Origin of the sequence: Pseudomonas sp. ADAK7, from assembly GCF_012935675.1 — a bacterium.
Classification (GTDB): Bacteria; Pseudomonadota; Gammaproteobacteria; order Pseudomonadales; family Pseudomonadaceae; genus Aquipseudomonas.
Genome location: NZ_CP052861.1, coordinates 2,502,796 through 2,559,562, shown reverse-complemented (window position 1 = coordinate 2,559,562; position 56,767 = coordinate 2,502,796). Strand labels below are relative to the sequence as shown.

53 protein-coding genes and 1 riboswitch (2 of these 54 running past the window's edge) are annotated in these 56,767 nt (G+C 59.7%); of the genes, 39 read left to right on the top strand and 14 right to left on the bottom strand.

Features of this window, described 5'->3' with window-relative positions; genetic code table 11:
* Positions 1-1,157, bottom strand: partial view of a glyoxylate carboligase gene (gene gcl / locus HKK53_RS11945; protein ID WP_010456878.1) — the 5' portion only. It extends 619 nt beyond the left edge of the window; 1,157 of the gene's 1,776 nt are visible here — the first part of the coding sequence; the start codon lies at positions 1,155-1,157; its stop codon lies off the left edge, out of view.
* A gap of 268 nt (positions 1,158-1,425) precedes the next feature.
* Here gcl and HKK53_RS11940 point away from each other — a divergent pair, with 268 nt between their 5' ends.
* Both HKK53_RS11940 and HKK53_RS11935 read left to right on the top strand, forming a co-directional pair.
* Entirely contained in the window at positions 1,426-1,866 is a 441-nt protein-coding gene (locus HKK53_RS11940) for a GlcG/HbpS family heme-binding protein (protein ID WP_149656983.1), read from the top strand.
* A gap of 99 nt (positions 1,867-1,965) precedes the next feature.
* On the top strand, positions 1,966-3,033 hold the full coding sequence (locus HKK53_RS11935; protein ID WP_169370983.1) for a hypothetical protein: 1,068 nt from the start codon (positions 1,966-1,968) through the stop codon (positions 3,031-3,033).
* Positions 3,034-3,090: 57 nt separating this feature from the next.
* Here the strand turns inward: HKK53_RS11935 and HKK53_RS11930 are convergent, their stop codons facing one another.
* Complete coding sequence (locus HKK53_RS11930; protein ID WP_133839085.1) at positions 3,091-3,699, bottom strand: TetR/AcrR family transcriptional regulator; 609 nt, start codon at positions 3,697-3,699, stop codon at positions 3,091-3,093.
* A 135-nt stretch (positions 3,700-3,834) separates the two neighbouring features.
* On the opposite strand from HKK53_RS11930, the gene HKK53_RS11925 reads away from it, so the two are divergent.
* Positions 3,835-4,749 (top strand): DUF808 domain-containing protein, encoded by a 915-nt coding sequence (locus HKK53_RS11925; protein WP_169370982.1) that lies wholly within the window; start codon positions 3,835-3,837, stop codon positions 4,747-4,749.
* 169 nt (positions 4,750-4,918) lie between these two features.
* On the opposite strand, the gene HKK53_RS11920 is transcribed toward HKK53_RS11925, so the two are convergent.
* Together HKK53_RS11920 and HKK53_RS11915 are read right to left on the bottom strand one after the other, a co-directional pair.
* Positions 4,919-5,707 (bottom strand): MlaA family lipoprotein, encoded by a 789-nt coding sequence (locus HKK53_RS11920; protein WP_169370981.1) that lies wholly within the window; start codon positions 5,705-5,707, stop codon positions 4,919-4,921.
* Positions 5,700-6,998: a serine/threonine protein kinase gene (locus HKK53_RS11915; RefSeq protein ID WP_169370980.1), complete on the bottom strand. Its 1,299-nt coding sequence runs from the start codon at positions 6,996-6,998 to the stop codon at positions 5,700-5,702. Before HKK53_RS11915 ends, HKK53_RS11920 begins: the two co-directional genes overlap by 8 nt.
* Before the next feature lie 225 nt (positions 6,999-7,223).
* Here HKK53_RS11915 and HKK53_RS11910 point away from each other — a divergent pair, with 225 nt between their 5' ends.
* Positions 7,224-7,592: a hypothetical protein gene (locus tag HKK53_RS11910; RefSeq protein WP_169370979.1), complete on the top strand. Its 369-nt coding sequence runs from the start codon at positions 7,224-7,226 to the stop codon at positions 7,590-7,592.
* 121 nt (positions 7,593-7,713) lie between these two features.
* Here the strand turns inward: HKK53_RS11910 and HKK53_RS11905 are convergent, their stop codons facing one another.
* Entirely contained in the window at positions 7,714-9,309 is a 1,596-nt protein-coding gene (locus HKK53_RS11905; protein WP_169370978.1) for a glycoside hydrolase family 17 protein, read from the bottom strand.
* A gap of 287 nt (positions 9,310-9,596) precedes the next feature.
* On the opposite strand from HKK53_RS11905, the gene HKK53_RS11900 reads away from it, so the two are divergent.
* The 3 genes from HKK53_RS11900 to HKK53_RS11890 all read left to right on the top strand — a co-directional run bounded on the left by HKK53_RS11900 (position 9,597) and on the right by HKK53_RS11890 (position 12,698).
* Positions 9,597-10,448: a glycine betaine ABC transporter substrate-binding protein gene (locus tag HKK53_RS11900; protein ID WP_169370977.1), complete on the top strand. Its 852-nt coding sequence runs from the start codon at positions 9,597-9,599 to the stop codon at positions 10,446-10,448.
* A gap of 283 nt (positions 10,449-10,731) precedes the next feature.
* Positions 10,732-11,043 carry a DUF485 domain-containing protein gene (locus tag HKK53_RS11895; RefSeq protein WP_008148580.1) on the top strand — a complete coding sequence of 104 codons (312 nt, stop codon included), beginning with the start codon at positions 10,732-10,734 and terminating at the stop codon, positions 11,041-11,043.
* The gene (locus HKK53_RS11890; RefSeq protein WP_169370976.1) at positions 11,040-12,698 is read left to right on the top strand and encodes a cation acetate symporter; all 1,659 of its coding nucleotides are present in this window, start codon (positions 11,040-11,042) and stop codon (positions 12,696-12,698) included. Before HKK53_RS11895 ends, HKK53_RS11890 begins: the two co-directional genes overlap by 4 nt.
* A gap of 1,049 nt (positions 12,699-13,747) precedes the next feature.
* On the opposite strand, the gene gltA is transcribed toward HKK53_RS11890, so the two are convergent.
* Positions 13,748-15,037, bottom strand: a complete 1,290-nt coding sequence (gltA, locus tag HKK53_RS11885) for a citrate synthase (protein WP_169370975.1) — start codon at positions 15,035-15,037, stop codon at positions 13,748-13,750.
* Positions 15,038-15,386: 349 nt separating this feature from the next.
* Here gltA and sdhC point away from each other — a divergent pair, with 349 nt between their 5' ends.
* From sdhC to HKK53_RS11815, 14 genes are all read left to right on the top strand, one after another.
* Positions 15,387-15,773 carry a succinate dehydrogenase, cytochrome b556 subunit gene (sdhC, locus tag HKK53_RS11880; protein WP_178076575.1) on the top strand — a complete coding sequence of 129 codons (387 nt, stop codon included), beginning with the start codon at positions 15,387-15,389 and terminating at the stop codon, positions 15,771-15,773.
* Positions 15,767-16,135 (top strand): succinate dehydrogenase, hydrophobic membrane anchor protein, encoded by a 369-nt coding sequence (gene sdhD / locus HKK53_RS11875; protein WP_133836530.1) that lies wholly within the window; start codon positions 15,767-15,769, stop codon positions 16,133-16,135. Before sdhC ends, sdhD begins: the two co-directional genes overlap by 7 nt.
* A gap of 3 nt (positions 16,136-16,138) precedes the next feature.
* Positions 16,139-17,914, top strand: coding sequence for a succinate dehydrogenase flavoprotein subunit (gene sdhA / locus HKK53_RS11870; RefSeq protein WP_169370974.1), 1,776 nt, complete (start codon positions 16,139-16,141; stop codon positions 17,912-17,914).
* 11 nt (positions 17,915-17,925) lie between these two features.
* Positions 17,926-18,630 carry a succinate dehydrogenase iron-sulfur subunit gene (locus tag HKK53_RS11865; RefSeq protein WP_133836531.1) on the top strand — a complete coding sequence of 235 codons (705 nt, stop codon included), beginning with the start codon at positions 17,926-17,928 and terminating at the stop codon, positions 18,628-18,630.
* 260 nt (positions 18,631-18,890) lie between these two features.
* Complete coding sequence (locus tag HKK53_RS11860; RefSeq protein ID WP_169370973.1) at positions 18,891-21,722, top strand: 2-oxoglutarate dehydrogenase E1 component; 2,832 nt, start codon at positions 18,891-18,893, stop codon at positions 21,720-21,722.
* Between the two features lie 42 nt (positions 21,723-21,764).
* Positions 21,765-22,988, top strand: coding sequence for a 2-oxoglutarate dehydrogenase complex dihydrolipoyllysine-residue succinyltransferase (odhB, locus tag HKK53_RS11855; RefSeq protein WP_054049461.1), 1,224 nt, complete (start codon positions 21,765-21,767; stop codon positions 22,986-22,988).
* Positions 22,989-23,086: 98 nt separating this feature from the next.
* Positions 23,087-24,523, top strand: a complete 1,437-nt coding sequence (gene lpdA / locus HKK53_RS11850; RefSeq protein ID WP_123409099.1) for a dihydrolipoyl dehydrogenase — start codon at positions 23,087-23,089, stop codon at positions 24,521-24,523.
* Positions 24,524-24,722: 199 nt separating this feature from the next.
* Positions 24,723-25,889: an ADP-forming succinate--CoA ligase subunit beta gene (gene sucC, locus HKK53_RS11845; RefSeq protein ID WP_092271323.1), complete on the top strand. Its 1,167-nt coding sequence runs from the start codon at positions 24,723-24,725 to the stop codon at positions 25,887-25,889.
* Positions 25,889-26,770 (top strand): succinate--CoA ligase subunit alpha, encoded by an 882-nt coding sequence (gene sucD, locus HKK53_RS11840; protein ID WP_008148605.1) that lies wholly within the window; start codon positions 25,889-25,891, stop codon positions 26,768-26,770. The genes sucC and sucD overlap by 1 nt, the downstream gene beginning before the upstream one ends.
* Positions 26,771-27,190: 420 nt before the next feature.
* Complete coding sequence (brnQ, locus tag HKK53_RS11835; protein ID WP_169370972.1) at positions 27,191-28,504, top strand: branched-chain amino acid transport system II carrier protein; 1,314 nt, start codon at positions 27,191-27,193, stop codon at positions 28,502-28,504.
* Between the two features lie 245 nt (positions 28,505-28,749).
* Positions 28,750-29,487, top strand: coding sequence for a DUF599 domain-containing protein (locus HKK53_RS11830; RefSeq protein ID WP_133836535.1), 738 nt, complete (start codon positions 28,750-28,752; stop codon positions 29,485-29,487).
* Positions 29,487-29,888, top strand: a complete 402-nt coding sequence (locus tag HKK53_RS11825; RefSeq protein WP_169370971.1) for an MAPEG family protein — start codon at positions 29,487-29,489, stop codon at positions 29,886-29,888. The genes HKK53_RS11830 and HKK53_RS11825 overlap by 1 nt, the downstream gene beginning before the upstream one ends.
* A gap of 79 nt (positions 29,889-29,967) precedes the next feature.
* A complete protein-coding gene (locus HKK53_RS11820) occupies positions 29,968-30,840 on the top strand; it encodes a hypothetical protein (protein ID WP_237150775.1) in 873 nt (290 codons plus the stop codon).
* 5 nt (positions 30,841-30,845) lie between these two features.
* A complete protein-coding gene (locus HKK53_RS11815) occupies positions 30,846-31,505 on the top strand; it encodes a hypothetical protein (RefSeq protein ID WP_169370970.1) in 660 nt (219 codons plus the stop codon).
* Positions 31,506-31,582: 77 nt separating this feature from the next.
* On the opposite strand, the gene HKK53_RS11810 is transcribed toward HKK53_RS11815, so the two are convergent.
* On the bottom strand, positions 31,583-31,840 hold the full coding sequence (locus tag HKK53_RS11810) for a hypothetical protein (RefSeq protein WP_123510564.1): 258 nt from the start codon (positions 31,838-31,840) through the stop codon (positions 31,583-31,585).
* Between the two features lie 157 nt (positions 31,841-31,997).
* Here HKK53_RS11810 and HKK53_RS11805 point away from each other — a divergent pair, with 157 nt between their 5' ends.
* The 4 genes from HKK53_RS11805 to HKK53_RS11790 all read left to right on the top strand — a co-directional run bounded on the left by HKK53_RS11805 (position 31,998) and on the right by HKK53_RS11790 (position 35,699).
* Positions 31,998-32,474, top strand: a complete 477-nt coding sequence (locus HKK53_RS11805) for a PaaI family thioesterase (RefSeq protein ID WP_169370969.1) — start codon at positions 31,998-32,000, stop codon at positions 32,472-32,474.
* Entirely contained in the window at positions 32,471-32,923 is a 453-nt protein-coding gene (locus HKK53_RS11800; RefSeq protein WP_169370968.1) for a PaaI family thioesterase, read from the top strand. The genes HKK53_RS11805 and HKK53_RS11800 overlap by 4 nt, the downstream gene beginning before the upstream one ends.
* An 81-nt stretch (positions 32,924-33,004) precedes the next feature.
* Entirely contained in the window at positions 33,005-34,909 is a 1,905-nt protein-coding gene (gene htpG, locus HKK53_RS11795; protein WP_149656962.1) for a molecular chaperone HtpG, read from the top strand.
* Between the two features lie 61 nt (positions 34,910-34,970).
* A complete protein-coding gene (locus tag HKK53_RS11790; protein ID WP_169370967.1) occupies positions 34,971-35,699 on the top strand; it encodes a dienelactone hydrolase family protein in 729 nt (242 codons plus the stop codon).
* A gap of 109 nt (positions 35,700-35,808) precedes the next feature.
* On the opposite strand, the gene HKK53_RS11785 is transcribed toward HKK53_RS11790, so the two are convergent.
* Both HKK53_RS11785 and HKK53_RS11780 read right to left on the bottom strand, forming a co-directional pair.
* Complete coding sequence (locus tag HKK53_RS11785) at positions 35,809-36,672, bottom strand: pirin family protein (RefSeq protein ID WP_169370966.1); 864 nt, start codon at positions 36,670-36,672, stop codon at positions 35,809-35,811.
* 61 nt (positions 36,673-36,733) lie between these two features.
* Complete coding sequence (locus tag HKK53_RS11780) at positions 36,734-37,150, bottom strand: OsmC family protein (protein WP_169370965.1); 417 nt, start codon at positions 37,148-37,150, stop codon at positions 36,734-36,736.
* A 153-nt stretch (positions 37,151-37,303) separates the two neighbouring features.
* On the opposite strand from HKK53_RS11780, the gene HKK53_RS11775 reads away from it, so the two are divergent.
* Both HKK53_RS11775 and HKK53_RS11770 read left to right on the top strand, forming a co-directional pair.
* Positions 37,304-38,323 (top strand): amidohydrolase family protein, encoded by a 1,020-nt coding sequence (locus HKK53_RS11775; RefSeq protein ID WP_442962283.1) that lies wholly within the window; start codon positions 37,304-37,306, stop codon positions 38,321-38,323.
* 206 nt (positions 38,324-38,529) lie between these two features.
* Positions 38,530-40,155 carry a methyl-accepting chemotaxis protein gene (locus HKK53_RS11770; RefSeq protein ID WP_169370963.1) on the top strand — a complete coding sequence of 542 codons (1,626 nt, stop codon included), beginning with the start codon at positions 38,530-38,532 and terminating at the stop codon, positions 40,153-40,155.
* A gap of 187 nt (positions 40,156-40,342) precedes the next feature.
* On the opposite strand, the gene HKK53_RS11765 is transcribed toward HKK53_RS11770, so the two are convergent.
* The 3 genes from HKK53_RS11765 to purM are packed head-to-tail and all read right to left on the bottom strand — an operon-like array spanning position 40,343 to position 42,773.
* The gene (locus tag HKK53_RS11765; RefSeq protein ID WP_169370962.1) at positions 40,343-41,056 is read right to left on the bottom strand and encodes a DUF3108 domain-containing protein; all 714 of its coding nucleotides are present in this window, start codon (positions 41,054-41,056) and stop codon (positions 40,343-40,345) included.
* 8 nt (positions 41,057-41,064) lie between these two features.
* A complete protein-coding gene (purN, locus tag HKK53_RS11760) occupies positions 41,065-41,715 on the bottom strand; it encodes a phosphoribosylglycinamide formyltransferase (protein WP_169370961.1) in 651 nt (216 codons plus the stop codon).
* The gene (purM, locus tag HKK53_RS11755) at positions 41,715-42,773 is read right to left on the bottom strand and encodes a phosphoribosylformylglycinamidine cyclo-ligase (protein WP_133836547.1); all 1,059 of its coding nucleotides are present in this window, start codon (positions 42,771-42,773) and stop codon (positions 41,715-41,717) included. The genes purN and purM overlap by 1 nt, the downstream gene beginning before the upstream one ends.
* A 380-nt stretch (positions 42,774-43,153) precedes the next feature.
* Between purM and HKK53_RS11750 the strand changes: the two genes are divergently transcribed.
* The 6 genes from HKK53_RS11750 (at position 43,154) to HKK53_RS11725 (ending at position 48,488) form a co-directional block, all read left to right on the top strand.
* On the top strand, positions 43,154-44,215 hold the full coding sequence (locus HKK53_RS11750; protein ID WP_169370960.1) for a DUF2066 domain-containing protein: 1,062 nt from the start codon (positions 43,154-43,156) through the stop codon (positions 44,213-44,215).
* A 38-nt stretch (positions 44,216-44,253) separates the two neighbouring features.
* Entirely contained in the window at positions 44,254-45,327 is a 1,074-nt protein-coding gene (locus HKK53_RS11745) for an AI-2E family transporter (protein ID WP_169370959.1), read from the top strand.
* Between the two features lie 230 nt (positions 45,328-45,557).
* Entirely contained in the window at positions 45,558-46,262 is a 705-nt protein-coding gene (gene hda / locus HKK53_RS11740) for a DnaA regulatory inactivator Hda (RefSeq protein WP_054049492.1), read from the top strand.
* 214 nt (positions 46,263-46,476) lie between these two features.
* The gene (locus tag HKK53_RS11735; protein ID WP_169370958.1) at positions 46,477-47,115 is read left to right on the top strand and encodes a C40 family peptidase; all 639 of its coding nucleotides are present in this window, start codon (positions 46,477-46,479) and stop codon (positions 47,113-47,115) included.
* Between the two features lie 164 nt (positions 47,116-47,279).
* Entirely contained in the window at positions 47,280-47,819 is a 540-nt protein-coding gene (locus HKK53_RS11730) for a C40 family peptidase (RefSeq protein ID WP_169370957.1), read from the top strand.
* A 21-nt stretch (positions 47,820-47,840) separates the two neighbouring features.
* Positions 47,841-48,488 (top strand): O-methyltransferase, encoded by a 648-nt coding sequence (locus HKK53_RS11725; RefSeq protein ID WP_169370956.1) that lies wholly within the window; start codon positions 47,841-47,843, stop codon positions 48,486-48,488.
* A 72-nt stretch (positions 48,489-48,560) separates the two neighbouring features.
* On the opposite strand, the gene HKK53_RS11720 is transcribed toward HKK53_RS11725, so the two are convergent.
* Positions 48,561-49,874, bottom strand: a complete 1,314-nt coding sequence (locus HKK53_RS11720) for a PQQ-dependent sugar dehydrogenase (protein ID WP_169370955.1) — start codon at positions 49,872-49,874, stop codon at positions 48,561-48,563.
* A 66-nt stretch (positions 49,875-49,940) separates the two neighbouring features.
* The gene (locus HKK53_RS11715; RefSeq protein ID WP_169370954.1) at positions 49,941-50,525 is read right to left on the bottom strand and encodes a hypothetical protein; all 585 of its coding nucleotides are present in this window, start codon (positions 50,523-50,525) and stop codon (positions 49,941-49,943) included.
* 153 nt (positions 50,526-50,678) lie between these two features.
* Positions 50,679-50,910, top strand: a riboswitch (cobalamin riboswitch).
* 81 nt (positions 50,911-50,991) lie between these two features.
* Between HKK53_RS11715 and cobO the strand changes: the two genes are divergently transcribed.
* The 6 genes in view from cobO to HKK53_RS11685 are tightly spaced (each overlapping or abutting the next) and all read left to right on the top strand, a layout consistent with a single transcriptional unit that may run on beyond the window.
* Positions 50,992-51,603, top strand: a complete 612-nt coding sequence (cobO, locus tag HKK53_RS11710) for a cob(I)yrinic acid a,c-diamide adenosyltransferase (protein ID WP_169370953.1) — start codon at positions 50,992-50,994, stop codon at positions 51,601-51,603.
* Complete coding sequence (locus tag HKK53_RS11705) at positions 51,600-52,895, top strand: cobyrinate a,c-diamide synthase (RefSeq protein ID WP_169370952.1); 1,296 nt, start codon at positions 51,600-51,602, stop codon at positions 52,893-52,895. The genes cobO and HKK53_RS11705 overlap by 4 nt, the downstream gene beginning before the upstream one ends.
* On the top strand, positions 52,892-53,548 hold the full coding sequence (bluB, locus tag HKK53_RS11700) for a 5,6-dimethylbenzimidazole synthase (protein ID WP_169370951.1): 657 nt from the start codon (positions 52,892-52,894) through the stop codon (positions 53,546-53,548). The genes HKK53_RS11705 and bluB overlap by 4 nt, the downstream gene beginning before the upstream one ends.
* On the top strand, positions 53,545-54,453 hold the full coding sequence (cbiB, locus tag HKK53_RS11695) for an adenosylcobinamide-phosphate synthase CbiB (protein ID WP_169370950.1): 909 nt from the start codon (positions 53,545-53,547) through the stop codon (positions 54,451-54,453). The genes bluB and cbiB overlap by 4 nt, the downstream gene beginning before the upstream one ends.
* A complete protein-coding gene (gene cobD / locus HKK53_RS11690; RefSeq protein WP_169370949.1) occupies positions 54,446-55,438 on the top strand; it encodes a threonine-phosphate decarboxylase CobD in 993 nt (330 codons plus the stop codon). Before cbiB ends, cobD begins: the two co-directional genes overlap by 8 nt.
* Positions 55,435-56,767: the 5' portion of a cobyric acid synthase gene (locus tag HKK53_RS11685; RefSeq protein ID WP_169370948.1), read on the top strand. Its footprint extends 119 nt past the window's final position; the window shows 1,333 of its 1,452 coding nt (coding positions 1-1,333); the start codon lies at positions 55,435-55,437; the stop codon falls past the right edge of the window. Before cobD ends, HKK53_RS11685 begins: the two co-directional genes overlap by 4 nt.

Sequence of the window (56,767 nt, the reverse complement as noted above, 5' to 3'; positions counted from 1 at the left end):
TCTTTGCCGAACACTTGGTTCATCTCTTCGTATACGCGCTGCGGCTTGACCGGCACGTTGTCGAAGTGGGTCTTGCGTTGCAGGCTGGCTTTGCGCTGCTGGCAGTCTTGCAACCAGGCGCTACGGTTTTTCAGCTTGCCGGCGGCTTGCCATTCGCGAGCGACTTCGATGAACACGGTCAGCGCGGCCGCGGCGTCGGAAACGATGCCCAGGTCCGGGTTGAACACACGACCGATCTGGGTCGGCTCGATGTCGACGTGAATGAATTTGCGGCCTTCGGTGTAGACATCGATCGAACCGGTGTGACGGTTGGCCCAACGGTTACCGACGCCCAGCACCACGTCAGATTTGAGCAGCGTCGCGTTGCCGTAGCGGTGCGAGGTTTGCAGGCCGACCATGCCGACCATCAACGGGTGATCGTCCGGGATCGTGCCCCAGCCCATCAGGGTCGGGATCACCGGAATACCGGTCAGTTCGGCGAATTCCACCAGCAACTCGCTGGCGTCGGCGTTGATGATGCCGCCACCGGCCACCAGCAATGGACGCTCGGCCTGGTCGAGCATGGCCAGGGCCTTCTCGATTTGCACCCGGTTAGCGGTGGGCTTGGCCAGCGGCAGTGGCTGGTAGGCGTCGATGTCGAATTCGATTTCGGCCATCTGCACGTCGAACGGCAGGTCGATCAGCACAGGACCTGGACGGCCGGAGCGCATTTCGTAGAAGGCTTTCTGGAAGGCGTACGGCACCTGGCCCGGCTCCATGACGGTGGTGGCCCACTTGGTCACTGGCTTGACGATGGCGGTGATGTCGACCGCCTGGAAGTCTTCCTTATGCATGCGCGCCCGCGGTGCCTGACCGGTGATGCACAGGATCGGGATCGAGTCGGCCGAGGCGCTGTAGAGCCCGGTGACCATGTCGGTCCCGGCAGGGCCGGAAGTGCCGATGCACACGCCGATGTTGCCGGCCTTGGTACGGGTGTAACCCTCGGCCATGTGCGAAGCGCCTTCCACGTGGCGAGCGAGGACGTGATCGATGCCACCGACCTTCTGCAAGGCGGAGTACAGCGGGTTGATCGCGGCGCCCGGGATGCCAAAAGCGGTATCAACCCCTTCGCGGCGCATCACCAGAACGGCGGCTTCGATTGCTCTCATTTTGCTCATGGTTTTGGTGCCTCTTACGTTTTGTAATTGTATACAAGTGGCTTTGCGCAGAGTGTATTCACGGCGGACGGCGCAGGTCAATCCATTTTCTCAAGCGTCTGTTTCATTCGTCGGAAGCCGGTTCTGCTGTGGCTTTTCGTCGCATGTGGCGCTTTTCGAGAATTATTGTATACAAATAAATAATCTATTGTGTTCTATTTGTTGAATCGGACTGCGGCACAAAACCGCAGCCCAACAGCTTTCCCTATAACAAAATGAGGACGGCACCATGAGCGCTTTAACCTTGAAAGACGCAGTCAACCTGACTAACCAGGCCATCGCCGCAGGGCGTGCAGTATCCGCAGCACCACTGACCATCGCGGTGTTGGATGCCGGCGGCCATTTGATCTCCTTGCAACGGGAAGACGGCGCCAGCCTGCTCCGCCCGCAAATCGCCATCGGCAAAGCCTGGGGCGCGATAGCCCTGGGCAAGGGCTCACGCCTGCTGGCGCTGGACGCCCAACAACGCCCGGCTTTTATTGCCGCGCTCAATAGCATGGGGCAGGGCAGCGTGGTGCCGGCACCGGGCGGTGTGTTGATTCGGGATCAGGACGGCAACGTGCTGGGTGCGGTAGGCATCAGCGGCGATCTGTCGGATGTGGACGAGCAGTGTGCGATCAGCGCGATCGAGGCGCAGGGCTTGCGGGCGGATGCCGGGGTGACCGCTTGATCTGAAGTAATTCGACAGCGCCAACAGCGCAGTGGTGACGAAGCGGGGCGGGGTCGATAGACTGCCGCCCCTCTCGTTTTTGTATCAAGGAAGATCTGCGTGAAGACGCTACTTGGCATCACCCTGGCCACGGCCATGACCCTCTGCACACCCTTTCTGCACGCCGCCGAACCGCTGGACGCCGATGACATCGCATTCCAGGCCCTCAGCCCGGTGGTCACCGCGCTGCTCAACGCCGACGACGTCGATGAGCTGATGGCGAGGGCCGAAACGCTCGAAGAAACCGACACCTTGCAAGCCATCGCGGTTTACCTGGCGGCCAGCCGTGAAGATCCCAAGCAAATGCTCGCGCCTTATCAGGTGGCGGCGCTGTTTGCCCGGCGCGGCGATGACAAACTGGCGCAGCGCTTCCTGAGGGAAGCCGATGATCGCGGCATGTGGTTCGGCCCGATGCTGGCCAGCGACGAAGACTTTTCCGACCTGCGCCAGACCGCCACTTACAAAACCGTGTTGGCCAATGCCCAGCAGCGCTATCAGAAAATCGCCCCCGGCAAGGTCGGCGCGATTTCGGTGCTCAATCCTCCTGCCAGTGTTCCCGTGCCCGCCGCGTGCCGACCGGTGCTGGTCTGGATGCATGGTTACGGGGTCAACGGTGAGGTCGATGATTATCAGTCGCTCGCGGACACCGGCGTGATCGTTCTCGGCATCAACGGCACCGAGATGATCAATGCGGTAGACAGCTTCCGCTGGATCGGTCCGGGCTTTGAAGGCACCCATAAAGCGGTGCAGAACGGCTTGAAAGAACTGGAGGCGCAGCAATGCATCGACCGCAAGCATGTTTACCTGATGGGCTTCTCCCAAGGCTCGCAACATGCCGGCGCGCTGTTGGCGCAGCATCCGGATGACTACGCCGGCGCACTGCTGCTGTCGCCTGGCGGCATGCAGCCAACCCCGACCGTGAGCAAGGCCCATGGCAAACGGGTGTTTGTAATCAACGGCAAGATGGAAGGGCCGCGCAATCAGCAGATGGCCAGCGATTTCCGCAAGCTGTTCAGTGACGGCAACGAGGTCAAATCCCGTACCCACGAAGAAGGGCACACGTTCCCGGATGACTGGCGAACTTCGTTCCCGCAAGCGCTGCGTTGGTTGATGGGCAGCGAAGCTTAAAAGCAAAAGATCGCAGGCTTGCGAAGGCTGCGATCTTTTCCTGATTGACGACCGGATCTAACGATCCGGCTCACACCCCTTGAGCACCAGGCGAATAATCGTCTGCGCCGCCGCTTCATAATCCGCCTCATCCAGCTTCGTCTTGCCGGTGACTGCAGAAATCTGCCAGTCGAAGTCGGCGTACGTCTGGGTCGCGGCCCAGATGCTGAACATCAGGTGGTTGGGATCGATCGGGGCGATCTGGCCGCGGTCGATCCAGGTCTGGATGCAGTCGATGTTGTGCTTGGCCTGGCCGTTGAGGCGTTCAACCAGATCGGCGCTCAGGTGCGGCGCGCCGTGCATGATTTCGCTGGCGAACACCTTGGAGGCGAAGGGCAGGTCGCGGGAGATGCGGATCTTCGAGCGGATGTAGCCGCTCAGCACTTCACCGGGCACGCCGTCGGCGTTGAACGGCGTCGAGGCCTGCAGGATCGGCTCGATGATGCTTTCCAGGACCTCGCGGTAGAGGTTTTCCTTGGATTTGAAATAGTAGTAGACGTTGGGCTTGGGCAATCCCGCCTTGGCCGCGATGTCGCTGGTTTTGGTCGCAGCGAAGCCCTTGTCGGCAAATTCTTCACTGGCGGCACGCAGGATCAGTTCTTTGTTGCGCTCGCGGATAGTGCTCATAAACCAGGGGGTTCCTTGCCTGTTCTGGCGGTTGCGCATGGTAGCACCGGGCTCGCGCGGCGCTCAAGAATGCACCGTGCGGCGCTCGGCCGCGCTATGCTGCGCAGCATTCATTACTCGAAGGAAACCTGATTCATGGCAGGAAGCAGTTTGCTGGTGCTGATCGACGACATCGCCGCGGTGCTCGACGACGTGGCGTTGATGACCAAAATGGCCGCAAAGAAGACCGCTGGCGTGCTCGGCGACGACCTGGCGCTCAATGCCCAGCAAGTCAGCGGCGTGCGCGCCGAACGGGAAATCCCGGTGGTCTGGGCCGTGGCCAAGGGCTCGTTTCTCAACAAACTGATCCTGGTGCCCTCGGCATTGGCCATCAGCGTGTTCATTCCGTGGCTGGTCACGCCGCTGTTGATGGTCGGCGGTGCCTACCTGTGCTTCGAGGGTTTCGAGAAGCTGGCCCACAAGTTCCTGCACAGCAAGGCTGAAGATGACGCCGAGCATGCGCAACTGGTCGAGGCCGTGGCCGATCCGGCCACCGATCTGGTGGCGTTCGAGCAGGACAAGATCAAAGGTGCGATTCGCACTGACTTCATCCTTTCGGCAGAAATCATCGCCATCACCCTCGGCACCGTCGCCGATGCTTCGCTGACCCAGCAAGTGATCGTGTTGTCCGGCATCGCCATCGTCATGACCATCGGCGTCTATGGTCTGGTGGCGGGCATCGTCAAACTCGATGACCTGGGCCTGTGGCTCACGCAAAAGCCAGGGCAGATGGCCAAAAGCATTGGCGGGGCGATCCTGCGTGCGGCACCGTACATGATGAAAAGCCTGTCGGTGATTGGTACGGCGGCGATGTTCCTGGTCGGCGGCGGGATCCTGACCCATGGCGTGCCGGTGGTGCATCACTGGATTGAAAGCGTCAGCGCCAGTGCCGGTGGCGCCGGGTTTGTCGTGCCGACGTTGCTGAATGCGGTGGCGGGGATTGTGGCGGGTGCGGTGGTGTTGGCCGGCGTTATGATCGCGAGCAAAATCTGGAAGTCAGTGAAAGGCTGAAACCCGTTATTGATCGTTCCCACGCTCCGCGTGGGAATGCAGCTCGCCATCAGATGCCGAACGCGGAGCGTCCGTTGAGGCATTCCCACGCAGAACATGGGAACGATCTTCAGAAAGCAAAAAGGCCATTCGACTTCCATCGAATGGCCTTTTTTTGTTGCCGCTGAAGTTACTCGGCGATCTGCAACTTGCGCGACTCGGTGTAGACGTAACGCACTTTCTCGTACTCGAACGGTGAGTTCAGCTGGCCATAGCGGAAGCTGTTTTGGTAGCGCTTGTCGACGCCGCGCAGGACCCAGATTTCCGGGTGGTTGGAGCTGACTTCGGAGACGTTCAGGAAGTTGACCGCCGACTCGCCGGTGTAGTCGACCACCAGGCCTGCGGTGTCGCGCAGGTTGGACGGCCCGAGGATCGGCAGGACGAAGTAGGCACCGCCCGGGACGCCGTAGAAGCCCAGGGTCTGGCCGAAGTCTTCGCTCTGGCGCGGCAGGCCCATGGCGGTGGCCGGGTCCCACAGGCCGGCAACGCCGATGGTGGTGTTGAGCAGCAGGCGCGCGGTGGTTTCCAACGAGCGATGGCCCTTGAGCTGGAGCATGCTGTTCAACAGGTTCGGCACATCGCCGAGGTTGTTGAAGAAGTTGCTCACACCCGTGCGCAGGAAGCTTGGGGTGACGTAGCGATAGCCATCGACCACGGGCAGGAACACCCATTGGTCGAAGCGGTAGTTGAAGTGGTAGACCCGACGGTTCCACTCTTCCAGCGGGTCGTAGACGTTCAGCGCGTTAAGCGTCGAGCGTTCGAATTCGCGCTGGTCCAGGCCCGGGTTGAACTTGAGTTTGCTCAGCGGTTCCTTGAAGCCGTCGCCGTCGATCACGACCGGTGCGTTGGCTTTGCTGTTGTCGGCATTGGCGACGCCTGCACAGAGTAACGCTGCGATAAGCAGGAGATATTTAGCCACGGAAGAACTCCAGCATGGCGTCGCTGTTGACGCGATAGTTAAGGTTGCCGCAATGGCCGCCCAATGGGTAAACGGTCAAGCGATCGCCGAAGGTCCGGCGCAGGAAGCCCAAGTCGCCAGGGCCGAGAATCACGTCGTCAGCGTTGTGCATGACCGAGATTTTCGGGCTGTCGTGCAGGTAGTCCTTCAGGGCATACAAACTCACCTGGTCGATCAGTTGCAGCAGGCTGCCGCCGTCGGTGCGGGCGCGCCACATCGGGATAACCTGCTCGGTGATGTAGCAGTCGAAATCGCATTGCAGCGCACGCTTGAGGAACGGCGTGAGGCTGGTGCCTTCGGTGATCGGGTACTTCGGAGGGGTGATCAGGCCGCGACGGTTGATCAGGTCCGAGGTAAAGGCAATGTCGGCTGCCGAGAAACGGAACGAAGTGCCGATCAGCATGGCCATCTGTTCGTTGCTCAAGTGCTGCTTGGACTGCTGGAAGTCGTAGAGCAGGGCATCGTTGAGGTCGATGTAGCCTTTTTGCTGGAAGTAGCGGGTCAGTTTGTTCAGCACCAGTTCATAGAAAGTGGTGCTGTTGTTGATGCCCTTGACCTCGGTCTGTACCAGCTTGTCGAGGTTGGTGATCGAGGTGTAGAGGTTGACCGGCGGGTTGAGCAGCAAGACTTTCTTGAAGTTGAAGCTGCGCCGGGTTTCGTCCAGGTGCGCGACGAAGGCCGCGTCCAGTGCGCCCAGGCTGTAACCGGTCAGGTAGTACTCGGTGACCGGCGTCTTCGGGTTTTGCGCCCGCACGGCCTGCATCACCCGGTACATGTCTTCGGCGTCTTCCTTGGTGATACCGGGCGTGGCAAAGCGTGATGCGGCGCTCATGAAGTCGAAGCTGGTCGGCGACGACAGCTGCACCACGTGATAACCGGCCTTGTAGTAAAGCTTCTTCAGGTATTCGTTGAGGCTGCTGTCATAACGCGCGCCGGTACCGGCGATCAGGAAAATCAGCGGGGCAGCGTGATCCTGGGTGGCAATACGGTAGGTGAGTTTCTTCACCGGCCAGAAGTTGTCCGGCAGGCTGAACTCACGCTCCGGGCGCAACCGCACGCTGCGGTCCTGCTGATTGATGTCTTCGTTGGCCGGCAACTCCGGGCGCAACTCCGGAGGCGTCGTGGCGATGGTCGCCTCGAACGGGTTCGTCAAGGGGTAGCCATAGCTGGCGGCGTCGATGTCGACCGCCAGTGCGGACGCACTCAAAATAAGGCCGCCAAACAGGGCGGCGAAGCGCAAGGAACGGAGCATGACTAAATCCCTTAGAGGAAAGGTGCCGATTGAGGTTCGCAGGCTATGACCACGGGGTTTGCGCCAAAGTGCCATGGATCGGCACCAATCAGGCCTAAATTCGGGGTAATAGTAGCTGGACGATACACTTTGCAGTGATTGCCTGCCCAGTTAAGTGTTGTTAAGGCTTGCACAAAGCCGCCGGACGCTTAAGCTGGCCGCCGTTTTCGTTGATTGGAGTGCTTCATGTCCCGCCGTCTGCCCGTGATTCTGCTGCTTGTTTTGCTGCCTTTATGGCTGGCCGCCAGTTATGGCGCGCGTTATGGCTTCATGGAGGATGCGCAATGGGTCGGCCTCTGCGTGGACGAGGCGAGCCGCTGGGAATGTCAGGTTCGCTCGAACCTTGGGCTGATGATTCACTTCAAGGTCTTGGGCTGGGGCGCAGTGGCCGCGGCGCTGATCGGTTTTGTCGTACCGGGCCGGGCAGGGTGGTGGCTGGCGGTGTTGGCGCTGGTGCTGGGGTTCCCGGCGTTGGCGTTGTACAACACGACGCTGGCGGTGTTTGCGGTGGTGATCGCGGCTTTGCGTCTGGTCCGGGCTTCTCGTAGCGCCTGATAGATAGTCTTCGCGGGCAAGCCTCGCTCCTACGGATTGTTGTCGTTCACATCATTTGTGAACGACACACCCCTGTAGGAGCAAGGCTTGCCCGCGAAGAGGCCGGCAGCAACGCTGAAGATCAGCCCTTGCGAACCCGCAAACAACGCCACAACGCCGCCACCATCAATACACTCACCAGCGCCCAACCCCAGGCCTGCTGGTTCTGCAACCCTTCACGGAACAGCTGCGGCGCAATGCCGGCACCAATGATGAAGGTCAGCAGCGCAATCTCCCGACGTGGCACATTCACCGGACGGCACAGGTACACCAGCGCCGGCAGGATAAACGCGACACTCGGAAAGCTGCGATAGCGCGGGTCGAACACCAGCTCCAGCATCATCACTGCCGCCGCAAACCCGGCGGCGGCTACCAGCCAGCCTGCTCGGCGCTCCAGCAGATTAAAGGCGCATCCACGCCAGCCGTTGCGAGCACTCAGCGTCAGCGCGGCATGGGCCAGCACCAACAGATTCAAAGCGGTCAGCAAGCCGACCCACAGCCATTCACTGGCAAACCGCGTGGTGACCCGCGCCAGATCGCCCCAGGCCCCGATCGAGCAGGCCGCCAGCGCCGCCAACAGTGGCAGCACCAACGCCGCGCGAGTGCTGCGAACCCGACCGCCCAGCAGCAGCGTGCCGAGGAAGATCACACCGCCAACCACCAGCCATTGCGACCAATACGGCACGTTCGACACCGGTCCAGCGAGCACGCCCTTGTCCTGGCGATCAGCATCGAACAGCCCCCAGTAACCGCCGACGGCACCTTCACTGGCACGTTTCCACGGCTGGTCAAAGGCTTCGATCAGGTTGTAATGCCAGTTTTGTTCTTCAGCCATCGCCACAAACCCACGAATGAACTTGGCCTCGTTGACCCGGCTCGGCAGCGCGGTTTCACGTTGGCGGCCTTCGCTCGGCCAGCCGGTTTCGCCGATCATCACATCCTTGGGCGCGAATTTGTTGCCAAACACCTGGCGCACCTCGGCCACGTGTTGCAGGGCGGCGTCGATGTTCGACGGGTCATCTTCCCAGTACGGCAGCAAATGAATGGTCAGGAAGTCCACCGCCGGGGCGATTTCCGGGTGCTTGAGCCAGAATTCCCAGACGTCGGCGTAAGTGACCGGCTGCTTGATCTGGCTTTTCACCTGATTGATCAGCTTCGCCAACTGCACGCCGGTGACTTCTTTGCGCAGCAGCGCTTCGTTACCGACGATCACCGACGTCACCACGTCCGGGTTGGCGCTGGCCGAGGCGATCAGCAAGTCGACTTCCTTGGCCGTGTCCACCGGGTTGCTGTTGACCCAGGCGCCAATCATCAGCTTCAAGCCGTGCTTGCGCGCCAGGTCAGGCAAGGCGTCGAGGCCGGTCATGGAATAGGTGCGAATGCATTCGAAGCTTTTGGACAGCAGCGCGAGGTCGGCGTCCATGCGCTCGGGGCGCAACTTGAACGGCTGGTCGAACGGCGACTGGTCCTTGTCGAACGGGGTGTAGGAGGCGCATTGCAACTTGTGCGTGGCGCTGGCCACGTCCGGCAGGATCACCGGTTTGCCGAGGCCGTACCAGAAACCGCCAAGGGCAAACAGCCCGAGCAGGCAGGCGAAAACATAAGCGAAAAAAGGAAAGCGTGATGTCGCGGGCATGGTCAGGCCGTCTGGGAGCAAAGCCGCGCATGTTACCTGCATTTGTCCCGGGCTTGGTGGCCTGCATGATTTTGACATGCAAAGTTCGGGCGGATCGGGCGGGGTGGTTGCGGCGATCACGATTAATGGCGTTCTGATGTCGTTTCTCGATGCCTTGAGGTCGTTGGCAGCACAGGTCCCTATTGTCGTGAGGTTGATTATCGAAGCGTCAGTACTCCGCTGACGTTCTGGCGATTTTGCGGTGAGGCGTGATGGGGGCGCTGTGCACCATAACAATACGTTGACGCCGCTCGGCATCCGTCGGGCGCAGCACTTTCGGGGAAGTAACGATGAAGATGCGACGACTTTTAGGCGCGAGTGCCGCTCTGGTGCTTGCGATTGGCTCCACATTCGCCAATGCCGAGAGCAAAACCCTGAGCATCGGTTACGTTGACGGCTGGTCCGACAGCGTCGCGACCACCCACGTGGCCGCCGAAGTGATCAAGCAGAAACTCGGTTATGACGTGAAGCTGCAAGCCGTCGCGACCGGGATCATGTGGCAAGGCGTGGCCACTGGTAAACTCGATGCCATGCTGTCCGCCTGGCTGCCCGTGACCCACGGCGAATACTGGACCAAGAACAAGGATCAGGTCGTCGATTACGGCCCGAACTTCAAGGACGCGAAAATCGGCCTGATCGTGCCGGAATACGTGAAAGCCAAGACCATCGACGATCTGAAAACCGATGACAGCTTCAAGGGCCGCATCGTCGGGATCGACGCCGGTTCGGGCGTGATGCTCAAGACTGACCAGGCGATCAAGGACTACGGCCTGAGCAACTACACCCTCAAGGCCAGTTCCGGCGCCGGCATGATTGCCGAGCTGACCCGTGCCGAGAAGAAAAACGAATCCATTGCTGTCACCGGTTGGGTGCCGCACTGGATGTTCGCCAAGTGGAAACTGCGCTTCCTCGACGATCCGAAAGGCGTGTATGGCGCCGCTGAAACCGTAAACAGCATCGGCAGCAAGGAGCTGGCGACCAAAGCACCGGAAGTGGCGAAATTCCTGAAAAACTTCCAATGGGCCTCGAAAGACGAAATCGGCGAAGTGATGTTGGCGATTCAGGATGGTGCCAAACCTGAAGCCGCGGCCAAGGATTGGGTGGCCAAACACCCGGAACGCGTTGCCGAATGGACCAAGTGATTTAGTCCGAAGCGTCTAGTCAGTACCTTCCAGAGCCCCTTGGCATTTATGCCAAGGGGCTTTTTGCATTCCGGTAGGAGCAAGGCTTGCCCGCGATGGCGATCCCGAGCACGCCATCGCGGGCAAGCCTTGCTCCTACAGATGCAAAGCAGGCTAATTATTTTGTTCTAGAAATTGGCGAAACCGTCATGTCGTTCTAATACTAAGGTCGTCTGGAAGCCGTCCCGCAGCCGCATAAAGTGGCTACGTTCTAACAATAATCTGTGCTGCGAGGATAAAAACAATGAACGACAGCATTTACCTCTCGATTCAAAACAGCCCGCGCTTCAAGGAGCTGGTTAGTAAGCGAGAAAAGTTCGCCTGGATTCTATCGGCGATCATGCTTGGGCTTTACTCCGGATTCATCCTTTTGATTGCTTACGGGCCGCATATTCTGGGGGCGAAAATCAGCCCTGAATCTTCGATTACCTGGGGGATACCGATTGGTGTCGGGCTGATTCTCTCGGCCTTTATCCTGACTGCAATCTACGTACGACGCGCCAATGGCGAATTCGACGACCTGAACAATGCGATTCTCAAGGAGGCTCAGCAATGATCCGGCGTCTAATGGCTCTATTGAGCATCGCAGCCTTTGCACCTGGCGCCTGGGCGGCTGAAGCCCTGACCGGCGAAGTGCACAAACAACCACTCAACGTGTCCGCGATCCTGATGTTCGTGGCGTTTGTCGGTTTGACCCTGTGCATCACCTACTGGGCCTCCAAGCGCAACAACTCGGCGGCCGACTACTATGCGGCCGGCGGCAAGATCACCGGTTTCCAGAACGGTCTGGCGATTGCCGGTGACTACATGTCGGCGGCGTCCTTCCTGGGTATTTCCGCCCTGGTGTTCACCTCTGGCTACGACGGCCTGATCTACTCGATCGGCTTCCTGGTGGGCTGGCCGATCATTCTGTTCCTGATCGCCGAGCGCCTGCGTAATCTGGGTAAATACACCTTTGCCGACGTGGCGTCCTATCGCCTCGGGCAAACCCAGATCCGCACACTGTCCGCCTGCGGTTCGCTGGTGGTGGTGGCGTTCTACCTGATCGCGCAAATGGTCGGTGCCGGCAAGCTGATCCAGCTACTGTTCGGTCTCGACTACTACGTTGCGGTGATCCTGGTCGGGATCCTGATGTGCATGTACGTGCTGTTCGGCGGCATGCTGGCGACCACGTGGGTGCAGATCATCAAGGCTGTGCTGTTGCTGTCCGGTGCCTCGTTCATGGCGCTGATGGTCATGAAACACGTCAACTTCGACTTCAGCGCGCTGTTCTCCGAGGCGATCAAGGTTCACCCTAAAGGTGAAGCGATCATGAGCCCGGGCGGCCTGGTGAAAGACCCGATCTCGGCGTTCTCCTTGGGCCTGGCGCTGATGTTCGGTACCGCTGGCCTGCCGCACATCCTGATGCGCTTCTTCACCGTGAGTGACGCGAAAGAAGCTCGCAAGAGCGTGCTGTATGCAACCGGCTTCATTGGCTACTTCTACATCCTGACGTTCATCATCGGCTTCGGCGCGATCTTGCTGGTCAGCACCAACCCTGCGTTTAAAGATGCGGCTGGCGCGCTGTTGGGCGGCAACAACATGGCGGCGGTGCACCTGGCCAACGCGGTGGGTGGCAGTATCTTCCTGGGCTTCATCTCTGCAGTAGCGTTCGCGACCATTCTGGCGGTAGTTGCCGGTCTGACGTTGGCCGGTGCTACGGCGGTATCTCATGACCTGTATGCCAGCGTGATCAAGAAGGGCAAGGCCAACGACAAGGACGAGATCCGCGTTTCGAAAATCACCACCGTTTGCCTGGGTGTGTTGGCGATCGGTTTGGGCATTCTGTTCGAAAGCCAGAACATCGCGTTCATGGTCGGCTTGGCGTTCTCCATCGCGGCGAGCTGTAACTTCCCGGTGCTGCTGCTTTCGATGTACTGGAAGAAGCTGACCACGCGTGGTGCGATGATTGGTGGTTGGTTGGGCCTGATCAGCGCCGTGGGCTTGATGGTGCTTGGGCCGACCATCTGGGTGCAGATTCTGCATCACGAGAAGGCGATCTTCCCTTACGAGTATCCAGCGTTGTTCTCGATGGCGATTGCCTTTATCGGGATCTGGTTCTTCTCGATTACTGATAAGTCGACGGCGGCTGACAATGAGCGGGCGTTGTTCTTCCCTCAGTTTGTGCGTTCGCAGACTGGGTTGGGGGCGAGTGGGGCGGTTTCGCACTAAGGCTTTTATGTAAGTTGCGTTGAATGGAAATGCCCTGGTCGAGAGATTGGGGCATTTTTTTTGGCTTTGGCTTTGGCTTTGCTTTTGTAGGAGCGAGGCTTGCCCGCGAAGGCGGCCTCATTGCCGACCGGGATTTTTGATGGTGTACATATCCATTTCTGCGGTAACGGCCACTTATGGTTTCGCCCTTACGGCGAGTCACTTTGGAAGAGCGCCAAAGTAACCAAAACGCTTTCGCCCCTGACGTACGGTGCCTCGCCCAGGCTCGGCATGCCCTCACTCCGGTCCTGCTCCGTGGGCCCGCCGCCATCGGCCATCCATGGCCGGGGGCGGCTACCGCGGCATCCCTGCCGCGGTGCCCACTGCGCAGAACCTGCGTTCGGCCTTCCGACGGGGCAGATCAAGATCAAGATCAAAAGCCAAAGCGAGGCGGCCTACGGGCCGACCTTGCTTTACGACGCTGCGCGGGGCTGATTGCTGATCGTTCCCACGCTCTGCGTGGGAATGCCGCCGGGGACGCTCTGCGTCCCGCTGTCGACGCGAGGCTTGAGTTCTGCGCAATGGTGACGCGGAGCGTCACGGGATGCATTCCCACGCGGAGCGTGGGAACGATCAGTAACTGGCGTACGCGCACAACCCCCGAGCCAGGCCGGCCGGTAGGCCGCCTCGCGGTGCGATGCACGCCCCCTCGAGAGGCCGAGTGGAGGTTCTGCGCAGTGGGCAACCCGGCATGGATGCCGGGTTAGCCGCCCCCGGCCATGGATGGCCGATGGCGGCGGGCCCACGGAGCAGGACCGGAGCGAGGGCATGCCGAGCCACAGCGAGGCACCGAACGACAGGGGCAAAAGCGCTTTGGTTACTTTCGCCTGGGCCGGCATTCCGGATTTTCGAAAGTGACTCGCTGTAAGAGCGAAACCATAAGCGGCCGTTACCGCAGCAACGGATATGCCCCCGATCAAAGACCCAATAACCAAGCACAAACAAAAACGGCCTCTAATAAATAGAGGCCGTTCCCGGTGCAACTTTAAGACGTTATCGCAAGACAGGTCTTATTTGCGGTCTTCCAGCTTGGTGATATCACGCGACTCGTAGCCGGTGTACAGCTGGCGCGGACGGCCAATCTTGTACGGGCTGGAGAGCATTTCTTTCCAGTGGGAGATCCAGCCCACGGTCCGCGCCAAAGCGAAGATCACGGTAAACATGCTGGTCGGAATGCCGATCGCCTTGAGGATGATCCCCGAGTAGAAGTCGACGTTCGGGTACAGCGAGCGTTCGATGAAGTACGGGTCGGTCAGGGCGATCTCTTCCAGGCGCATGGCCAGTTCGAGTTGCGGATCGTTCTTGATCCCCAGTTCCTTCAGTACTTCGTCGCAGGTCTGCTTCATCACAGTGGCGCGCGGATCACGGTTTTTGTAAACACGGTGACCGAAGCCCATCAACTTGAACGGATCGTTCTTGTCCTTGGCCTTGGCGATGAACTTGTCGATGTTCGACACATCGCCGATTTCATCGAGCATGCTCAGCACGGCTTCGTTCGCACCGCCGTGGGCAGGGCCCCACAGTGCAGCGATACCGGCGGCGATACAGGCGAACGGGTTGGCCCCCGAAGAGCCTGCCAGGCGTACGGTGGAAGTCGATGCGTTTTGCTCGTGGTCGGCATGGAGGATGAAGATCCGGTCCATGGCCTTGGCGAGTACCGGGCTGATCGGTTTGATCTCGCACGGGGTGTTGAACATCATGTGCAGGAAGTTTTCCGCGTACGTCAGGTCGTTGCGCGGGTACATCATGGGTTGGCCCATGGAGTACTTGTAAACCATCGCTGCCAGGGTCGGCATCTTGGCAACCAGGCGGATCGCGGAGATTTCGCGATGCTGCGGGTTATTGATGTCGAGGGAGTCGTGGTAGAAGGCCGAGAGGGCGCCGACTACACCGCACATGACGGCCATTGGGTGGGCGTCGCGACGGAAGCCGTTGAAGAACGTCTTCAACTGCTCGTGGACCATGGTGTGGTTCTTCACGGTGCTGACGAACTGGGCCTTCTGTTCTGCGGTCGGCAATTCGCCGTTGAGCAGCAGATAGCAGGTTTCCAGGTAGTCCGACTGTTCAGCCAGTTGTTCGATCGGGTAGCCGCGGTGCAGCAGGATGCCGTTGTCGCCGTCGATATAGGTGATCTTCGACTCGCAGGAGGCGGTCGACATGAAGCCAGGGTCAAAGGTGAAACGGCCCGTGGCCGTCAGGCCCCGAACATCAATTACATCGGGACCAACGGTGCCGGTTAAAATGGGCAGCTCGACGGGGGCTGCGCCCTCGATGATCAACTGCGCTTTTTTGTCAGCCATGTGGCCTCCTATTTATGCTTGAAATCATCAGACAGACCCCCCACGCAGGGCCCGCACCACTATAGTGAGATAAATTCGAATGTCAATTTGCCTAAAGTCTTGCTCCAGAAGGCTTTAACCGGACTTTTTCCTCGAAATTACCTGCCATTTACGCCTTTTATCCGACTTGTGCAATGAGCTATTAGGGGAAGGTGATTGCGTTGTCATTAGTAGCCTAACTGTCTATACTCGGCCACCGACCGCCAGGGGCTTTTGGGCCCGCTTCGCTGGGGGTCGCATCCCTGGGTGGTGGTTACCTGACCAGTGCACTCCCCAACAACTTTGCCCTGATTGTTAGGGGCTCTTCAGTGTGAAAAAAGCCGTGAAAAGCCAACGACCTGTAAACCTAGACCTAAGGACCATCAAACTCCCCATCACCGGCGTTACGTCGTTTCTTCACCGTGTTTCCGGCATCATCCTCTTCCTGGGCATTGGCTTCATGCTGTACGCATTGAGCAAATCCTTGGGTTCCGAGGAAGGTTTTGCCGACGTGAAGGCAACCTTGACCAGTCCGCTGGCCAAGTTCGTAGCATGGGGCCTCCTGTCCGCTCTGCTGTATCACCTGGTAGCCGGTGTGCGCCACTTGATCATGGACATGGGCATCGGTGAGACGCTGGAAGGCGGCAAGCTGGGCTCGAAAATCATTATCGCCGTGTCTGCGGTGTTGATCGTTCTGGCGGGAGTTTGGATATGGTAACCAGCGTTACGAACCTGTCGCGTTCAGGCCTCTATGACTGGATGGCACAGCGTGTGTCTGCGGTTGTTCTCGCGGCTTATTTCATCTTCCTGATCGGATACCTCGCAACCCACCCTGGCATTGGCTACGTCCAATGGCATGAGCTGTTTGCAAGCAACGGAATGCGTATCTTCAGTCTGCTGGCCCTCGTGGCCCTGGGCGCACACGCCTGGGTTGGCATGTGGACCATCGCGACCGACTACCTGACGCCGATGGCGCTGGGCAAGTCCGCGACTGCAGTACGTTTCCTCTTCCAGGCAGTATGCGGCGTTGCGATGTTCGCCTACTTCGTCTGGGGTGTGCAGATTCTTTGGGGTATCTGATTCATGTCTAATACAGTTAATACGCTTTCGTTCGACGCCATTATCATTGGCGGCGGCGGTGCCGGCATGCGCGCTGCGCTGCAACTGGCACAAGGCGGTCACAAGACTGCCGTAGTCACCAAGGTTTTCCCGACTCGCTCGCACACCGTATCCGCCCAGGGTGGCATCACCTGCGCCATCGCCTCGGCAGATCCGAACGATGACTGGCGCTGGCACATGTACGATACCGTCAAGGGTTCCGACTATATCGGTGACCAGGACGCTATCGAATACATGTGTTCCGTAGGCCCGGAAGCGGTTTTCGAGCTCGAGCACATGGGCTTGCCGTTCTCCCGTACCGAACAGGGCCGCATTTACCAGCGTCCGTTCGGCGGTCAGTCGAAAGACTTCGGTAAAGGTGGCCAGGCTGCCCGTACCTGCGCCGCTGCCGACCGTACCGGTCACGCACTGTTGCACACCCTGTACCAGGCCAACCTCAAGGCCGGCACCGTATTCCTCAACGAATACTACGGCGTCGACCTGGTGAAGAACGAAGATGGTGCCTTTGTCGGCATGATCGTCATCTGCATCGAAACTGGCGAAACCTCCTACGTCCGCGCGAACGCCACCGTATTGGCGACCGGCGGTGCAGGTCGTATCTACTCGTCCACCACCAATGCCCTGATCAACACCGGTGACGGCGTCGGCATGGCCCTGCGTGCTGGCGTGCCGGTACAAGACATTGAAATGTGGCAGTTCCACCCGACCGGTATCGCCGGCGCTGGTGTACTGGTTACAGAAGGCTGCCGCGGTGAAGGCGGTTACCTGATCAACAAGCACGGCGAGCGTTTCATGGAGCGTTATGCTCCGAACGCGAAAGACCTGGCTGGTCGTGACGTAGTTGCTCGCTCGATGGTTAAGGAAATCATCGCCGGCAACGGTTGCGGTCCGGATGGCGACCACGTAATGCTGAAACTCGATCACCTCGGTGAAGAGGTTCTGCACAGCCGTCTGCCAGGCATCATGGAGCTGTCCAAGACCTTCGCCCACGTCGATCCAGCCGTGTCGCCGATCCCGGTCGTTCCAACCTGCCACTATATGATGGGCGGCGTGCCGACCAACATTCATGGCCAGGCGATCACCCAGGACGCTGAAGGCGTTGACCAGATCATTCCTGGTCTGTTCGCGGTAGGTGAAGTGGCTTGCGTATCGGTTCACGGTGCCAACCGTCTGGGCGGCAACTCGCTGCTCGACCTGGTGGTATTCGGTCGTGCTGCCGGCCTGTTCCTGGAACAGACCCTGAAAGAAGGCGTCGACTACGCTCGCCCACGCCAGTCCGACATCGACGCTGCCCTGGCACGTCTCGATGGCCTGAACTCGCGTACCGAAGGCGAAGACGTCGCTACCCTGCGTAAAGAGCTGCAAAGCTGCATGCAGAACTACTTCGGTGTGTTCCGTACCGGCGAATACATGCAGAAGGGTATTGCCCAACTCGCTGATCTGCGTGGCCGTATCGCCAACGTCAAGATCAACGACAAGAGCCAGGCGTTCAACACCGCTCGTATCGAAGCCCTGGAACTGCAGAACCTGCTGGAAGTGGCCGAAGCCACCGCCATCGCTGCAGAAATCCGCAAAGAGTCCCGCGGCGCTCACGCCCGTGAAGACTTTGAAGATCGCGACGACGAAAACTGGCTGTGCCACACCCTGTACTTCCCGGGTGACAAGCGCGTAACCAAGCGTGCCGTGAACTTCTCGCCGAAGACTGTTCCGACTTTTGAACCTAAGATTCGGACTTATTAAGGGTGGCTGCCATGTTGAAAGTCAGTGTTTATCGCTACAACCCTGATCAGGACGCCGCGCCGTTCATGCAGGAATTCCAGGTCGATACCGGTGGTAAAGACCTGATGGTGCTGGACGTGCTGGCCCTGATCAAAGAGCAGGACGAGGGTTTCTCCTATCGTCGCTCTTGCCGTGAAGGTGTTTGCGGTTCCGACGGCATGAACATCAACGGCAAAAACGGCCTGGCGTGCGTCACGCCGCTGTCCGCTGTCGTAAAAGGTAACAAGCTGATCGTTCGTCCGCTGCCAGGTTTGCCGGTTATTCGTGACCTGGTCGTCGATATGAGCATCTTCTACAAGCAATACGAGAAGGTGAAGCCATTCCTGCAGAACGACACGCCGGCTCCGGCCATCGAACGTCTGCAGACCCCGGAAGAGCGTGAAAAGCTCGACGGTCTGTACGAGTGCATCCTGTGCGCTTGCTGCTCGACCTCTTGCCCATCCTTCTGGTGGAACCCGGACAAGTTCCTGGGTCCAGCTGCCCTGCTGCAAGCGTACCGCTTCCTGGCAGACAGCCGTGACACCAAGACTGCCGAGCGTCTGTCTTCGCTGGATGACCCGTTCAGCGTATTCCGCTGCCGCGGGATCATGAACTGCGTCAACGTCTGTCCGAAAGGCCTGAACCCGACTAAGGCCATCGGTCACGTACGTAACATGCTGCTGCAAAGCGGCGTGTGATACAGGCTGTAACTGCAGGACCGTTGTACCCGTAGATGCTACGGCGCAGGCTTCAACCGGCGCCGTAGTTTTAACCTGGGCAGCAGCCCATAAAGCTGCGGCTCTTATTTTGAAGAAATGAGACAAGCAGGGGCATCCGGGCTGGTACCCGGACTATCAGCGTGATCCTAAGTGGCTTGTTTTAGTCGCTGCATTCGGACTTCTGCAAGTTTGCTCGGTGTCGACGCCGGTGGTGTTCCCCTAACCGAGGGTGACCAAGCATGCAAGAAAGCGTGATGCAGCGCATGTGGAACAGCGCCTACCTATCCGGTAGTAACGCTGCCTATGTGGAAGAGCTCTATGAGCTCTACCTGCACGACCCTAACGCTGTGCCAGAAGAGTGGCGCACCTACTTTCAGAAGTTGCCTGCTGACGGCAACACTGCCACCGATGTTTCGCACTCCACAATTCGCGATCATTTCGTCTTGCTGGCAAAGAACCAGCGCCGCGCCCAACCGGTTTCCGCCGGGAGCGTGAGCAGTGAGCACGAGAAGAAGCAAGTTGAAGTGCTGCGATTGATCCAGGCCTACCGTATGCGTGGCCACCAGGCAGCCCAGCTTGACCCGCTGGGGCTGTGGCAGCGTCCTGCACCTGCAGACCTGTCGATCAATCATTACGGCTTGACCAATGCCGATCTTGATACGACCTTCCGTGCCGGCGACCTGTTCATCGGCAAAGAGGAGGCGAGCCTACGCGAAATTCACGAAGCGTTGCAGCAGACATATTGCCGCACCATCGGCGCTGAATTCACGCACATCACCGATTCCGAGCAGCGCCAGTGGTTCCAGCAGCGTCTGGAAAGCGTGCGCGGCCGTCCGACGTACTCCGCCGACATCAAGAGCCACCTGCTCGAGCGCGTCACTGCCGGCGAAGGTCTGGAAAAATACCTGGGCACCAAATACCCGGGTACCAAGCGTTTCGGCCTGGAAGGCGGCGAGAGCCTGATTCCGATGCTCGATGAGCTGATCCAGCGTTCCGGCTCCTACGGCACCAAGGAAATCGTGATCGGCATGGCCCACCGTGGCCGTCTCAACGTGCTGGTCAACACCTTCGGCAAGAACCCGCGCGAGCTGTTCGACGAGTTCGAAGGCAAGAAGAAGGTCGAGCTGGGTTCCGGTGACGTTAAATATCACCAGGGCTTCTCGTCCAACGTCATGACCACCGGCGGTGAAGTTCACCTGGCCATGGCCTTCAACCCGTCCCACCTGGAAATCGTTTCTCCAGTGGTCGAGGGTTCGGTCCGTGCCCGTCAGGATCGTCGTAACGACCCTACCGGTGAAAAAGTCCTGCCGATCTCCATCCACGGTGATGCTGCATTCGCAGGTCAGGGCGTGGTGATGGAAACCTTCCAGATGTCGCAGACCCGCGGTTTCAAAACCGGCGGCACCGTGCACATCGTGATCAACAACCAGGTCGGTTTCACCATCAGCAACCCGGAAGACTCGCGCTCCACCGAGTACGCGACCGACGTTGCGAAAATGATCCAGGCGCCGATCCTCCATGTGAATGGCGATGATCCGGAAGCCGTGTTGTTCGTGACCCAGCTGGCCATCGACTACCGCATGCAGTTCAAGCGTGACGTGGTAATCGACCTGGTCTGCTACCGTCGTCGCGGCCACAACGAAGCTGACGAGCCTAGCGGCACCCAGCCTCTGATGTACCAGCAGATCACCAAGCAGCGCACCACCCGTGAGCTGTACGCCGAACGCCTGACCCAGGCCGGTGTGGTGGATGATGAGCGCGTGCAAGCCAAGATCGACGAATACCGCAATGCGCTGGACAACGGTCTGCATGTTGTGAAAAGCCTGGTCAAAGAGCCGAACAAAGAGTTGTTCGTGGACTGGCGTCCGTACCTGGGCCACGCCTGGACTGCACGTCACGACACGCGTTTCGACCTGAAAACCTTGCAGGAACTGTCCGCCAAGCTGCTGGAAATTCCAGAAGGTTTCGTGGTTCAGCGCCAAGTCTCGAAGATCTACGAAGACCGTCAGAAAATGCAAGTCGGCGGCCTGCCGATCAACTGGGGTTACGCCGAAACCATGGCGTACGCGACCCTGGCGTTCGAAGGTCACCCGATCCGCATGACTGGCCAGGACATCGGCCGCGGTACGTTCTCGCACCGTCATGCCGTGTTGCACAACCAGAAAGATGCCGGCAGCTATATTCCGCTGCAGAACCTGTACAAAGGCCAGCCACGTTTCGACTTGTACGATTCGTTCCTGTCCGAAGAAGCCGTCCTGGCGTTCGAATACGGTTACTCGACCACCACGCCTGAAGCGCTGGTGATCTGGGAAGCCCAGTTCGGCGATTTCGCCAACGGTGCCCAGGTGGTAATCGACCAGTTCATCACCAGTGGCGAGCACAAGTGGGGCCGTCTCTGCGGTCTGACCATGCTGCTGCCGCACGGTTATGAAGGTCAGGGTCCGGAGCACTCTTCGGCACGTCTGGAGCGTTACCTGCAACTGTGCGCCGAGCACAACATCCAGGTAGCGGTACCGACCACGCCGGCCCAGATCTACCACTTGCTGCGTCGTCAGGTGATTCGCCCGCTGCGCAAGCCATTGATCGTTCTGACTCCGAAGTCGCTGTTGCGTCACAAGCTCGCCATATCGACCCTGGAAGATCTGGCCGAAGGTTCGTTCCAGACCGTTATCCCGGAAATCGATGTTCTGGACCCGAAAAAGGTCGAGCGCATTGTTCTGTGTAGCGGCAAGGTCTACTACGACCTGCTGGAAAAACGCCGTGCCGAAGGTCGTGATGACATCGCCATCGTGCGTATCGAGCAGCTGTACCCATTCCCTGAGGACGACTTGAACGAAGTCCTGGCTCCGTACACCAACCTCAAACATATCGTTTGGTGTCAGGAAGAGCCGATGAACCAGGGTGCCTGGTACTGCAGCCAACACCACATGCGCCGCATCGTGGGCAATCACAACAAGGCGCTCGTTCTCGAGTACGCCGGCCGTGATGCTTCTGCTGCACCTGCTTGTGGTTATGCATCGATGCACGCTGAGCAGCAGGAAAAACTGCTGCAAGACGCCTTTACTGTTTAACGCCTTCGCGCACCTGAAACCGAATTTAAGGACCCACAGATAATGGCTATCGAAATCAAAGCCCCCACTTTCCCGGAATCGGTTGCCGATGGCACCGTTGCCACCTGGCACAAAAAACCAGGCGACGCCGTCAAGCGTGATGACCTGATCGTCGATATCGAAACCGACAAAGTGGTACTGGAAGTATTGGCCACCGCTGACGGCGTGCTGGGCGCTATCGTCAAGAACGAAGGCGACACCGTTCTGTCCGACGAAGTCCTGGGCTCGATCGAAGAGGGTGGCGCTGCTGCTGCCGCTCCGGCTGCTGCCGCTGCTCCGGCCGCTGCACAAGCCGCTGCCCCGGCTGCCGAAGGCGAAGACGATCCTGTTGCTGCACCGGCTGCTCGCAAGCTGGCTGAAGAAAACGGTATCAACATCGCTTCCGTTGCCGGCACTGGCAAAGGCGGTCGTGTGACCAAGGAAGACGTCGTCGCTGCTGTTGCTGCCAAGAAAGCCGCTCCGGCTGCCGCGCCTGCCAAGGCTGCTGCTCCGGCTGCCGCCGCTCCTGTGTTCGCCGCTGGCGACCGCATCGAGAAGCGCGTACCGATGACCCGCGTGCGGGCCACCGTTGCCAAGCGTCTGGTCGAAGCTCAGTCGAACATGGCGATGCTGACCACGTTCAACGAAGTCGACATGACCGAAGTCATGGCCCTGCGTTCGAAGTACAAGGACCTGTTCGAGAAGTCCCACAATGGCGTACGCCTGGGCTTCATGTCGTTCTTCGTCAAAGCAGCTACCGAAGCGCTGAAACGCTTCCCGGCTGTCAACGCGTCGATCGACGGTGCCGACATCGTTTACCACGGCTACGCCGACGTTGGTGTGGCTGTTTCCAGCGACCGCGGCCTGGTTGTACCGGTCCTGCGTAACGCCGAACTGATGAGCCTGGCTGAAATCGAAGGCGGCATCGCTGCTTTCGGCAAGAAGGCGCGTGACGGCAAGCTGTCGATGGACGAAATGACTGGTGGTACGTTCACCATCACCAACGGTGGTACCTTCGGTTCGATGATGTCGACGCCGATCGTCAACCCGCCGCAAGCGGCCATCCTGGGCATGCACAACATTCTGCAGCGTCCTATGGCGATCAACGGTCAGGTCGTTATCCGTCCGATGATGTACCTGGCTCTGTCCTACGATCACCGTCTGATCGATGGCAAAGAAGCTGTGACCTTCCTGGTTACCATCAAGAACCTGCTGGAAGACCCGGCTCGTTTGCTGCTGGATATCTGATAGAAGCAGCTGCAGGTTTCAAGTTTCAGGTTGCAAGCAATTGCAGCCTGGCTTGAGGCTTGCGGCTTCAAGCTTGTTGCCAAAAGAGGATTTTTTGAATGTCGCAGAAATTTGACGTAGTAGTGATCGGTGCGGGCCCTGGCGGCTACGTGGCTGCCATCAAAGCAGCGCAACTGGGTCTCAGCACTGCCTGCATCGAGAAATACACCGACAAGGAAGGCAAACTGGCCCTGGGCGGTACTTGCCTGAACGTCGGCTGCATTCCATCCAAGGCGCTGCTGGACAGCTCCTGGAAATACAAGGAAGCCAAAGAAGGCTTCGCGATCCACGGTATCAATCACGCTGGCGTGACCATGGACGTGGCGGCAATGGTTGGCCGTAAAGCCAACATCGTCAAAGGCCTGACCTCTGGCGTTGCCACCCTGTTCAAGGCCAACGGCGTTACTTCCCTGCAAGGCCACGGCAAACTGCTGGCCGGCAAGAAAGTCGAGCTGACCAAGCCAGACGGCACCGTTGAAATCATCGAAGCCGAGAACGTGATCCTGGCTTCGGGCTCGCGTCCAATCGACATTCCACCGGCTCCGGTTGACCAGAACGTGATCGTCGATTCGACCGGCGCACTGGAATTCGCAGCCGTACCTAAGCGTCTTGGCGTGATCGGCGCTGGCGTGATCGGTCTGGAACTGGGTTCGGTCTGGTCCCGTCTGGGCGCTGAAGTGACTGTTCTGGAAGCCCTGGAGAAGTTCCTGCCAGCAGCTGACGAAGCAGTTTCCAAAGAAGCCTACAAAACCCTGACCAAACAAGGTCTGGACATCAAGCTGGGCGCTCGCGTCACCGGTTCCAAAGTGAACGGCGACGAAGTCGTTGTGAACTACACCGATGCCAATGGCGAACAGAACATCACCTTCGACAAGCTGATCGTTGCCGTTGGTCGCCGTCCGGTGACCACTGAGCTGCTGGCAGCTGACAGCGGTGTGAACATCGACGAACGTGGCTTCGTTTTCGTTGACGACCAGTGCGCTACCAGCGTTCCGGGCGTTTTCGCAATCGGTGACGTGGTTCGCGGCATGATGCTGGCGCACAAGGCGTCCGAAGAAGGCATCATGGTTGTAGAACGTATCAAGGGCCACAAAGCCCAGATCAACTATGACCTGATCCCGTCTGTTATTTATACTCACCCGGAAATCGCGTGGGTCGGTAAAACCGAGCAAACCTTGAAAGCTGAAGGCGTTGAAGTTAACGTCGGCACTTTCCCGTTCGCCGCCAGTGGCCGTGCCATGGCAGCCAACGATACCGGCGGTTTCGTGAAAGTCATTGCTGATGCCAAGACTGACCGCGTACTGGGCGTCCACGTGATTGGCCCGAGCGCTGCAGAACTGGTTCAGCAGGGCGCGATCGGTATGGAGTTCGGCACCAGTGCCGAAGACCTGGGCATGATGGTTTTCTCCCATCCGACCCTGTCCGAAGCCTTGCACGAAGCGGCTCTGGCAGTGAATGGCGGCGCCATTCACATCGCCAACCGCAAGAAGCGTTAAGACAAGACAATAAGAAACCACGGCGGAAGGCCCGTCGTGAGCCTTGCGTGCAAGACTCACCGCGGAATGTCCGCCGGACGCAGCCTTGCGTAGTCTCACCGGTTATCCGGAACACCTACGCAAGCAGCAGTCACAGGTGGTGCGGCACTTCAACAGTGCAGCACCGAATGCGCAGTACCTAACGAAGACGGTAATAAGCATGAATCTTCACGAGTATCAGGGTAAGCAGCTGTTCGCTGAGTACGGCCTGCCAGTATCCCAGGGTTTCGCCGTAGACACCCCGGAAGCAGCAGCAGAAGCGTGCGACAAAATCGGCGGGACCGAATGGGTTGTCAAAGCCCAGGTTCACGCAGGTGGTCGCGGTAAAGCGGGCGGCGTTAAGCTGGTTCGCAGCAGAGAAGACGCCAAAGCATTTGCTCAACAGTGGTTGGGCAAGCGTCTGGTGACTTACCAGACTGATGCCAATGGTCAGCCAGTCACCAAGATCCTGGTTGAATCGTGCACTGATATCGCTAAAGAGCTGTACCTGGGCGCTGTCGTTGACCGTTCGAGCCGTCGCATCGTGTTCATGGCTTCCACCGAAGGTGGCGTGGACATCGAGAAAATCGCTCACGACACTCCAGAAAAAATCCTGAAAGCCACGATCGATCCACTGGTTGGCGCTCAGCCATTCCAGGGTCGCGAGCTGGCATTCCAGCTGGGTCTGGAAGGCAAGCAAGTTGCTCAGTTCGCCAAGATCTTCGTAGGTCTGGCCAAGCTGTTCAAGGATCACGACCTGGCTCTGCTGGAAGTGAACCCGCTGGTGATCAAGGCTGACGGCGATCTGCATTGCCTCGACGCCAAGATCAACATCGACGCCAACGCCATGTACCGTCAGCCTAAGCTGAAGACTTTCCACGATCCGTCGCAAGACGATCCGCGCGAAGCGCACGCTGCCAAGTTCGAACTGAACTACGTAGCACTGGAAGGCAACATCGGTTGCATGGTCAACGGTGCTGGCCTGGCCATGGGTACCATGGACATCGTCAACCTGCATGGCGGCAAACCAGCCAACTTCCTCGACGTGGGCGGCGGTGCTACCAAAGAACGCGTTACCGAAGCGTTCAAGATCATCCTGTCCGACACTAACGTCGCTGCAGTATTGGTCAACATCTTCGGCGGCATCGTTCGTTGCGACATGATTGCCGAAGGCATCATCGGTGCAGTGAAAGAAGTCGGCGTGAAAATCCCGGTTGTTGTTCGCCTTGAAGGTAACAACGCTGAGCTGGGCGCTAAAGTACTGGCAGAAAGCGGTTTGAACATCATCGCTGCTACCAGCCTGACCGACGCTGCTCAACAAGTTGTCAAAGCTGCGGAGGGCAAATAATGAGCGTCCTGATCAATAAAGACACCAAAGTTATCTGCCAGGGTATTACCGGTTCGCAAGGTAGTTTCCACACCCAGCAAGCCATCGAATACGGCACCAAGATGGTTGGTGGCGTTACTCCTGGTAAAGGCGGCACCGAGCACCTGGGTCTGCCAGTGTTCAACACCGTGAAAGATGCTGTAGCTGCCACTGGCGCCACCGCCAGCGTTATCTACGTTCCAGCTCCTTTCTGCAAAGACTCCATCCTGGAAGCAGCGTTCGGCGGCATCAAGCTGATCGTTTGCATCACTGAAGGCATTCCTACCCTGGATATGCTGGATGCCAAGGTCAAGTGCGACGAACTGGGCGTAGTCCTGATCGGTCCTAACTGCCCAGGCGTGATCACTCCAGGCGAATGCAAGATCGGCATCATGCCAGGTCACATTCACTTGCCAGGCAAAGTCGGTATCGTTTCCCGTTCCGGCACCCTGACCTACGAAGCTGTGAAGCAGACTACTGACGCCGGTTTCGGTCAGTCGACTTGCGTCGGCATCGGCGGTGACCCGATCCCGGGTTCGAACTTCATCGACATCCTGAAGCTGTTCCAGGAAGACCCGAAGACCGAAGCGATCGTAATGATCGGCGAGATCGGCGGTTCGGCTGAAGAAGAAGCGGCTGCCTACATCAAGGCACACGTGACCAAGCCGGTTGTTTCCTACATCGCTGGTGTGACTGCCCCTGCAGGCAAGCGCATGGGCCATGCTGGCGCAATCATCTCTGGCGGCAAGGGCACTGCAGACGAGAAGTTTGCTGCCCTGGAAGACGCAGGCGTTAAAACCGTGCGTTCGCTGGCAGACATCGGCAAGGCTTTGTCCGAGCTGACCGGTTGGGCGATCAAATAAGCCTCGCGCTTAGCTGACGCTTCACCAGGCAAAGGCCACCTTCGGGTGGCCTTTGTCGTTTCCGGGTGATCGTTCCCACGCTCCGCGTGGGAATGCCGCCGGGGACGCTCCGCGTTCCGCCTTCGAATGCGACGCAGAGCGTCGCGGGATGCATTCCCACGCAGAGCGTGGGAACAATCTGACCTGAGGTGGAAAATTAGATATGTAAACGCGACACGGAAATGTCGCGTATCGGATAGTTCGCCCTCTAACAGTGCGTTTGTCAGGCAAATTCGTTAGGCTAGCAGCCATTTTTGCGTCCGCCGCCCACAAGGCCGCTACGCGCTAAACGGGTTGGTCCTATACGGATCGACAGCATTTCCCTCACCCATAAGGGAAATCCCTCTCTAAATTCCGATTCAGTAGTGTGGTATTTCCTTAATGAAAGTGTTGAAAGGCCAGGACATCCTGGCACTTGGTTTTATGACGTTTGCCCTGTTTGTCGGGGCTGGCAACATCATCTTCCCGCCTATCGTCGGTTTGCAGTCCGGGCCTAATGTCTGGATGGCGGCGCTGGGTTTCCTGATCACAGCGGTCGGCCTTCCAGTGATCACCGTGGTTGCCCTGGCCAAGGTTGGCGGTGCCATGGATGCCTTGAGCAGCCCGATCGGCAAAGTCGCCGGGGGCATTCTGGCCGCCGCGTGCTACCTGGCGGTCGGCCCGCTGTTCGCCACCCCGCGCACGGCCACCGTATCCTTCGAGGTCGGTCTGGCGCCATTGACCGGCGAGAGCCCGCTAGCGCTGTTTCTCTACAGCTCGGTGTACTTCCTGCTGGTGTTCTTCATCTCGCTGTACCCGGGCCGCCTGCTGGACACCGTAGGGCGTTTCCTCGCGCCGCTGAAGATCATCGCCCTGGCCGTGCTCGGTATTGCCGCGTTCGCCCTGCCGGCCGGTGACATTGGCGTGGCTACGCCGGAATACGTGGCGGCACCGTTCTCCCAGGGTTTCATCAATGGTTACTTGACCATGGATACCCTGGGTGCGCTGGTGTTCGGCATCGTCATCGTCAACGCCATTCGTTCCCGCGGCGTCGAGTCGCCAGCCCTGATCACCCGTTACGCGATCATTGCCGGGATGATTGCCGGCGTGGGCCTGGCGCTGGTGTACGTCAGCCTGTTTCGTCTCGGTTCGGGCAGCCATGAAGTGGCCGCCGGTGCCGCGAATGGCGCGGCGGTCCTGCACGCCTACGTGCAGCACACCTTCGGTTCGCTGGGCAGCGGTTTCCTTGCGGTGTTGATCTCGTTGGCCTGCCTGGTGACCGCGGTCGGCCTGACGTGCGCTTGTGCCGAATACTTCAGCCGGGTGCTGCCACTGTCCTACAAGACATTGGTCATTATCCTGGCGGTGTTCTCGCTGTTCGTGTCCAACCTGGGCCTGACCAAGCTGATCGCGTTCTCGATCCCGGTGCTGACCGCGATCTACCCGCCGTGCATCGCCCTGGTCGCCTTGAGCTTCTGCAAGGACTTCTGGCGTGAACAGGGGCGCATCGTCGGTCCGGTGATGCTGGTGTCGTTCATCTTCGGCCTGATCGACGCGCTCAAGGGCGCGGGCCTGGCGGACTGGATGCCGACGCAGCTGTCGCACCTGCCGCTGAGCGAGCAAGGTCTGGCGTGGCTGGTGCCGTCGGTCATGACCCTCGTGGTTGCGGCCGTGTGCGACCGTATGCTCGGCAAGCGCGCCGAAGCGTTGGCGTAAACCTGATCGCCCGTCACAAGCGGGCAGCAGGTCAAAACAGAAATGCCCCGTATCAATCGATACGGGGCATTTTTTATGGGCGTGAGGCAGTGTCTTTTCCTGCGAACCAGCGTCGAACCACTACCTGTAGTAGCCAGGCTTGCCCGCGAAGGCGTCGTATCAGCCACCGTGATGTCGTCTGACACGACGCCTTCGCGGGCGAGCCTCGCTCCTACACGTTCTGCCAACGTCTTACAGGGAATTGCATGTCGTTCATCCACGCCAACCTGATCCACCTGCTCGCCGCGCTCTGGTTTGTCATCTGTTGGGGCGGCTACACCCGTTATGCGACGTGGAAGGGCCGCGATACCGCGTGCCTGGCCAGCGTATTGCACCTGTACCGCGAAGACTGGATGCGCCGCATGTTGCTGCGCGATAACCGTATCGCCGATGCCAGCGTGATCGGCAACCTGGAGCGTAACGCCTCGTTCTTCGCCTCCAGCACGCTGATTATCCTGGCGGGCATTCTCACCGTGCTCGGCGCCTCCGAAAGGGCAGTGTCGTTGCTGGCGGATATCCCCATGGTGCAGCAGGCGTCCCAGGGCATGTCGGAGATCAAGTTGCTGTGCCTGGCGCTGGTCTTCGTCTATGCGTTCTTCACCTTCAGTTGGTGCATGCGCCAGTACAACTTCGCGGCAATCCTGGTCGGCTCGGCGCCGATGATCGGTGAGCGGCATGTCTCCGAGCAGGAGCGCAAAGCCTTTGCGGCACGGGCGGCGCGGGTGATTTCGATGGCGGCCAACCAGTTCAACTTCGGCCTGCGCTCGTACTATTTCGGCATGACCATGCTGGCGTGGTTCGTCAGCCCCTGGCTGTTCATGTTGATGAGCGCCGGGGTGGTGCTGGTGTTGTATCGCCGGGAGTTTCATTCCGACGTTCTCGACGTGATGGTCTATACCCCTACAGAGGCGCCATTGCCCGAAGCCAACAAAGAGGCCGCTTGATGAGTATTCCGTTCTGGTGTGTGTTTATCAGCGCATTGCTGATCTACGTGGCCCGCATGCCGGTGGCCAAGGCGATGAAAGAGCAGGGCGGTTACAACAATCACCTGCCGCGCCAGCAACAGGCGCAACTCACCGGTTTCGGTGCTCGCGCGGTGGCGGCTCATCAGAACTGTTTTGAGGCGTTCATCTTGTTTGCAGTGGGCGTGCTGATGGCGCACACCACGCAGACGGCGGGGTGGCTGATCGACTCGCTGGCGATCATCTTCGTGATCACGCGCATCCTCTATTTACTGTGTTATTGGGGCGATCTTGCGTGGCAGCGCAGCCTGGTGTGGCTGGTCGGGCTGGTGTGCTCGCTGTTGCTGATGATCAGCCCGACGTTCAGGACCATTTTGCTCTAGCGCGAAAGGCCGGGGCATATTGCGCAGCTGTGTGATGGCGTTGTAACGTCCGGCTTCGGTTTCTCATGGAAGGCAGTTCTTGAACGGATTTCAAACGTGTCAGCCACCACGCCGCCGACGCGGCTGGTGGGTATGGGCCTTGATGGCGGGCAGTGCGTTAGCGCAGGCCTCGCCATCCGCTGTGCCCGTCGAGCCCAAGCCCGAGGCCAGGCGGTTCGGCGATTTCCTGGTTGTCCCGCCGACATCCTCAGAGAGGCTTGGTGGCTACGGACCGCAGCTGTCTATCAGTTTTCGTTCCCGCAAGTACAGGCCCTTCGGTTCCTGGGAAGTCGGGGGTGTGCGGCCGATCAAGGCGTTGAGCGAAGGTCAGCCCATGCTGTTGGCGGTCACCTCGGGCTATAGCGGCGTCGGTACGCTGCTCATTAGCGTACAAAATGGTGTGCCCTTGTCGCGCCTGTTAAGCCCAATCAACGATCTGAAACATCCCGACTGGGGCGTGCCGCAACCAGGGCGTGAGGAGGTTTTGCTGTTTAGGGAGTCCGGCCGTGCGCTGGATACCAATACCGGCGAAGTGCTGTGGTTTGACACCCGCTACAAGGCCAAGGTCTACAGCTCTGGGGGCACACTGATGTCGGTGTCCCCGGACAATCGGCTGGCGGCGTTCCTGAACTTCAAACAAATATTGGTCGGCGGGCGTGAGGATGGCCTTAACGCTGCCTATCAGTTGCCGGCCGATGCCAACGTCGGCGAACTGGCCGACATTCACCATGCCGCTTACGCCCAGGCAGTTCAGGCACACAAGGACGGCCTGCCAGGCATAGATAACAAGCGTCTGGCCCAGGACATGACGATTGCCTGGTTCGCAACGCGCTTCCACTGGCAGGCCAAAAACGGCTCGTGGGAGTTGGTCGGTCGTGGCCTCGGCCCCGCATTACCTCTTTCCGAGCGCTAAGCCTGATGAAAAACTCACTAACGGGTCGTGGCGTCTTGCTGCTGATCGGTATCGCCGTGTCGCTGGGTGGTTGCGTCAGTCAGGGGAGCGGGCACGACAGGGAATTCCTGTCCGAAAACCTGGACGCAAGCCAGGCGTTGCTGACGTTTGATGTCGCCTTTGCATTGGCTCCGGATTACAAGCCGTCCCAAAGTCAGTTTCATGCCGATGACCGAATCACCTACAGCGGCTTCCCTCATATCGAGGTGCCTTATTTCCAGAAGGGCCTGGATGTCGACATGGGGCTGACCGGGCTTCCCTACATGCTGCCGATTCCCTATCCGGTGCCCAAGGTCGATACCGGGCGCAGCGAGTACAAGGTGTTTGGCCAGCGGCTGGACGAGCAGCACTATCGTTTCGTGGTGCCGAGCAAGTCGATGTGGAACAGCGGCCACACCTTTGCGTTGTTGTTTCAGCGTCGTGAACGGCGGGAAACCATCACCTTTCGCTTCAATACGCAGACGTCCTGCGCCTCGTCATTGAAGGTGATAACGCCGGACTACGGTTATCCATTGTCCGTCAGCGCCAAGTTCAAAAACGAGGTGGGCTGTTTGACCGTGTGTGATGGTCGGCCGGGCTATCCGGGTGATTGTGCCTTTCAGCCGCAGCCAACTAGCGGCGGATAAAGTTGCTGTAACGGTAAATTCCAGGCAAAAGAAAACCCGCACTTGGCGGGTTTTCTTTTATCACGCTAAAAACTGTTTTAGTTTTTAGGTGCTTCGGTAGGAGCGGCCGGAGCGGACTCCTGAGTGGCTGCTTTGTTCGATTCAGCCTGAGCTTTGGCAGCTTCGGCGTTTTCTTTCGCAGCGTCGTTCACTTTATCCTGAGCTTTGTTCATGTCTTGCTGAGCTTGCTCAGCATGTTGGTTAGCATCTTGAGCTTTGTCCTCGGATTTTTTATCGCAAGCAGCGAGACCGAGGGAAGCGGTCAACATCAAGGCAATAGCTAAAGTCTTACGCATGGGGTGTTTCTCCTTATGGAAAATATCTACTGGCCTTTCGAGCACAGCCGTCAGCGATAAGTTCCTCATTTCATACAGATATATAAGTTTAAGTGCGATGGAACTTTTACCTGATAGCCAAATGCGTTCACCCGATACTAAGAAGAGTTCTTATCCAATGGCCGAAAACCCCGTTTTTGAGCGTGCGACGCGATTTTTATCGGCACTGCGACATTGTCAGGTGCTCGGTTTACGAGTTCACAGCGCGAGTACGGACGGACTAACGGTCGTCCTGCCCTACAGCGCGCAAATCGTCGGTAACCCGCAAACCGGCGTCATTCACGGTGGTGCTCTGACGTCGCTGATGGACACCGCTTTAGGCATGTCGACCCTGTGCGTGTTACCGGAATTCGAAGTCTGCCCGACCCTCGACCTGCGCATCGACTACATGCACGCCGCCGAGCCGCACAAGGATGTCTACGGTTTCGCCCAATGCTACCGGGTGACCACCGATGTGATCTTCGCCCGGGGCTTTGCGTATCAGGACGACCCTGAGCAGCCCATCGCTCACGTGGTCGGCACATTCATGCGCATGGGCAAGGGCATCAAGGGCACCAAAGGTTTTGGTGGCGCCATCGCCGGAGCTGCGAAATGACTGACTCGTTCAAGGAACAACTGCAACAGGCCCACGCGCAAGGCGACTACGCCTCGCTGCTGCACCTGATTCCCTATGCCAAATTGATCGGCATCGAATGTTCCCGGGTCGGCGATGAGCTGCTGTTTCGCCTGCCGGCCAACAAGGACAACATCGGTAACCCTTTATTGCCGGCGATCCACGGCGGTGTAATTGCCGGTTTCATGGAGCTTTCGGCGGCGCTGCACCTGCTGATTTTCACTGGCTCGCCGGGTGTGCCGAAGATCATCGACTTCTCCCTCGACTATCTGCGTGCCGGGCAATTTCGCGATACCTGGGCACACTGTCAGGTGTGTCGGCAGGGGCGGCGGGTGGCCAACGTGGCGGTGACAGCCTGGCAAAGCACCGAAGCCGAGCCGATTGCCACCGCCCGAGGCCATTTCAAAATCGAAGAGCCCTTGAAATCCTGAACTCAGCCCCAAACTCTGATGACAACCCGCCGTCGACCCTGAAGGTCACGGCCACTGCCATCTGATTGGAGTTTGATGACCATGAGTGTGGAAACTCAAAAGGAAACCCTGGGCTTCCAGACCGAGGTGAAGCAACTGCTGCACCTCATGATCCATTCGCTGTATTCCAACAAGGAAATTTTCCTTCGCGAGTTGATCTCGAACGCCTCTGACGCTGTCGACAAATTACGTTTCGAAGCCCTGTCCAAGCCTGAGTTGCTGGAAGGTGGCGCCGAACTGAAAATCCGTGTGAGCTTCGACAAGGACGCGAAAACCGTCACCCTCGAAGACAACGGTATCGGCATGAGCCGCGAAGACGCGATCACCCATTTGGGGACGATCGCCAAGTCCGGCACGGCCGATTTCATGAAGCACCTGTCCGGCGATCAGAAGAAAGATTCGCACCTGATCGGTCAGTTCGGTGTGGGTTTCTACTCGGCATTCATCGTTGCCGATAAAGTTGACGTGTTCAGCCGTCGCGCCGGTGCTGCCGCTTCCGAAGGCGTGCATTGGTCGTCCAAAGGCGAGGGTGACTTCGAAGTTGCCACCGTTGAGAAAGCCGAGCGCGGCACCCGTATCGTTCTGCACCTAAAGTCCGGTGAAGACGAGTTCGCTGATGGCTGGCGCCTGCGCAACATCATCAAGAAGTACTCCGACCACATCGCTCTGCCGATCGAGTTGCCGAAAGAAGTGGCCGCCGTTGAAGGCGAAGAGGCTCCGGCCGTTGAATGGGAAACCGTCAACCGCGCCAGCGCCCTGTGGACCCGTCCTCGCACCGAGATCAAGGACGAGGAATACCAGGAGTTCTACAAGCACATCGCTCACGATTTCGAAAACCCGCTGAGCTGGAGCCACAACAAGGTCGAAGGCAAGCTGGAGTACAGCTCGCTGCTCTATGTGCCGACCCGTGCTCCGTTCGACCTGTACCAGCGTGAAGCGCCGAAAGGCCTGAAGCTGTACGTGCAGCGCGTGTTCGTGATGGATCAGGCTGAGTCGTTCCTGCCGCTGTACCTGCGCTTCATCAAAGGTGTGGTCGATTCCAACGATCTGTCGCTGAACGTGTCGCGGGAAATCCTGCAGAAAGACCCGATCATCGATTCGATGAAGTCGGCGCTGACCAAGCGCGTTCTGGACATGCTGGAAAAACTGGCGAAGAACGAGCCTGAGCAATACAAGGGCTTCTGGAAAAACTTCGGCCAGGTCATGAAAGAAGGCCCGGCTGAAGATTTCGCCAACAAAGAGAAAATCGCTGGCCTGCTGCGTTTCGCTTCCACTCAGGGCGAAGAAGGCGAGCAAGTGGTCGGTCTGGCTGACTACCTGGCCCGCGCCAAGGAAGGTCAGGACAAGATCTACTACCTGACCGGCGAAACCTACGCCCAAGTCAAAAACAGCCCGCACCTGGAAGTCTTCCGCAAGAAAGGCATCGAAGTGCTGCTGCTGACCGACCGTATCGACGAGTGGCTGATGAGCTACCTCAGCGACTTCGACGGCAAGAGCTTTGTCGACGTGGCGCGCGGTGACCTGGACCTGGGCAACCTGGACTCGGAAGAGGACAAGAAAGCCGCGGAAGAGGTCGCCAAGTCCAAAGAAGGTCTGGTTGAGCGTCTGAAAACCGCACTGGGCGATTCCGTCGCCGAAGTCCGGGTTTCCCATCGCCTGACCGATTCCCCGGCGATCCTCGCGATCGGCGAGCAGGACCTGGGCATGCAGATGCGTCAGATCCTCGAAGCCAGCGGGCAGAAGGTTCCGGATTCGAAGCCGATCTTCGAATTCAACCCGGCTCACCCGCTGATCGAGAAACTCGACGCCGAACAGAGCGACGAGCGTTTCGGCGACCTGTCGCACATCCTGTTCGATCAGGCGGCCCTGGCGGCTGGCGACAGCTTGAAAGACCCGGCAGCCTACGTGCGCCGTCTCAACAAGCTGTTGGTTGAACTGTCGGTTTAACTGCGTTGTACAAAAACCCGCTTCGGCGGGTTTTTTTATTCTTGCGTCTTGGGAGTTTGAGATGAGCCAAGTCACTGTGCGTTCCGTGGTCTATCAGCTTGATGGCCAGTCTTACGAAAGCCGCCTGGCCTTTGATGCCGATCACAAAGGGCCGCGCCCGGGGCTGTTGATGGCGCCGAACTGGATGGGTATCAGCGCCGGTGCCGAAGAGATCGCCAGGTCGGTGGCCTCCAAGGGCTTTGTGGTGCTGATTGCCGACCTCTATGGCCAGTCGGCGCGTCCGCAGAACGGCGACGAAGCGGGCGCGGCTATGATGCCGCTGAAGAATGACCGTGGTTTATTGCGTCAGCGTATGCAAGCGGCTTTCGAGCAACTGCAAGGGCAGGGCGAAGCGGTGGTTGATACCTCGAAACTGGCGACCTTCGGTTTCTGCTTTGGCGGTTGCTGTGCGCTGGAACTGGCCCGCAGCGGCGCACCAGTGAAAGCGGCGGTATCGTTCCATGGTTCGCTGGATACGCCAAACGTGAACGATGCGAAAAACATCAAGGGTTCGGTTCTGGTGCTGCACGGGGCGTCCGATCCATTGGTGCCGAAAGAGCAACTGCCGGCTTTCGAAGCGGAAATGAACGCGGCGGGCGTGGATTGGCAACTGCTGAGCTATGGCGGCGCGGTGCACTCGTTCACCGACCCGCACGCCAATGTACCGGGCAAGATGATGTATGACGCGAAGACTGCCACCCGGGCGTTTGTGTCAATGCACAATCTGCTGGATGAAGTGTTCAAGGGCTGATGATCGTTCCCACGCGCAGCAAAGGAATGCCTCCAGGGACGCTCCGCGTTCCAATGGGACGCAGAGCGTCCCGGGCTGCATTCCCACGCAGAGCGTGGGAACGATCATGTCAGCGGGGCAGTTCGATCCGCTCGCTTTCCCCCGGCACCGTCGGCCAATCCCCGGCCGCCCAACGCCGGCGAGCTTCATCAATAGCCGCTGGATCGCTCGCCACAAAATTCCAGTTGATCCGCCGCGGCCCGTCCAGCGGCGCACCGCCGAACAACACGGCGTGACAATCGCTCTCGGCAAACAATGTCATCTCTTCCCCGACCGGCAACACCACCAACGCGTGCGGTTCTATCAGCTCGCCATCGAGTTGCACCTCGCCGTCGAGCACATACAGTGCGCGCTCTTCATGCTCGGTGGGGATCAGCAACGTCGTCGCGGTTTGCAGGTTCAGTTCGGCATACAACGTAGGAGAAAGCACCGGCACCGGCGATTCCAGGCAAAAGCCTGACCCGGCGATCATCCGAATCTTCACCCCGAGGTTATCGCTGACCGGCAGCGTGGCGGCCGGGTGATGGCTGTAATGCCCCGGACCCTGCTCATGCTCCTTGGGCGATGCCAGCCAGATCTGCAGGCCGTGCATCGTGAAGTCGCTGTCTTTCAGCGCTTCGGGCGTGCGTTCAACGTGGGCAATCGCGCTGCCCGCAGTCATCCAGCTGACATCTCCAGTGCCTACAACCTGATCGGAACCAAGGCTGTCCTTATGCTGGATTTGCCCCTGGAACAAATAGGTAAGGGTCGACAGACCGATGTGTGGATGTTGTCGGATGTTCATGCCTTTGCCCGGCGGATACCGGGTTTCGAGCATGTGGTCGAAAAACACGAAAGGCCCGACGCTGCGGCATTTGGCTGACGGCAACGGGCGAAGAATCGGTTGGCCTTCGACATCTTCGGCGCGAGGGCGGATCACGAGGGGCGTGTTCATGCTGCATTCCAGGCTGGGCGGGTGATGCGCAGAGCATAACCCGCCGCTGACATCGTGGTGATTACTGGCTGTCGAAGCCTTGTGGGGCGTGGGTTTCGATGGTGACGTCGGTGGTGGTCATCAGTTTATGAATCGGGCAACGATCAGCAACTCGTAGCAGTTCCTCGCGCTGAGCGTCGCTGAGCACACCTTTCAGCGTGAGGGTAACGTGCAGCGCATATTTGCCTTTCTGCTCTTCGCTGTTGTCGCGTTTGACCTCGACACCGACGCCGGTCAGTGGGATATCTTTCTTCTTGGCATACATCTTCAGCGTCAGCGCCTTGCAGGCCCCGAGGGCAGCGTCGAAGTAATCGTGGGGCTCCGGCGCCGAGCCTTCACCACCCGCGGAGACGGGCACATCGGCGAACAGTTCGTGATCATCGATCTGAACAGTGTGACGAAAGCCTTCACTGGAAACGGTATTGACGGTAACAGTCATGGGAAACCTCTTCGGCAGTAGGAAAAGTCATTCGAGCAAAAACGGACCCTGAAGGTATAGAGCATGTGTGCTGTGCTGCGTTCCACTTTGTTGCCGGCTGAACCCTGGTTGGCGCCGTGGGGTCTATGTCGCTAATGCCCCTGGAGAATGCCCGTGCCCCAGACCTGCTTGCGCCTTGCCTGGTTGTTGCTGCTTTGCAGCGCTGTCGCCAACGCCCGCGAATACGCCTACAGCGATGCGCACCTGCATTACGTGGATTTCTTCCAGGAAACGGCGGGAATGCCGACATTGCTCAAGGCGATGGCTGACAACTCCATCGATCATGTGATGATTTCCGGCATCCCGGTGGCCAAGAAATGGCATGAAGACGAACCCAAACGCCCGCGTTATTACGCCGGTGACGACGCCGACGCTTATTGGTATAGCGCGACCGACGTGATCGTTGCTGCTGCGGTGAACAAACTCACGCCCGAGCAACGTCAGCGTTTTCACCCGTTCCTGTCAGGCTTCAACCCCAACGATAAAAACTCCGAGGCGCACATCCAGCGCATGCTCGATCTCAATCCGGGGCTGTGGCAGGGCATCGGCGAAGTCTTTACCCGGCACGATGACCTGACGGCGCTGACCTCTGGTGATACGCCGCGCGCCAACAATGAAGCGATGACGCGCATCTATCACCTCGCCGCCGAGAACGACTTGCCGGTGATGCTGCATTCCAACATCACCTCCAAGCGTGAGAAAAATCCGCTGTACCTCGCGGAAGTCGAAGAGCCGCTGCGTAATCACCCGCACACGCGGTTTATCTGGGCCCACGCCGGCACCAGCGTCGAGATCCATCGGCACCAGACCCAGCTGGATTTCCTGCTGCCGACCCTGACCCGAATGCTCGAGGCCTACCCGAACCTGTTCATCGACCTGTCGTGGAGCATGCTCACGCCCTATCTGCTGGATGAACAGGGCAAGCCTCGGGAGGAATGGCTGAAACTGGTGGAGCGCTTCCCGGAGCGGTTCATGCTGGGCTCCGATGTGGTGGGACGTTTCAACAAGCTCGGTCAGGAAATGCACAGCTTTGATCCGTTTCTCGACGCCTTGCCTGAAGACGTTGCGCGAAAAGTCGCACGGGACAATTTTCTGTCAGTTCTGCCCAGAGAGAAAAAGGGCTTATTGCCCTGAAAAGATCGCATTTCTTGCGTAGGCACTGTCGAAGGCTGCGATCTTTTGACGTTGATTTTCTACGCTGAATCGTTCCCGCCCAAGGATCGAAGTAGTAAGGCGTTTTGATATCACGTTTTGGTCTTACGCAAAATTTCCCTGGGCCGATACCTTCTAAAGCAACCCGCTGCAGGGATATGCAGTGTTTATTGGAAGGAACCAAAGCAATGAGTATCCGAAGTCTCAATATCGCGCCGCGCGCGAGCCTGGGTTTTGGCCTGTTGGCGCTGATGGTGTTCGGTTTGGGGGCGTTCGCCCTGCAGCAAATGTCGAACATGCGGGCGCAATCCGATCAGGTCGATAACAACTGGCTGCCCAGCGTGATGGCTGTCGGGGAGATGAGTCAGGACATGTTGCGGCTACGGGCCTTGACCATGCGCCTGCTGATCAATCGCGATCCCCAGGCGCTGGCGCAGAATGTCGGCAAGCTCAACGAACTCAAAGGCGTTCTCGGTGATGCACAACAACGCTATAACGCGTTGATCGTGCTGCCCGAGGAGCGCTCGCTGTTTGATCGCTTTAAGGCGGCGGAGCAACAGTACCTGCAATTTCAGGGGCAGGTGATGAACCTGTCCAGCCAGGGACGGGTTGAGGAGGCGGCAGTCATCGTCAATGGGGAAATGAGCCCGCTGGCCGATGATATCGCCGTCACCCTCAAATCCCTCGTTGAGTTGAACAAGCAAAACGCCAACTTGGCAACCGAGGCCGCGCGCCTAGTGTTCAGCAGTTCCCGGGTCTGGGTCGGGGTGATGGTTGGGATCGCGGCGCTGATGACTATCGGCCTGGCCCTGCTGCTGACTCGCAGCATCGTCTTGCCCTTGTCCCAATCGTTACGCGTGGCCGAGGTGGTGGCGGGCGGCGATCTGACGGGCGACATCCACATCACCGGCAAGGACGAACCGGCGCGATTGCTCCATGCGCTCAAGAGCATGCAGCAGAGCCTGCGCGAGACCATTCGGCGCATTTCCGACTCGTCCAGCCAATTGGCCTCGGCCTCGGAAGAACTCAGTTGCGTTACCGAAGACGCTACCCGTGGCTTGCATCAGCAGAGTCTGGAAATCGAACAGGCCGCCACGGCGGTCAATCAAATGACGGCGGCGGTGGAAGAAGTGGCGAGTAATGCGGTGGCCACGTCCGAAGCGTCCCGGGAGTCTGACCGAATTGCCCAGCACGGCCGTGAGCAAGTGCATCAGACGGTGCTGTCCATCGAGTCCCTGGCGGACGATGTCACCGCCAATGCGACCCAGGTTGAGGACCTGGCGCAAAAGGTCTATGGCATCAGCAAAGTGCTGGATGTGATTCGCTCGATTGCCGAGCAGACCAATCTGCTGGCCTTGAACGCTGCGATCGAAGCGGCACGTGCCGGCGATGCCGGGCGCGGCTTTGCCGTAGTGGCGGATGAGGTGCGGGCGCTGGCCCACCGGACTCAGCAGTCGACCCAGGAAATCGAGCAGATGATCAGCGGCATCCAGCAGGGCACCGATTCTGCCGTCAGCTCGATGCAACAGAGCAACAGCCGGGCGCGCTCGACCCTGGAAGTGGCGAAGGCCGCGGGCATTGCGTTGGAAGAGATTGCCTCGGCGTTCACCTTGATCAACGAGCGCAACATCGTGATCGCCAGCGCCTCGGAGGAACAGGCGGCAGTGGCGCGGGAGGTGGATCGTAACCTGATGAACATCCGTGACCTGGCGTTACAGACTTCGGCGGGGGCCAATCAGACGAGCGCGGCGAGTCAGGAGTTGTCGCGGTTGGCGGTGGATTTGAACACGATGGTGGCGCGGTTTTCGGTCTGATTGACGATCTTTGATCGTTCCCACGCAGAGCGTTGATCGTTCCCACGCTCCGCGTGGGAATGCCTCTTGTGACGCTCTGCGTCACGCTTTGGAACGCGGAGTGTCCTGGCTGCATTACCACGCAGAGCGTGGGAACGATCAGCAAATAAAAGCCCCGCAATTGCGGGGCTTTTTGTCTCGAACCGGATCAGCTGCCTTTGACAGCCTTGCCGTTAACCGTGCCGTCGAGGAGCATGATGTTGTACTCCTTGCCGTCGGTTTCAACCTGTTGCAGACGGACCAGCAGGTAATCCCAGTCCTTGGCGAACCACATCACGGTGATCCGCTTGCTTTGTGTCGGGTCGCGCACGCGCTCAACCTTGATCGCATCGATCTGGCCAGCCTTGGTGTCGACTTTTTCCGAGCCCAGCACGCGGAAGTCGTAGGTATCGACTTCGCCGTCATCGACGACCTGGTAGCTCATGCTTTTCTTGCCAGCGGCCACGTCGTGTTGCAGGGCCAACTGATAAGTGGATTTGTCGACCATGCCGCGGTTGAGCGGGATCTTGACCGCGTCACCACGATCGGTGCCGGTGACCATTTTGGCGGTCCAGTCGAAGTCTAGGTCAGCCTTCTTGGCTTTGCCCAGGCCACCACGTTCGAAGTGGTAGGACTGAGGCAGCAAGGTGTCCTTGTCCAGGGTCAGGGTGCTTTGTTCGGACAGGCTGGCGATCATCATCGACGCCTTGAAGCTGAGCGTCCAGACACCGTTGGCGCCCTTGACCAGGCTGCGTTCGGCGGTGCCGCTCATGGGCAGCTGTTTCCAGTCGGCGGTGTAGCTGGCGGAGAAGGGTTGAAGGTCTGCGGCCTGCGCGAAGGGCAGGGCGAGCAGAGCGCAAGCGAAGAGCAAGGCGCGACGCATAATATCTCCTAGGTTCGAATCAAGTGGCCGCTGGCCGCGAGTAACTTTTCATCCAGTAAAGCACCTTGCTCGCCGAGGGCTAGACGACCTTCGGCAAACCAGCGTACGGCCATCGGGTAGATCAGGTGTTCCTGAACGTGGACCCGCTGCGCCAGACTCTGCGGCGAATCGTGCAACTCTACCGGTATTACTGCCTGTACGACCAGAGGTCCGCCATCGAGTTCCTCGGTGACGAAGTGCACGGAGCAGCCGTGCTCGGTATCTCCGGCCTCCAGCGCGCGCTGGTGAGTGTGTAACCCTTTGTATTTGGGCAGCAGCGAGGGATGGATATTAAGCAGGCGACCCTGGTAGTGCCGCACGAAACCGGCGCTGAGAATGCGCATGAATCCGGCGAGTACCACGAGTTTGGGATTGAAGGCGTCGATCAGTTCGATCAGCGCGGCGTCGAAGGCCTCGCGGCCCTCGAAAGCCTTGTGATCCAGGGAGCGGGTGTCGATACCCGCGTCCCTGGCGCGTTGCAGGCCGAAGGCGTCGGCGCGGTTGGAAATCACCGCAGCGATGCGGACCGGGCTGTCGCCGGTCCGCGTGCTGTCGATCAAGGCCTGCAAGTTACTGCCGGTGCCGGACAACAGCACCACCACATCACAGGTGACGGACATTAATGAGCCTTGAGGTTCTTCAGTTCAACCTGAGCCGCGCCTTCGGCAGCGGTGGAGATCTGACCGATGACCCAAGGCTGCTCGCCGGCTTCACGCAGGACGTTCAGCGCGGTTTCAACGTGCTCTTGAGCCACGCAGATCACCATGCCGACGCCGCAGTTCAGCACGCGGTGCATTTCGTTTTCGTCGACGTTGCCTTTTTCTTGCAACCAGTCGAACACCGCAGGGCGGGTCCAACTCGCGACGTCAACCACCGCTTGTGCGCCTTTTGGCAGTACGCGCGGGATGTTGTCCAGCAGGCCGCCACCAGTGATGTGGGCCATGGCTTTGACGGCGCCGGTGTCCTTGATCAGCTTGAGCAGCGGCTTCACGTAGATACGGGTCGGGGCCATCAGCAGGTCGGTCAGCGGCTTGCCGTCGAGCTGGATGTTTTCGATGTCGGCACCGGAGACTTCGATGATCTTGCGGATCAGCGAGTAGCCGTTGGAGTGCGGGCCGGAAGATGGCAGGGCGAGCAGGGCATCGCCGGCAGCGACTTTGGAACCGTCGATGATTTCGGATTTTTCCACGACGCCGACGCAGAAGCCGGCCAGGTCGTAGTCTTCGCCTTCGTACATGCCCGGCATTTCAGCGGTTTCGCCGCCGACCAGGGAGCAGCCGGACAATTCACAGCCAGCGCCAATGCCGGTCACGACCTGGGTCGCGGTTTCGACGTTGAGTTTGCCGGTGGCATAGTAGTCGAGGAAGAACAGCGGCTCGGCGCCACACACCACCAGGTCATTGACGCACATGGCGACCAGGTCGATGCCGATGCTGTCGTGCTTGTTCAGGTTCAGCGCCAGGCGCAGCTTGGTGCCGACGCCGTCGGTGCCGGAAACCAGCACGGGCTGCTTGTAGCCGGCCGGGATTTCGCAGAGGGCGCCGAAACCGCCCAGGCCGCCCATGACTTCCGGGCGCGCAGTGCGCTTGGCGACGCTCTTGATGCGTTCGACCAATGCTTCACCGGCGTCGATGTCTACACCGGCGTCCTTGTAGCTCAGGGAGGGTTGCTTGCTCATGATCCAGGCCTTTAGGGGGGATTCAGGGGTAACGACCGAGTCCAGTGGGACCGCCGAAACAAACGAAGGCGAGTGCCTGCGTGAATTCCAGGGTGCCCGGCTGTTGCCGGTCTGCGAAGGCGCGCGATTTTATCAGGCTTGAGAGGCAGCGGCCATCCTCAGGCCGACGGCAGGGGCATATCGGCTGAAAAAAACCATTATTGCTCGCGTGAGTGACGTCTCTCATCGCTGTATAAGGTATCGCCATTACCGTCTATCGTTATGGCAGTGCGAAAAACTTATCGAGGTCGGGTGAATGTTTTGCGCGGGGTGAGGGTCACAGCCTTGCTCCATCCGTTCACGCGGCCAGTTCCAGCCGCTCTTGTCGTCAGGAATCTTCCATGCGTTTTTTTTCTAAATTTATGTTTGCCGGATGTTTGTCACTTGTCACCTTGGTGAGTCATGCCGAACCCGTGAAAAATCTTTATCAGGTCCGCCAGCCGGTCAGTGGCCAGAGCCCGGAGATTCGCGATCAGGCGACCCAGGCGGCGCTGGATACGTTGGTGTTGCGCCTCACTGGCGATCCCAAGTCTGTGCAAAACCCCGGGTTGGCGGCGATCCGCAAGGACCCGCAACAAATCATCAGCCAGTACGGCTTTGATGCCGGGCCGCCGGAAGTGCTGAAGGTCGATTTCGACCCGGCCACCACCGATCAGGCGCTGCGCCGTGCCGGACTGTCGTTGTGGGGCGCGAATCGGCCGTCGATCCTGGGCTGGTGGTTGAACGACTCCACCGAAGGTTCGAGCCTGGTGGGCGATGGCCAGGCCAGCGCTGCGCCCTTGCGGCGTGCGGCGCAACACCGGGGCTTGCCATTGCGCTTGCCACTGGCGGATTTGAGTGAACAGCTGGTGGCCACGGCGCCGAATCTTGAAGGCTCGGATGCAGCCCCATTGCGCGGCGCATCGGACCGTTACAACGCGGACGCCTTGCTGGCGGTGCACGCCCATGAAGACGGCGGCCAGTGGCAGGCCAAGTGGCATTTGTGGCTTGGCGACCAGAAGGAAGCCGGCAGTGTGCAGGGCGCGGACCAGGCTGCCGTGACCGATGCGGTCATGCTGGCGGTGGCTGAGCGTCTGGCGCCACGGTTTGTCGTCAAGGCTGGCGTGTCGAGCGAACAATTGCTCGAAGTGCAGGGCATGAACCTGGAACACTATGCGGCGCTGGGGCGGTTGCTCGATCCTTTCGGCGCGCGTTTGGTCAGCGTCGACGGCGACCATGTTGTTTATCGGGTAAACGGCAGCGTCGAGCAGTTGCGCTCGCAGTTGTCGCTGGCGAAGTTGCAAGAGGTGCCAGCCGGTGAAGCGCCTGCGCCGGTCACACCGGTTGCGCCTGTGGCCGACGGTTCGGCGCCTGTCGCAGCGCCGGCTCCGGCACCGGTGCCGCAACTGCGATTCCGCTGGTAAGGTTTTCTTTCTTTATATAGATGCATAGGGAGTTGTACATGGCCGATACGCGGCGGTGGTTCTGGTTGGGTGGGGTGGTCCTGCTCTGCGCGTTTGTCTGGCTGTTGCATCCGATCCTGACGCCATTCCTGGTGGCGCTGCTGTTGGCCTATCTGTTCGATCCCCTGGTGGATCGCCTGGAGAAGGCCGGTCTGTCACGGACCTGGGGCGTGGTGGCGGTGTTTGCACTGTTCACGTTGATCTTCACCACCTTGCTGCTGGTGTTGGTGCCGATGCTCGCCAAGCAGTTGTTCCGCTTGTACGAACTGGCGCCGCAGATGCTCGACTGGTTGCAGCACACCGCATTGCCGTGGGCGCAATCGAAGTTTGGCCTGTCGGATAACTTCTGGAAGTTCGACAAGCTCAAGGCTGCGATCAGCGAGCACATGGGCCAGACCACCGACATTGTCGGCGTGGTGCTGAGCCAGGCGACTGCTTCCGGGCTGGCGTTGATCGGCTGGTTGGCGAATCTGGTGCTGATCCCGGTAGTAAGTTTTTACCTGCTGCGCGATTGGGACCTGATGATGGCCAAGATCCGCAGCCTGTTGCCCCGTGATCGCGAAGAGCGCGTGGTGACCCTGGCCGGTGAATGCCATGAAGTGCTCGGGGCGTTTGTGCGCGGGCAATTGCTGGTGATGCTGGCACTGGGCGTGATCTATGCCGCGGGCCTGATGTTGCTCGGGCTGGAGCTGGGGCTGTTGATCGGCCTGATTGCCGGTCTGGCGGCGATTGTGCCGTACATGGGCTTTGTGATCGGGATTGGTGCGGCGCTGATCGCCGGGCTGTTCCAGTTCCATGGCGACCTGTATCCGATGCTCGGCATCGTCGCGGTGTTCATGGTCGGGCAAGCGCTGGAAGGCATGGTGCTCACGCCATTGCTGGTCGGCGACCGGATCGGCCTGCACCCGGTGGCAGTGATTTTCGCGATTCTGGCCGGTGGCGAGCTGTTCGGCTTTACCGGCGTGCTGCTGGCGCTGCCAGTGGCGGCGGTGATCATGGTGCTGGTGCGCCATGTGCATGATTTGTATAAAGATTCGGATATGTACAGCGGTGTCGATGAGCCCGAGCTTTAAGCGGGCTTGATCGCTCGTAGCGGGCAGCCTGATTCCCGGCCAGGCTGGCCCGTATCCCCCTAGTCGCTGTCACATGCGCCGCCAAAGAAACGCTCATAAAAGCAGTGCGTTAACGCAAACCTTTGATTTTGCTTGTGGTCTGCCGCATTGTGCGGGCTGCCCCACGGGTATAAACTTCGCAAACTTTACACAGAGGCCACTAACGGTTCCTTTGGAACTGTTCAGTCAGCATGAAACCGATTCAGCTGCCCCTAGGTGTGCGTCTGCGTGATGACGCTACCTTTATCAATTACTACCCAGGCGCCAATGCCGCTGCACTCGGCTATGTCGAGCGGCTATGCGAAGCCGACGCCGGCTGGACCGAAAGCCTGATCTACCTCTGGGGCAAGGACGGGGTAGGGCGCACGCATCTGTTGCAGGCCGCCTGCCTGCGTTTCGAGCAAATGGGTGAACCGGCGGTGTACCTGCCGTTGGCCGAGCTGCTTGATCGCGGGATCGAAATCCTCGACAACCTCGAACAATACGAACTGGTCTGCCTTGATGATCTACAAGCCGTCGCTGGCCGGGCGGATTGGGAAGAGGCGTTGTTCCACTTGTTCAATCGTCTGCGGGACAGCGGTCGGCGTCTGTTGATTGCCGCTTCGACCTCGCCCCGTGAACTGCCGGTGAAGTTGGCGGATCTGAAATCACGCCTGACCCTGGCACTGATCTTCCAGATGCGTCCGCTGTCCGATGAAGACAAATTGCGGGCCTTGCAGTTGCGCGCATCCCGTCGCGGTTTGCACCTGACCGACGAAGTCGGGCATTTCATCCTGACTCGCGGCACCCGCAGCATGAGCGCGCTTTTCGAGCTGCTTGAGCGTCTCGATCAGGCCTCCCTTCAAGCGCAGCGCAAGCTGACCATTCCCTTCCTGAAAGAAACGCTAGGCTGGTAAATCCAGGGCCTGCAGCCGGTTTTGGCATATTCCAGGCGCCAGAAAATTCGCTTTCCTGCAGGGTTGCAGGCTGCGTCAACAGTCAAAATGGGTTTAAGCGCTTAGATGTAAACGAGAAACCGAGAAGTCACATAAAGATCGATTGAATTTGCAAATGAGGTTGATAGCGGGCATAGTCTCGGCTTCTTTACAACTATCAGCCACGGTCGTGCCCATGCTAAATCGCTTCGCACCCCTCGTGCCCCTCGCACTCGTCACCCTGTTGTTCGGTTGCGCTGCTCACTCTCCAGTGTCCCAGCAGGCGTCGCAACAGCAGATTAAGAATTCGGCCACTGCCCAATCTTCCGTTCTTTATCAGGAAGCTCTTAACCAAGAAGAGACAGCCACCGAAAAAGAACTGGCAGACTTCGCCGACGGCAAGTCGTACCAGCTTCCGGTTCTGGCCGACAGCATCCTCGAACGTGGCATGTCCCTGATCGGTACCCGTTACCGTTTCGGCGGTACCTCTGAAGCCGGTTTCGACTGCAGCGGTTTCATCGGCTACCTGTTTCGTGAAGAGGCCGGCATGAACCTGCCGCGTTCCACTCGCGAAATGATCAACGTGGACGCCCCGCTGGTGTCGCGCAACAACCTGAAGCCTGGTGACTTGCTGTTCTTCGCCACCAACGGTCGTCGCGGTCGCGTCAGTCACGCCGGGATCTACCTTGGTGATGACCAGTTCATCCACTCCAGCAGCCGCAAAAGCGGTGGCGTGCGGGTCGATAACCTGGGCGACAGCTACTGGAGCAAGACCTTCATCGAAGCCAAGCGCGCACTCGCGATGGCCCCGACTGTAGTCACTGCTCGCAAGTAAGCACACTTTATGTAAGGCGAACTTAAAGTCTTACTTGAAGTTTGGCGCATAGGCGCTAGAATCCTGATCTATTATTGATGGCAAACCGCCTGCGCCCTGCGCAGGCGGTTTTCTTTTCTGTCCTTCCGACAGAAAAAGCCGCAGCCAGATCAGGTGTTCCGCTTATGACGATGTCAGCCCGCCTCACCCTGATGCTCTTCGCAGCGCTGCTCAGCGCCTGCGCCAGCCGCACACCACCGCCTTCTGCGCCCGTGGTTCGTGCCCCGATTGTTTTCAGTACCTCTCCATCATTCTCGCCTGAAGCCGAAGACGTGCTGTTTCGTGCCTTGGGCCTGGTGGGCACGCCGTATCGCTGGGGCGGCAACACGCCGGATTCCGGGTTCGATTGCAGCGGCCTGATCGGATACGTCTACCGTGACGTCGCCGGCATTTCCCTGCCGCGCACCACCCGCGAGATGATCAGCATGCAAGCGGCCAACGTCGGCAAGGAAGGCTTGCAAACCGGTGACCTGATTTTCTTCGCCACCAACGGCGGCTCCCAGGTCAGCCACGCCGGGATTTATGTCGGTGAAGGCCGCTTCGTCCATGCGCCGGCCACGGGCGGCACGGTGAAGCTCGACAGTCTGTCCAAAGCCTACTGGCAGAAAGCCTATCTGAGCGCCAAACGGGTGTTGCAACCTGAGCACTTGGCGCGTAATCAGTAATTTTCCCGGCAAGAGGTTGTCATGACCGCTCGCACGCTTAATCTCGACGATTCCCTGTATCACTACCTGCTCGACGTTTCCCTCAGGGAAACGCCGCTGCTCAAGCGTTTGCGCGATGAAACCCAGGCGCTGCCCATGGCGCGCTGGCAAGTGGCGCCGGAGCAAGGGCAATTCCTCGCGTTGCTGGTCAAGCTCACCGGCGCCAGGCGTTTGCTGGAAGTCGGCACCTTCACTGGTTACAGCGCCTTGTGCATGGCGGCGGCGCTACCGGATGACGGCTCGCTGATCTGTTGCGATATCCCCGGCGACTACAACGCCACCGCGCGGCATTATTGGCAGGAGGCGGGTTTGGCCGCGCGCATCGACTTGCGCCTGGCGCCGGCGCTGGAAACCCTGGCGCAACTGTCAGGGCCGTTCGATCTGGTCTTCATTGATGCCGACAAGGCCAATTACCCGAGTTATCTGGAGCACGCCCTGCGGTTATTGCGGGTGGGTGGTTTGGCGGTATTCGATAACACGTTGTGGAGCGGGCGGGTGCTGGAGAGCAATCCCGAAAGCGCGGACACCCGGGCCATCCAGGCGCTCAATCGAGCGCTGAAGGATGACGCACGGGTGGATCTGTCGTTGTTGCCGATTGGCGATGGGTTGACGCTGTGCCGCAAAAGGTAAACGGATGCCGGAAAAGATCGCAGCCTTCTGCAACTCCTGTAACGGATTGCCGAAGACTGCGATTTTTTGCGTTTATTTAACCGCCGAAACCCGCCACACCTTATTCCCCACATCATCCGCCACCAGCAAATCCCCCTGCTGATCGATCACCACACCCACCGGCCGGCCCAAGGCATTTTCATCCTTGTCGAGGAACCCGGTCAGCACATCCACCGGCTGCCCGGTCGGTTTGCCCGCCGTGAATGGTACGAAAATCACTTTATAGCCGCTGTGCGGTTTGCGGTTCCACGAGCCATGTTGGCCCACGAAGGCGCCGTTGGTGAACGGTGCTGGCAACTTGCTGCCTTCGGCAAAGGTAAAGCCCAACGAGGCGGTGTGCGGGCCCACCGCGTAATCCGGGGCGATGGCTTTGGCCACCATATCCGGGTTCTGCGGCTCGACGCGCACGTCGACGTGCTGCCCGTAATAGCTGAACGGCCAGCCATAGAAGGCGCCGTCCTTGACCGAGGTGATGTAGTCCGGCACCAGGTCGCTGCCGATTTCATCGCGCTCGTTGACCGAGGTCCAGAGTGCGCCGCTGTTCGGTTCCCAGCCCATGCCATTGGGGTTGCGCAGGCCCGAGGCGAAGATCCGGTGGTTGCCGGTGGCGCGGTCGACTTCCCAGATCGCCGCGCGACCTTCTTCCTTATCCAGGCCGTTTTCGCCGACGTTGCTGTTGGAGCCCACGGTCACGTACAACTTGCTGCCGTCCTTGCTGGCGATGACGTTCTTGGTCCAGTGGTGATTCAACGTGCCGCCCGGCAGGTCGATGACCTTCATCGGTTCTGACTTGATCGCCGTATCGCCGGTTTCATAGTGGAAACGCAGCAAACGATCGGTGTCGGCGACATACAGGTCACTGCCGACCAGGGTCATGCCGAAGGGCGAGTTGAGGTTTTCCAGGAACACCGTGCGCGTTTCGGCCACGCCATCGTGGTCCTTGTCCCGCAGCAGCGTAATACGATTCGGGCTCGGCACGCCGGCACCGGCGCGGCCCATGACTTTCTTCATCACCCAGCCACGAATACCCGTGCCGTCATCGGGCTTGGGTGGCGCGTTGGTTTCGGCCACCAGCACATCACCGTTGGGCAGTACATAGAGCCAGCGCGGGTGATCGAGATTTTCGGCAAAGGCCGCGACCTGCGTGCCTGCTGCCGCGGTAGGTTTGGCACCGGCCGGCCAGCCGATCGCCGGGGCAATATTCACCGTCGGGATCAGGGTTTTATTCGGTTCTGGCAACTTGGGCGACGGGCCGGTGCCGTCTGTGACTTGCAGGCTGGACGTCTCACCGCAGGCAACAAGCCCTCCGGCGAGCGCGATGACGAAAACGAGCTGGGGCTTGCGCATGCTGATCTTCCCTATGAATGCACTGTTTAATCATAGAGGAGAAACAAAGCGCGATGGTTCAACCCGTCAACCACGGGCCTCTTTGAGCAGCACGGCGATGCCGGGGTGATAGTGACCAGCTTCGTTACGCAACTTGCGGTAGGCGTAGGGGAAATACCAGGCCACGGCGCAGGTGTGTTCCTTTTGCAGGTCGTCGACCATGTCCTGCAATTCTTCCGGGGTCGCGCTTTGCTGGGCCTTTTGCGGCGCGACAAACAGGCAGCCGAGTTTCAGGTCGCTGGCGTAGCTGATGCGCTTGGCGTCGCTGGCGATATCGGCCAAGGCTTGTGTCAGGTTCAGGCTGTTGACCTTTGGCCAACGCTGGGTCGTCTGGAGGTAAGCGCGTTCTTCACTGCTGGCGATAAACAGATCGGCGCGGGCATTGCGTTCGCCTTCTTCGAGCTGTTTACGGGTCGGCGTTTGTTGCAACGTGACCATTTCCGCCATCCAGGCCGCCGCCGACAGCAGGCTGAGATTGGCTTTTTCGTCAAACCAGTACGGCGTATCGTTATCGCCGCGCACGGCGTTGTAGCGGTCGATACAGTCAAACCAGCGTTCCAGCAGCGGGCGCAGGAATTCCAGCTTCGGATTGCTGATGATCATGCCTTGCATGTGGCTCACCCTTGTTATTGTGTTGTGGGATGTGGCTCTTTGATATCACTGCTGGGAGTGTGGCACAAGATTCGCGGCAGATAATTGATTGACGGCAGTTTTTCGCCCGGCGGCGTCCCGGCTTTAATTGACGCTCCACCCCCAACCCTCTAACCTTCGCGGCTTGTTTCAGGTGCTCTGTGGCTGCGGTCGACAGAGTGAAACAGGGAAGCCGGTGAGTGCGTTCATTCGACGAATGAACAACCACGATCCCGGCGCTGCCCCCGCAACGGTAAATGAGTGAAAAGCTGCGCCTTGAGCCACTGTGTTGAAAAACATGGGAAGGCGCGCAGCCAGGCGCAAGCCGCTCATGAGCCCGGAGACCGGCCTGATCCATCCAGCGGCATCACGGTGGGCGATGCCAGGCTTCTTGCCGTCTATTCTTGTGCCTGCCCGCCGTTATCCAGCCTCAACGGAGAGCTCCCCCATGACTGATACCCCCGATCGTGACGAACGCCACCTGGCGCGCATGCTGCGCAAAAAAGCCGTGATTGACGAGCGCATCGCCAACTCGCCGAACGAATGCGGCCTGCTGCTGGTGCTGACCGGCAACGGCAAAGGCAAAAGCAGCTCGGCCTTCGGTATGCTCGCCCGCTCCATGGGCCACGGCATGCAGTGCGGCGTGGTGCAGTTCATCAAGGGCCGCAACAGCACCGGCGAAGAGTTGTTCTTCCGTCGCTTCCCGGAACAAGTGCGCTTTCATGTGATGGGCGAGGGCTTCACCTGGGAAACCCAGGACCGCCAGCGCGACATCGCCGCCGCCGAAGCCGCATGGGCCGTGTCCCGCGAATTGCTGCGCGATCCGTCGATTGGCCTGGTGGTGCTGGATGAATTGAACATCGCCCTCAAGCACGGTTACCTCGATCTTGATCATGTGCTCAGCGACTTGCAGGCCCGCCCACCGATGCAACACGTGGTGGTCACCGGTCGCGGCGCCAAGCCGGAAATGATCGAGCTGGCCGACACCGTCACCGAAATGAATGTGATCAAGCACGCGTTCCAGGCCGGGATCAAAGCGCAAAAAGGCGTCGAACTGTGAATCAACCCCGTCATTGCCCTGCGGTACTCATCGCCGCGCCGGCCTCCGGTCAGGGCAAGACCACCGTCACCGCCGCGCTGGCCCGGTTGCATCGCAATCAGGGGCGCAAGGTACGTGTGTTCAAATGCGGCCCGGACTTCCTCGACCCGATGATTCTCGAGCGCGCCAGCGGTGCGCCGGTCTATCAATTGGACATGTGGATGGTCGGCGAGCAGGAAAGTCGTCGGCTGTTGTGGGAAGCCGCCGGCGAAGCCGATCTGATCCTGATCGAAGGCGTGATGGGCTTGTTCGACGGTACGCCCTCCAGCGCCGACCTGGCGCGGCACTTCGGCGTGCCGGTACTCGGTGTGATCGACGGCACCGCCATGGCCCAGACTTTTGGCGCACTGGCCTTGGGCCTGGCGAAGTATCAGCCGGACTTGCCGTTTGCCGGCGTCCTGGCCAACCGCGTCGGCACTTTGCGTCACGCGCAATTGCTCGAAGGCAGCCTCACCGAAGGCTTGCGCTGGTACGGCGCGTTGTCCCGGGAAACCGGGATCGAATTGCCCAGCCGTCACCTCGGTCTGGTCCAGGCCAGTGAGTTGAACGACCTCGACCTGCGCCTCGATGCGGCGGCGGATGCGTTGGCCAGCAGTTGCGAGGTAGCGCTGCCACCCGCTGTCGAGTTCGCCGCCCCGGACGTGATAACTGCGGAACCGTTACTCAAAGGCGTGCGCATCGCCGTCGCCCGGGACGAAGCATTCGCCTTCACCTACGGCGCCAGCCTGGATCTGCTGCGAGCGATGGGCGCCGAGTTGACGTTTTTCTCGCCGATCCGCGATACCCATTTGCCCGAAGCTGACAGCCTCTATCTGCCGGGCGGTTACCCCGAGCTGCACCATGTAGCGTTGTCGAAAAACACGTCGATGCTGAGCGCAATCCGGGCACACCATAAAGCCGGTAAACCCTTGCTCGCCGAATGCGGCGGCATGCTGTATCTGCTCGATTCCTTGACCGATGTCGAAGGCACGCGCGCTGAACTGGTCGGCTTGTTGGCCGGTGATGCCGTGATGCAAAAGCGTCTGGCCGCGCTGGCGTTGCAAGCCGTCGAACTGCCCGAAGGCTTGTTGCGCGGGCACACCTATCACCATTCATTGACCAGCACCGAGCTGGAGCCGATTGCCCGGGGCCTTAGCCCGAACGGCGGGCGCGGGGCAGAAGCGGTTTATCGTGACGGGCGGATGACTGCTTCCTACGTGCACTTTTATTTTCCGTCCAACCCGCAAGCGATGGCGGCGTTGTTCAAGCCATGAAGCCAGAAGATCTTGCGTTCAGCGAGGCTGAGCGCGCGGCGGTCTACCGAGCCATCGGCGAACGTCGCGACATGCGCCACTTCAGCGGCGGTACGGTCGAACCGCAACTGCTGCGCCGCCTGCTTGAAGCCGCGCACCAGGCACCCAGCGTCGGCCTGATGCAACCGTGGCGCTTTATCCGCATCAGCGATAAAGCCCTGCGCGGGCAGATCCAGCAACTGGTGGAAGAAGAACGGATCCGCACCGCCGAAGCCCTCGGCGAACGCACCGATGAATTCATGAAGCTCAAGGTCGAAGGCATCAACGACTGCGCCGAAGTGCTGGTTGCCGCGCTGATGGACGACCGCGAGCGCCACATCTTCGGCCGTCGCACCTTGCCAGAGATGGACATGGCCTCGCTGTCCTGCGCGATCCAGAACCTGTGGCTGGCCTCCCGCGCCGAAGGGTTGGGCATGGGCTGGGTCTCGCTGTTCGAGCCGCAAGCCCTGGCCGACCTGCTGGGTTTGCCCGCCGGGGCCAAGCCGCTGGCGGTGCTGTGCCTCGGCCCGGTCAAGGCATTCTATCCGGCGCCGATGTTGGTACTCGAAGGCTGGGCGCAGGCGCGTCCACTCAGTGAGCTGCTGTATGAAAATTATTGGGGAGTGAGTCAATGAGTGTGGCGTTGTTGAGTGTCGCCGCGGTGGCGCTGGATGCGCTGCTGGGTGAACCCAAACGCTGGCATCCGCTGGTGGCGTTCGGCGGTTTTGCCGATCGCATCGAGCAACGTTTCAACTCCGGTGGCCGTGGCTGGCGCAGTCATGGCGTCACTGCTTGGGTGATCGCGGTGTTGCCGCTGACCTTGTTGGCGACGGCATTGTCCTGGGCGCCTTACGTCGGTTGGCTGGTCGAGATTCTGGCGCTGTATTGCGCCCTCGGCATGCGCAGCCTCGGCGAACATGTCGAGCCGGTGGCCAAGGCCCTGCGCAGCGATGACCTGGACGAAGCGCGCAAACGCGTGGGGTATCTGGTCAGTCGCCAGACCAGCGAACTGGATAAAACCGAAGTCGCCCGCGCCGCCACCGAATCCGTCCTGGAGAACGGCAGCGATGCGGTATTCGCCGCGCTGTTCTGGTTTGCCGTCGCCGGCGCGCCGGGCGTGGTGCTCTATCGTTTGAGCAACACCCTCGACGCGATGTGGGGCTATCGCAACGAACGCTTTGAACGCTTCGGCTGGGCCGCGGCGAAGATCGACGACGTCCTCAACTACATTCCTGCACGCCTGGTGGCGTTGACCTACGCGCTGCTGGGCAAAACCCGACTCGCATTGAAATGCTGGCGCACCCAAGGCCCGACCTGGGACAGCCCGAACGCCGGGCCGGTGATGGCGGCCGGTGCCGGTGCGTTGGGCGTGGAGTTGGGCGGGGCGGCGATTTATCACGGCGAACTGCATCAGCGTCCACAACTCGGCGAAGGCCCGGCGGCGGATGCCGACTCCATCGACCGTGGCTGGCAATTGGTCCAGCGCGGCGTATGGTTATGGCTGCTGATTCTCTGCGTGGGAGCGGAATTCTATGCTTGAGCACGGTGGCCGGTTGCGCAAGGCAGCGCTCGAATACGGCATCGCCGAAGCCGATTGGCTTGACCTCTCCAGCGGCCTGGCGCCGTGGCCGTTTCCGGTCCCGGAGATTCCGCTGCGGGCTTGGGCGCGACTGCCGGAAACCGATGACGGTCTGGAGCAGGCTGCTTGCGATTATTACGGCGCCGCGCAAGTGCTGCCGGTGGCCGGTTCGCAGATGGCGATCCAGTTGCTGCCGCGTCTGCGTCGGGCCGGCAAGGTCGGCGTGCTGTCGCCGTGTTACGCCGAACACGCCGAAGCCTGGCGGCGCAACGGCTACATCGTGCGCGAAGTGCTGGAGCAGGAAGTCGACTTCTTCCTCGACAACCTCGACGTGCTGGTGGTGGTCAATCCGAACAACCCGACGGGCCTGAGCCTGAGCCCGAGTCGCCTGCTCGACTGGCACTCGCGACTGGCCCAGCGCGGTGGCTGGCTGGTGGTCGACGAAGCGTTCATGGACAACACACCGCAGCTGAGCATCGCGCCGTTTGCCAATCAGGTCGGCTTGATCGTATTGCGTTCCTTCGGCAAGTTTTTCGGTCTCGCCGGGGTGCGGCTGGGCTTCGTCCTGGCCGAGCGCAAGTTGCTTAAATTGCTGGCCGAGCAAGTCGGACCTTGGGCCGTCAGCGGCCCGACCCGAGTGCTGGGTCAAGCCTGTTTGCAAGACACCGAAGGCCATGCCCGGCAACGGCTGCGCAGCGAGGAAGCGAGTCAGCGTTTGGCCGCATTGCTGGAACGCTACGACCTCAAGCCCCAGGGCGGTTGCGCCTTGTTTCAATGGCTGATCACCGAGCGCGCCGAGGAGCTGCATGGCTTCATGGCCCGGCTCGGCATTCTGCTGCGGCTGTTCACGAATAACAGCAGCCTGCGTTTCGGCCTGCCCGCCGACGCCACCGAAGAAGCCCGCCTCGAACAAGCCCTGCAAGCCTTCGCCAAGGAAATCCAATGACTACGTTGATGGTGCAGGGCACCACGTCCGACGCCGGTAAAAGCACGTTGGTGACGGCGCTGTGCCGCTGGGTCACGCGCCATGGCGTCAGTGTCGTGCCGTTCAAGCCACAGAACATGGCGTTGAACAGTGCCGTGACGGCTGACGGTGGCGAGATCGGTCGCGCCCAAGCGGTGCAGGCCCAGGCCGCCAACCTCGAGCCGCACACCGACATGAACCCGGTGCTGCTCAAACCCAACAGCGACACCGGCGCCCAAGTGATCATTCATGGTCGCGCCGTCACCACCATGAACGCCGTGGCCTATCACGACTACAAGGCCATCGCCATGCAAGCGGTGCTGGCCTCCCACCAACGGCTGAGCGCGGCGTATCCGGTGGTGATGGTTGAAGGCGCGGGCTCGCCGGCGGAGATCAATCTGCGTGCCGGCGACATCGCCAACATGGGCTTTGCCGAAGCGGTGGATTGCCCGGTGGTGCTGATCGCCGATATCAATCGCGGTGGGGTGTTTGCCCATCTGGTGGGGACGCTGGAGTTGCTGTCGCCGAGTGAACAGGCGCGGGTTAAAGGTTTCATCATCAACCGTTTTCGCGGCGACATTGCCTTGCTGCAACCGGGCCTCGACTGGCTCGAAGAACGCACCGGCAAACCGGTGATCGGCGTGCTGCCTTATGTGATGGACCTGCACCTGGAAGCCGAGGACGGCATCGACCAGCGCCAGACCGACAAGGCTGATCAAGTGCTCAAAGTGGTGGTGCCGGTGCTGCCGCGCATCAGCAACCACACCGATTTCGATCCGCTGCGTTTGCACCCGCAAGTGGACCTGCAATTCATCGGCCCCGGCCAGGCGATTCCAGCCGCTGACCTGATTATTCTTCCGGGCTCGAAAAGCGTACGCAGCGATCTCGCGTACCTGCGGGCCAACGGTTGGCACACGGCGATCTCCCGACACTTGCGCTACGGCGGCAAAGTGCTGGGGATTTGCGGTGGCCTGCAAATGCTCGGCGAACACGTCCACGACCCGCTGGGCCTGGAAGGCGCGCCGGGTTCCAGTGCCGGGTTGGGTTTGCTGGCGTTCGAAACCTTGCTCGAAGAAGAGAAGCAACTGCGCAATGTGCGTGGGCGGCTGGCGCTGGAGAATGCCGAGGTCAGCGGCTATGAAATCCATGCGGGCGTGACCACTGGGCCGGCGTTGGAAAACGCTGCCGTGCAGTTGGACGATGGTCGCTGCGATGGCGCGCAAAGTGTTGATGGGCAGATTTTCGGCACCTATTTGCATGGGCTGTTCGAGTCACCGGCGGCGAGCAGCGCGCTGTTGCGTTGGGCCGGGT

Coding starts and splice junctions, on each gene's coding strand:
- HKK53_RS11905 (WP_169370978.1), bottom strand. CDS start 9,309: ATGCAGGTAACATGCGCGGCTTTGCTCCCAGACGGCCTGACCATGCCC.
- lpdA (WP_123409099.1), top strand. CDS start 23,087: ATGTCGCAGAAATTTGACGTAGTAGTGATCGGTGCGGGCCCTGGCGGC.
- sucC (WP_092271323.1), top strand. CDS start 24,723: ATGAATCTTCACGAGTATCAGGGTAAGCAGCTGTTCGCTGAGTACGGC.
- HKK53_RS11730 (WP_169370957.1), top strand. CDS start 47,280: ATGACGATGTCAGCCCGCCTCACCCTGATGCTCTTCGCAGCGCTGCTC.
- HKK53_RS11790 (WP_169370967.1), top strand. CDS start 34,971: ATGAGCCAAGTCACTGTGCGTTCCGTGGTCTATCAGCTTGATGGCCAG.
- HKK53_RS11890 (WP_169370976.1), top strand. CDS start 11,040: ATGATCCGGCGTCTAATGGCTCTATTGAGCATCGCAGCCTTTGCACCT.
- htpG (WP_149656962.1), top strand. CDS start 33,005: ATGAGTGTGGAAACTCAAAAGGAAACCCTGGGCTTCCAGACCGAGGTG.
- HKK53_RS11925 (WP_169370982.1), top strand. CDS start 3,835: ATGGCAGGAAGCAGTTTGCTGGTGCTGATCGACGACATCGCCGCGGTG.
- HKK53_RS11895 (WP_008148580.1), top strand. CDS start 10,732: ATGAACGACAGCATTTACCTCTCGATTCAAAACAGCCCGCGCTTCAAG.
- odhB (WP_054049461.1), top strand. CDS start 21,765: ATGGCTATCGAAATCAAAGCCCCCACTTTCCCGGAATCGGTTGCCGAT.
- HKK53_RS11910 (WP_169370979.1), top strand. CDS start 7,224: ATGTCCCGCCGTCTGCCCGTGATTCTGCTGCTTGTTTTGCTGCCTTTA.
- sdhA (WP_169370974.1), top strand. CDS start 16,139: ATGTCTAATACAGTTAATACGCTTTCGTTCGACGCCATTATCATTGGC.
- hda (WP_054049492.1), top strand. CDS start 45,558: ATGAAACCGATTCAGCTGCCCCTAGGTGTGCGTCTGCGTGATGACGCT.
- HKK53_RS11800 (WP_169370968.1), top strand. CDS start 32,471: ATGACTGACTCGTTCAAGGAACAACTGCAACAGGCCCACGCGCAAGGC.
- HKK53_RS11735 (WP_169370958.1), top strand. CDS start 46,477: ATGCTAAATCGCTTCGCACCCCTCGTGCCCCTCGCACTCGTCACCCTG.
- HKK53_RS11810 (WP_123510564.1), bottom strand. CDS start 31,840: ATGCGTAAGACTTTAGCTATTGCCTTGATGTTGACCGCTTCCCTCGGT.
- HKK53_RS11915 (WP_169370980.1), bottom strand. CDS start 6,998: ATGCTCCGTTCCTTGCGCTTCGCCGCCCTGTTTGGCGGCCTTATTTTG.
- HKK53_RS11805 (WP_169370969.1), top strand. CDS start 31,998: ATGGCCGAAAACCCCGTTTTTGAGCGTGCGACGCGATTTTTATCGGCA.
- sdhD (WP_133836530.1), top strand. CDS start 15,767: ATGGTAACCAGCGTTACGAACCTGTCGCGTTCAGGCCTCTATGACTGG.
- HKK53_RS11785 (WP_169370966.1), bottom strand. CDS start 36,672: ATGAACACGCCCCTCGTGATCCGCCCTCGCGCCGAAGATGTCGAAGGC.
- HKK53_RS11930 (WP_133839085.1), bottom strand. CDS start 3,699: ATGAGCACTATCCGCGAGCGCAACAAAGAACTGATCCTGCGTGCCGCC.
- HKK53_RS11830 (WP_133836535.1), top strand. CDS start 28,750: ATGTCGTTCATCCACGCCAACCTGATCCACCTGCTCGCCGCGCTCTGG.
- HKK53_RS11765 (WP_169370962.1), bottom strand. CDS start 41,056: ATGCGTCGCGCCTTGCTCTTCGCTTGCGCTCTGCTCGCCCTGCCCTTC.
- HKK53_RS11720 (WP_169370955.1), bottom strand. CDS start 49,874: ATGCGCAAGCCCCAGCTCGTTTTCGTCATCGCGCTCGCCGGAGGGCTT.
- gltA (WP_169370975.1), bottom strand. CDS start 15,037: ATGGCTGACAAAAAAGCGCAGTTGATCATCGAGGGCGCAGCCCCCGTC.
- HKK53_RS11865 (WP_133836531.1), top strand. CDS start 17,926: ATGTTGAAAGTCAGTGTTTATCGCTACAACCCTGATCAGGACGCCGCG.
- cobO (WP_169370953.1), top strand. CDS start 50,992: ATGACTGATACCCCCGATCGTGACGAACGCCACCTGGCGCGCATGCTG.
- HKK53_RS11725 (WP_169370956.1), top strand. CDS start 47,841: ATGACCGCTCGCACGCTTAATCTCGACGATTCCCTGTATCACTACCTG.
- HKK53_RS11745 (WP_169370959.1), top strand. CDS start 44,254: ATGGCCGATACGCGGCGGTGGTTCTGGTTGGGTGGGGTGGTCCTGCTC.
- HKK53_RS11815 (WP_169370970.1), top strand. CDS start 30,846: ATGAAAAACTCACTAACGGGTCGTGGCGTCTTGCTGCTGATCGGTATC.
- sucD (WP_008148605.1), top strand. CDS start 25,889: ATGAGCGTCCTGATCAATAAAGACACCAAAGTTATCTGCCAGGGTATT.
- HKK53_RS11860 (WP_169370973.1), top strand. CDS start 18,891: ATGCAAGAAAGCGTGATGCAGCGCATGTGGAACAGCGCCTACCTATCC.
- brnQ (WP_169370972.1), top strand. CDS start 27,191: ATGAAAGTGTTGAAAGGCCAGGACATCCTGGCACTTGGTTTTATGACG.
- cbiB (WP_169370950.1), top strand. CDS start 53,545: ATGAGTGTGGCGTTGTTGAGTGTCGCCGCGGTGGCGCTGGATGCGCTG.
- HKK53_RS11750 (WP_169370960.1), top strand. CDS start 43,154: ATGCGTTTTTTTTCTAAATTTATGTTTGCCGGATGTTTGTCACTTGTC.
- cobD (WP_169370949.1), top strand. CDS start 54,446: ATGCTTGAGCACGGTGGCCGGTTGCGCAAGGCAGCGCTCGAATACGGC.
- HKK53_RS11780 (WP_169370965.1), bottom strand. CDS start 37,150: ATGACTGTTACCGTCAATACCGTTTCCAGTGAAGGCTTTCGTCACACT.
- purN (WP_169370961.1), bottom strand. CDS start 41,715: ATGTCCGTCACCTGTGATGTGGTGGTGCTGTTGTCCGGCACCGGCAGT.
- purM (WP_133836547.1), bottom strand. CDS start 42,773: ATGAGCAAGCAACCCTCCCTGAGCTACAAGGACGCCGGTGTAGACATC.
- HKK53_RS11715 (WP_169370954.1), bottom strand. CDS start 50,525: ATGCAAGGCATGATCATCAGCAATCCGAAGCTGGAATTCCTGCGCCCG.
- HKK53_RS11940 (WP_149656983.1), top strand. CDS start 1,426: ATGAGCGCTTTAACCTTGAAAGACGCAGTCAACCTGACTAACCAGGCC.
- bluB (WP_169370951.1), top strand. CDS start 52,892: ATGAAGCCAGAAGATCTTGCGTTCAGCGAGGCTGAGCGCGCGGCGGTC.
- HKK53_RS11770 (WP_169370963.1), top strand. CDS start 38,530: ATGAGTATCCGAAGTCTCAATATCGCGCCGCGCGCGAGCCTGGGTTTT.
- HKK53_RS11825 (WP_169370971.1), top strand. CDS start 29,487: ATGAGTATTCCGTTCTGGTGTGTGTTTATCAGCGCATTGCTGATCTAC.
- HKK53_RS11900 (WP_169370977.1), top strand. CDS start 9,597: ATGAAGATGCGACGACTTTTAGGCGCGAGTGCCGCTCTGGTGCTTGCG.